This window comes from Romboutsia sp. 1001216sp1 (assembly GCF_039841805.1).
GTDB lineage: Bacteria > Bacillota > Clostridia > Peptostreptococcales > Peptostreptococcaceae > Romboutsia_C > Romboutsia_C hominis.
In genome coordinates, this window is record NZ_JBDPHA010000003.1 from 1 (window position 1) to 57,671 (window position 57,671).

Here is a 57,671-nt window from a genome sequence, read left to right on the forward strand (position 1 = left end):
GAGTTTGGACCGTGTCTCAGTTCCAATGTGGCCGATCACCCTCTCAGGTCGGCTACTGATCGTCGCCTTGGTAAGCCGTTACCTTACCAACTAGCTAATCAGACGCGGGTCCATCCTGTACCGCCAGAGCTTTGATAAGAAAGCCATGCGACTTTCTCATGTTATCTCGTATTAGCATACCTTTCGGTATGTTATCCGTGTGTACAGGGCAGGTTACCCACGCGTTACTCACCCGTCCGCCGCTCTTTACTAAAAGTAAATCGCTCGACTTGCATGTGTTAGGCACGCCGCCAGCGTTCATCCTGAGCCAGGATCAAACTCTCAAAATAAATTTGAATTTATATCGCCAACAAACAAGTTTCGTATTCACTCAACTTATTCTGTTGCTCAAATATAAGTTTTCCTGCTCAGACTATCATTATCTGAATATCTGGCTTGGTTTGTTTTCGATTCTTTAAGAATCAGTTATATAAATTAACCTACTGTTTAATTTTCAAAGTTCATTTTAAGCGACTGTGTCGGCGCTTACTTTTTTGCTTTGCCCTTTTCTTAAGGACAAGTAATACTATATCACCTTACATTTATATCGTCAATACTTTTTTGTAAACTTTTTTATTTTTATATTTATTATTTAATATTAATATCAATAAATTACTTATATTCACTTAGTTTTAAATATATTGTACTAGTTAATTTTTTATTATCTTTATTTGTATAATTAATTTTAACTAGTACAATATGTATATTATTTTTTATTTAATATAATTTTCTTCTGTTATCATATGATGTGTGCATATTACCCTCATAATCTAATTTAGCTTTTATGCTTACTATACGTCTACTCTTATTATGATTTACAGCGATATCCTCATATCTAGCATCATCTGCATTGCTTTTTAAATAACCTCTTAGAAATTCTTTACCTGATGTTGTGTCTGCATTATCAAATACATTAAAGTATGCAGAATCTTTAACTTCTAAAGATATATCATATGTTCCATCTTCTCTTTTATATCTAGTTTCTCTTATATTGTCCATATTATTTCCTCCTATAAGAAATAGCATAATTATATTTAATTTTTCCATAATATTATTTTTTATTATAAAAACCTTAAATAAATTATAAAAAAAGAAGAATGCAATTTTGCATCCTTCTTTTTTTATAATTTATATTCCATCTTCAGCCAACACAACTTTTCTTATTAGTGGTTTTATACTGTTTATTCCAGCTGTCTTTATAGCTTCGCTATCAATTTCAAATCCTAGAGACACCATCATAGTGGATTCAACTAGCATTGGTAGATTAGTTCCACAAAAAACTTCTATATTTGAATGTTCTAATGTTAATTCACTACTAACCTTAAAAGGAGTTCCTCCAGGTAAATCTGTAAATATATATACTTTATTATCAGTATCTTTAACTATGTTTCTTATTTCTTCTTTTAAATCATCTGATGATTTATTTTCTGTAAAATCAACAGTTTTTATAAAATCATATTTTCCTGCAATTAAATCCAAACTACTTTTAAGTCCACTTCCAAAATTCCCATGTCCTGTTATTATTATCATTTTATCCTCCTAGAGTATACCTAAGAATGCTCCTATTAATCCTATTACTACTAATACTAATATATTAACTAACGGAGAAACATTTTTCTTAACTAATCCATACATTCCAAATGTTAATCCAAGAGGTAATAAACATGGCATTATAGAATCTAGTATCTTTTGTAAGTCTATAGTTCCAGACATACTTAAGTATTCTGGAGTAACTATATTTATATTTACATATGATGCTATTAATGCTCCTACTACTATCATACCAAGTACTGTAGCTGATCTAGTAAATTCTTTAGCATTTTTAGTAAGCTTAGTTATACCTTCAACACCAACTTTATATGACCAATGCATAAGACCAAATCTCAATCCTAAATGTACTATATTAAATAACACAAAGAATATAATTGGTCCTAATATACTTCCTTGTAAAGAAAGATTCGCTCCTATACCTGCAGATATTGGTAATAATGTAAACCAGAATATTGCATCTCCTATACCACCTAAAGGTCCCATTGCTGCAACTCTTAGAGCACGTATAGTTTGAACATCTGCCTTTTTTTGTTCAAGAGATAATATTATCCCCATAACAAATGTTATTAAAAACGGATGGCAGTTGAAAAACTCCATATTATGTTTCATTGATGTTGATAAATCTTCTTTGTTTTTGTGTATTTTTTTAAGCCCTGGAAGTATAGAGTATAACCATCCTCCAGCTTGCATTCTTTCATAGTTAAATGATGCTTGTAAAAACATTGATCTCCAAGCCATTTGATTTAATGTTTTATTGTCAAGAGTTTCGCCTTCTGTTTTATCGATATACTCTCTTTGACTTTTTAATGCTTCTGTATTAGATGCCATCGCCTATACCTCCTCCTGTATTTTTAGTTTTCATACTTACATGGAAGTCATAAACTGCTGCAGCTATACCTACTATAGCTATAGCTAAAAGTGGTAATTTACCATATGCTACTAAAACAAATCCTAACATCATAAATAATGCATATTCTTTACTTAACATAACTTTAAGTAACATTGCAAATCCTAGTGCTGGCATCATCTTACCTGCTGCAGTTAGTCCATCCCAAACCCATTGTGGTAATACTTTTGTTAAAGTTTCTCCTATTGCCTGACCTGATAATAATCCAGCTAAAACTATCAATGCAAATGATACTGCTAATATTCCCATAGCCATATAATTGACTCTATCTATACCTTTTGGATTAGCCTCATCTGCTGCCTTATCACATAGTCCCATTAATGGAGACATTACTGTAAATAAAGCTGTTACTGCATATTGACCAAGTAATGCAAATGGTATTGCAAGAGGTAGTGCAGCTGAAGTATCTAATCCTGATTGAATAGCAAATACTGTAGCCATTATTCCACCTATAACTGCATTTGGAGGTTGTGCTCCTCCTACTGGCATTGCTCCTATCATCATAAGTTCATATGAACCACCAACTATAAGTCCTGTTTGTAAATCTCCCATTATAGCTCCTATTATAGGACCAATTACTATCGGTCTATAAAAGGACTCTAAGAAGTTAAATTGGTCTATTGCTGCTATCATTGTAACTATTAATATAAGACCAATTTGAATAAAACTTAATTCCATAAACTTACCCCCTTATTGAATTTTATTTAAATAGTTCATCTAGACTCTCAGCAGATTCACTTGGAACCCTTCTGATTTCTAGCTTCACACCAAGTTCTTGAAGACGTCTAAATGCTTTGACGTCATCATCATCTACGCATACAGCTTTAGATACTTGTCTTTTCCCTTCTGCCATATGCATATTTCCTATATTAACTTCTTTTATTGGTACTCCACCTTCTACTAATCTCACTACATCTTGTGGAGTTTCACATATTATTGCTATATGTTGAGCATCACTTGCTTTGTCTATTATATTTATAGTTTTTTCTATACTAAAATATCTAGTTTGCGCAAAGCTTGGTGCTGCCATATCCATAAGACCTTGTCTAAATTCATTAGCACATACCTCATCATTTGCAACTAATAATAAATTTGCTCCTACACTTGAAGACCACATTGTCGCTACTTGACCATGTATCAATCTGTTATCGATTCTTGTTAATACTATATTTGGCATAATCCCCCACTCCTTAAATTTTGATATTATTTGTTATGTTTTATAAAATTATATTACTTACTTTAATTGTAGTAACTTTTTCAATCTGTGTATTTGTAATTTTGTGTTTATGATTTGTACTTTTATATTCTAGATTCATATAAAAATATGTGTAATTATATATACGAAAACTCTTTTCTCTGTAATTTAAAATACAATATTTTAATAAAATAAAAAGCGATTCATAAGTTATTAAACTTAAGAATCGCTTTTTATTTTATTAACAGGCTTCTACTTCTTCAAACTGACTATTGTATAATTCAGAATAGAATCCGCCTTCTTTTAGTAATTCATCATGACTACCTTGTTCTACTATGTCCCCATCTTTCATTACTAATATTAAATCAGCATTTCTTATAGTAGATAATCTATGAGCTATTATAAAGCTTGTTCTACCTTCCATAAGATTTTCCATAGCTTGTTGTATTAATACTTCTGTACGAGTATCAACAGAGCTTGTTGCTTCATCTAATATTAATATTTTTGGGTCTGCAAGTATAGCTCTTGCTATTGTTAGTAATTGTTTTTGACCTTGAGATATATTGTTAGCCTCTTCATTTATTTCCATATTATATCCATCACTTAATGTCTTTATAAAGTGATCTGCATGCGCAAGTTTTGCTGCTTTTATAACCTCTTCATCACTCACTTTAAGGTTTCCATAACGTATATTATCCATTATACTTCCATTAAATAACCAAGTATCTTGTAAAACCATACCAAATAGATTTCTTAAATCTCTTCTTGTAAATTCTTTTATATCGTGTCCATCTATTAATATCTTTCCACTATTTAACTCATAGAATCTCATAAGAAGTTTTACTATTGTAGTTTTACCTGCTCCTGTAGGACCTACTATCGCTACTTTTTGACCTGGTTTTATTTTTATTGAGAAATCATTTATTATTATTTTATCATCACTGTATCCAAAGTTTACATTTTCAAATTCAACTTCACCTTTAATATTTTCAGTTGATACAGGTGTTTTAGTTTCTTCCATTTCTTCATCTTCACTTAAGAATTCAAATACTCTTTCAGCAGCAGCTGCCGTTTGTTGCATTACATTGGCAATTTGAGCTGTTTGTGCTATTGGTTGCATAAATGATCTTACATATTGAATAAATGATAGTATATCCCCAACTTCTATTTTTTTCTTTATTGTAAGATATCCACCCATTATAGCTACCATTACATATCCTAAGTTTCCTATAAAAGTCATTATAGGCATCATCATTCCAGATAATGCTTGAGATTTCCAAGCAGAATTATATAATGTATTGTTTAGCTCATTAAATTCTTCAATAGCTTTTTCTTCACCATTAAATGCTTTCATTATATTGTGCCCACTATATATTTCCTCTATGTGACCATTAGTGTGACCTAAGTACTCTTGTTGATCTTTAAAGTGTTTTTGAGATTTTTTAACAACAATACTTATAAATACTAATGCTAAAGGTATTATTACTAAAGTTACTAAAGTCATACTTACACTTATTGATAACATCATCACTAGTACACCTATAAGTACTGTCGCTGCAGTTATCATCTGTGATAGTATTTGGTTTAAGTTTTGACTTATTGCATCTACATCGTTAGTAACTCTCGATAATACTTCTCCGTTTGTTGTTCCATCAAAGTATTTAAGAGGTAATTTGTTTATTTTTTCTGATATCTCTTTTCTTAAATTATAAGATACCTTTTGTGATATATCAGATGTAACAAATGTCTGAACAAATGAAAACAGTGCACTTATAACATATAATCCAACTAGCATAGCTAGTGTTTTTGATATGCTAGTAAAATCTATTCCGCTTCCGCTTCCACTTACTTTGCTTACTAATCCTTCAAATATTTCTGTTGTTGCATTACCTAATATTTTAGGTCCCACTATAGTAAATACCGCACTACCTATAGCAAATAATACAACAAATATTAATGACACTTTATATGGACTTAAACGATTAAGTAATTTTTTCATAGTCCCTTTAAAGTCTTTTGCTTTTTCTGAACCTGCCATCATAGAAGGTCCTCCACCCATTCTCATAGGTCTTTTGCTTTTCTTAACACTCATTGACTAACTCCTCCTTTGATAACTGAGATAGTGCAATTTGCTTATATACGTCACAGTTTTCTATTAGCTCTTGATGAGTTCCTTTACCTACCATCTTTCCTTCATCAAGCACTATTATTTGCTCTGCATTCATTATAGTACTGATTCTTTGAGCTACTATTAAAACTGTTGAATCTCCAGTTTGATTTTTCAGTTCTTTTCTAAGTTTTGCATCTGTTTTTAAATCTAAAGCTGAGAAACTATCATCAAATATAAATATCTTAGGCTTTTTAGCTAAAGCACGAGCGATAGAAAGTCTTTGCTTTTGACCTCCAGATACATTCGTACCACCTTGAGATATTTCAGTTTCGAATTTTTCTGGCTTAGTAGATATAAACTCCATTGCTTGAGCTGTTTGTGCTGCTCTTTCAACTTCTTCCTTACTTATATCTCTTGCACCATATTTTATATTACTATCTATTGTTCCAGAGAATAAAACTCCTTTTTGAGGTACATATCCTATTTTTTCTCTAAGATCGTGTTGGCTTACGTCCTTTATATTAACTCCATTTACTAAAACTTCTCCCTCAGTAGCATCAAAGAAACGAGGTATAAGGTTTATTAGAGTTGATTTACCACTTCCTGTACTTCCTATAAATGCAGTTGTTTGACCTGGCTTAGCAACAAAACTTATATCACTTAATACATTATCTTCTGCATTAGGGTATTTAAATGATACGTTTTTAAATTCAACTTCTCCATCTTTTGAATCATCAAATATTTTAGTGTTTTCAACATCTTTTATAGATACTTCTGTACCTAGTACTTCCATTATACGCTTAGCTGATACAGCTGCTCTTGGAAGTATTACTGATAACATTGATATCATTAAGAATGCCATTATTATTTGCATAGAGTATTGTATAAATGCCATCATATCCCCGACTTGCATCGCACCTGCATCTATTTGCTTAGCCCCAACCCATACTATTAGTACAGTTGTTATATTCATAATAAGCATCATAGTCGGCATCATCATAGTCATTATACGATTTACAAATGTATTTGTTTTTCTTAAAAGAGTATTTGTTTCATCAAATCTTTCTTCTTCTATTTTTTGAGTACTAAAAGCTCTTATAACTAACATTCCTGTTAATGATTCACGTGTTACTAGATTTAATTTATCTATAAGCTTTTGAACTCTATTAAACTTCGGTATAGCTAAACTAAATAATACTGTAACAACTATTAGTATTGCACCAATAGCCACTCCTATTATCCAAGACATAGAAGTATCTGTATCTAGTACTTTTAATACCCCACCTATCCCTAGTATTGGAGCATAAAATACCATCTTTATAAACATCGCAGTAAATACTTGTATCTGTTGTATATCATTTGTACTACGAGTTATAAGTGATGCTGTAGAAAATTTGTTAAATTCTACATTAGAAAATCCTACAACTTTTCTAAATACATCTTTACGTATATTTCTTCCTACACCTGCACCAACTCTACCAGCTATATAAACTACTGATATTGTAGCTGCCATACCTACAAGAGCTATTACTATCATTATCGCTCCTGTTTTGAATATATAATTGTTTTGTAACTTAGTTAAGTCCATGCCTATTTTTTCATATTCAGTTTTAACTGCATAAATAGCTGATTGAGTAAGCATGCTAGGATCTAAATCATCTATTTTTTCATCAATAGGCTTCATCATAGTATCTAATTGAGCCTTTGGCATATTTTCTATCATAGGCCATATATCAGTACCCTTTGGTACATTTGGTATATCGCCTTTATCACTAGCCATATTTATAGCTGCTACTCTCATCATAGAGTCAGACATTATCTTGTTTAAGCTATCTATAACATCTTTATCTTTAGTATTTAATTGGTATAAAGGTTCATTCTTAAGTGCAGGATACTTTTCAACTTCTTTGTTATACTCCTTGTCACTTAAGTCTTCTTTGTCTATCAAGTTATAATATTTTTCAACCTTTTCTTTTTCAGTGTCGTTCATAAATATTTTTAACTTCTTAAATTCTGTTTCTCTTATAACAACTGGTACTGCATTTTCTATACCACTTTGTTGAATTCCTACGTTTACTATGTTTGAAGTATAATCAGGCAATGATAAATCACACATTGCTTGAACTACTAAAAGCATAACCGCCATAATAATTGACACAATAAACGGTTTTGAGTATTTAAAAATCTTAAACATAGCTTAAAATTCCCTCCATTTAATTTTAGTCTTTTTACACAATTTATAGTTTTTGATGTATAATAATATTAAACTACTTATACTAGTTAATAGTTATACTTTTTAACTATTATATTTTTTAAGTATATAGTATTTTTAAAAAAAGTCAATATTTTATATACTATTTTTATAACTAAAAATAGTATATAAAATATTGTAAAATTTATATATATTGTATTTCCCTACAGTCTGAAAATAAATTTAATGTTGTATATAGTATGAAATAATTTTTATGGGTAAAATTTGTGTTAAAATAAATTTTTATGGAGGTATTATTATGGCTGATGATAAATTAGAATCTATAGTTCAAAATTTTGTAAAGATAATGCCATTATTTCAAAAGAAAATAATTAGGAATGAATGTGGTTTTAGAAATGATACATTCAATCATTCTCACTTCCAAATAATGGAAGTTCTTAGACGTAAGGGTACTCAACCAATTTCTGAAGTTGCTAAAAAGCTGTTAATTTCAACACCAAATATGACAAAACTTCTTAATAAACTTATAAATGAAGGAATGGTTGAAAGAGCTCATGATACAAAAGATCGTAGAATAGTTAATATTAGCTTAACTGATAAAGGAGATCAATATTTAAAAGATAAGTTTAATCTTATGAAAGATACTTTAAAAAATAGGCTTTCAACTATTCCAGACGACCAACTTAATAAATTAAATACATCTCTTGAGAATTTAAAAGAGGTATTAATGGAAATAAGCTCAGACAATTAAGTCTGAGCTTTTATTTTAATCAAATATGTTTTTATCTGCTTCACTAATCTCTTTAGTGATAGTATTTTCTTTTTTTCTTAATTTATCTGGAACATCTAGTGCTGTTGACTTACCAAAATAATATCCTAAAACCATACTAAAGACAGATATAAATTGTTATTGTGTTATGGTTCCACTAATACTTAGATAACAAAATACTAATGTAAGCAACAACGCAATTACTTTTCTTACATTTCCAAATATATTAAATAATAGACTTTCTTTATTAAATATTTTCAATTATATCACCGCTTGCATTAATATATTCTCTTAATTTACATTTAATGATATAATACTTTAATTTCTATTACTTAACCTACTAATTTATTTCTTCCATTATCTCTTTAATTACTGATTTTGCATCATTTATAACATACTTAGGCTCTACTTCATAGTATTCACAATCTATAAATCTTTCTATCTTTTCTATATCTTCCACTTCAAAGCTTATTACAAATAATACTGCACATGCTTTTCTAATTTCAGCTTCACTTATTTCATTTTGTATTTTGCAATTTTCTTGTATTTCACAAACTACATTTATCCCTAATTCTTTTCCTGCTAACTTTATTGCTTCAGCACTTTGTAAATTTTCACATATAGCTACTATATTCTTCATATCTAATACCTCTCTATTTTATAATCTATCTTTATATTATTATATTTTATTATTCTCTGAGTCAATATTAATCTTATAAATAAACCGTCCTATATAAATCAATATAGTTTTTTATTTGATACAAGTACACTCTAATAAAAAAAGTATTGTTAGCTATATTAGCTACAATACTTTTTATATACTGTTTCAAATGTTATTTAACTAGTTAAACAAATTACATATTTTGAGGAAGTATTTCTATCCAGTAATTATCTGGATCTGCTATAAAATAAATTCCCATAGCTTCATTCTCAAAACATATACATCCCATATCCTTATGTAATTTGTGAGCTTTATCAAAGTCATCTACTCTAAGAGCTAGATGGAATTCATTATCTCCTAAATTATACGGTCTATCCCAATCTCTTAACCAAGTTAATTCTAGCGTATAATCACTTTCTCCATCACCTAAATAAACTAATATGAAACTTCCGTCTTCAGCTTCTTTTCTTCTTACTTCTTTAAGACCTAATGCTTTTTCATAAAACTCAAGACTTTTCTCAAGATTTAATACATTAAAGTTATTGTGGCAAAATTTAAAATTCATAGATTCCCCTCCATATATCTTTTTATTTATTATAATTTATTTATTGATTTAAATAAATATATTAACCTAATTTTAATGTTACACTAGTATCTAAACATATGTAATTATTTAAAAAATATAATAATCTATCCACAAATTAACATAAATATAGTGGAAAATTTAACTAACAATTTTAGAAAAATTTCTTAAATATATAATTACTCCTTAACATTTTATGCTTATTCGTGTGTTATTAATAATATATTCTTATAATATTAAATTTACTTTGTATTTATATAACTTTTATTAAGCTAGTATCAATTCTAAGTCTCCTATATAATAATAAAAAAATTTGTATATAAACTAATTTAGCTTACTATAATGCTAACTATATTAAATTATTTTTGTGTATAGTTTTATTATATAACTAGCATTTTACCTAATTCATTATTAATCAACTTTAACTTTTCCATATCATCTATATTTTGACTCTCTACTATTTCCTTTATGTTCATTATTATTTTTTTACTTTCATTTTCTCTTTCATTTTTTAAATCTATTAGCCCCTCTATTATATTCTCTCTACTTAAAACCATTCTATATACCCCCTAAATTAATTGTTAATACTATCTTTGACATTTCTTATGGTATTTAATCAATCTATGTAACAAAAATAACTAGCTATAAGCTAGTTATTTTTGTACATATTTTCTGGTAATATTATTGTAAATTTAGTTCCTTTCCCTAATTCACTTTCTACATATATTTCACCTTTATGTAAATTGATAATATGTTTTGTTATAGTAAGACCTAGTCCACTACCTTGTTTTGATTCACCATATTCATCTATCACTTGGTTAAATCTATTAAATATAGAATGATGATATTTTTCTTCTATTCCTACTCCTGTATCAGATATTTCTATCTGTACGTTTGTTCCAACTTCTTTAATTATAACTTCTACCTTTCCACCTTCATCTGTAAACTTTATAGCATTATTTACTAAGTTTACTATACATCTATCAATATCATATGAATCACATAGTATTGTTTTTTCTTCTATATAAGGGTCTACTATCAATTCAATTCCCTTATCATTAGCTAAATTGCTCAAGCTTAATGCACTTTCCTCTACTAAGTAGACTATATCATGCTCGTTTATATTAAGTATATAGTTCCCATTTTCTATTTTTGATGTATCAATAATATTATTAATAAGCCTTAATAATCGATTTGAATTTTTTCTTAAAATACTCATATAATATTCTATTTTTTCACTTGATATTTGCTTTCCACGATTATTAAGCCCTGTTATTAGCTGCTCTGTGCTACGTATAAGATTTAATGGTGTTCTTAATTCATGAGATAAGTTTATAAAATAATTATTTTTATTTTTTTCAAGTTCAATAACCTTATCAAAAAGAACTTTATTTTTTTCCATCTCTTCTCGTAGTTCTTCTGTTCTTTCTCCTACTAATTTGTCTAGCCTTTTCATTTTTCTTTGATTGTGGACAATAATGGCTATTATAATAAGTGCATAAATAACTATTGCTTCTTTACTTCTCCACCATGGTGGATTTATCTTAAATTTTATACTAGTTTTTTCGCTCATTACACCATCATTATTTATAGCTTTTACCACAAACTTATAATCTCCTGGACTTAAATTTGTATATGTTACTTTATTATCCTTTATGGTATGCCAACTATCCTTACTCCCTTCTAACTTATATACATATTGTATTCTTTGAGTATTTTTATAATCTGGTAAGAAGAATTTTATCTCTATAGTATTTTCATCACTTTTAAAGTTTAAATTTTTTCCCTCTTCAAACACAACTCCATTAACTGATATATCATCAATCATTACTCTAGATATATCTTTTGATGTTACTAAATTTTTTGGATTAATTATATTTAATCCATTAATTCCTCCAAATAAGATCTCTCCTTTAGAGTTTTTAAAGCAAGCATTAGCATTAAACTCATTACCTTGAAGTCCATCTGTAACATTTAAATTTATAAATTTATTATTTTTTACATCGAATTTAGAAATCCCATTATTTGTACTCATCCAAGGATTATTTTCATAATCAAGAACTACACCATATATCGTATTATTAGGCAAGCCTTCTTGTTCTGTAAAATGTATTATTTTTCCAGTCTCTTTGTTTAATTTATTTAAACCATAATTAGTGGCTATCCATAAATTCTTTTTATTATCTTCAACTACATTCCTTATTTCATTAGTGCTTAATCCATCTTTTTTGTTGTATATTTTTACTTTTTTAGTTTTAGAATTTATGCTTATTAAACCGCCTTCAGTGGATGTACCTAACCAATAAATACCTTCCCTATCTTTATAAATACAAGATATATAGTCTTTAGGAATTTTATATCTTTCTAGCAAATCATTTATATTACTTATTTCATTGGTTTTAGAATTAATTACATTAACTCCACCCCTTGTGGCTACAAATACATATTCTCCATCGATATAAATGGTTCTTATATAATTATCTAATAATCCATTATCTAAAGTGTAATACTTTATTTTCTTTGTTTTTTTATTTATCCTATTTAATCCACTATTTGTTCCAATCCATATATCATCATCTTTACCTGTTATATATCTAATTCTATCATCAGTTAATATTCCTTTTTCTATTTGCCTTATTATGCCTTTTTTTCTATTAATTATATTTGCGCCTTCAGATCTTGTACCTACCCAAATTAAGCCGTCTTTATCTTCATATATTCCATGAATTACACTGCTACTCAAAGAGTTTTTGTCATAAGGATCACTTTGATACTGAGTCACTCTATTTTTAGGATCAAATATGCTTATACCCGTGTATGTACCTACCCAAATTAAACCATTTTTATCTTGCATAATACACCTTGTACTATTGCTAATTAAACTATGACTATCATAAGGTTTATTTTTATACAATTCTTCATGATTTCCATCCTCAGATAGCTCTAATAATCCATCATCAGTACATACCCATATATTCCCTTCACTATCCTTTAATATATTTTTTACAAAGTCTAATTCTTTATTTTGTTTACTTACTTTATGCAACTTTATCTTATTTGTATTAATATCTATTTTTAATAAACCATTTTTCATAGTTCCTATCCATACATATCCTTCTTTATCCATATAAAGTCCATATATTGTATCTTTTTCATTAGGTTTCTTATCCTTTGTCAGATATATCTTATCTATATTTTTATTTTTTGTATTTATTTTATTTAATCCATCACTAGTCCCTATCCATATATTTTTATTCTTATCTTCATCTAAGCAATAAATAAATTGATCTGTTAAATCAGATTCTTTCGATAATATTCTTTCAAATCTATCCTTGTCCTCATTGTATATATTTAGTCCATTTGTAGTACCAACTAAAACTTTTCCATCAGAAGTTACTAGTATATCACAAACATTGTCATCAGAAATATTCCCATTTTTACTACCTTGTTTGTAGTTTTTTATCTTTCCATTTTTAGAAATTTTACTTACTCCATCTATAGTTCCTACCCATATATTATTTTCCTTATCTTCCTTTATCTTTATAATATTATTACTTACTATTGAGTTTTTAGATTTTTCATTATGTCTATATTGTTTAAACTCATATCCATTATACCTATTTAAACCATCTTGAGTTCCTATCCATATGTATCCCTTGCTATCTTGATACAAATCTTCTATAGTACCTTGCGACAATCCCTGCTCAATCGTTATGTTCCTAAATTTCAGACTTGTTTGAGCAAATATTTTAATAGTATTTATAGATAATATCATTATTAATACTACTAACACTTTAAAAATATTTAACTTCTTTATATATGTCATATTGCCCTCTCTTTATCTGTATTTTTTAACTCTTTCATTATATTACATAATTTTACATTTTTCTACACAAGTATATAGTATTACTTATCTTATTGTATTTACTATACAGTTGTATTTATTTAAATATTTTACATTACTTAATTACAAAACATCATATAAGGACTATAATTATTATAGATATATAATTTATGTATTAGGGGGAATAAACTTTATGAGATTTGATTGTTTTTATTATCCTACAGTAAATGACGATGGTAAAGTCATAAGATCTAACATAAATTTAAAAGAGTTTGAGTTTGGAGATCAAGTCCCAACAAAAACACTTTATTATAATTACAGTAAAAACTTTGCTATTTACCAAGGGGAAGAATTTTATATTGTAGAAGATGGAATTTTAACTCAGTCTATAAGCCCTGATAACTTAAAATTTCCATTAAAAATAGTATTTGGTAAAGGAAGACAGCTTAAAATATTTTCAAAAAAAGATTTGCCATCTATAAGGCTTTTGTTAAAAGGAGAATTTGAAAAAGAAAAAGAACTAGGTGAACTATTTTGCTTATCCCTTATGTTAAATAAAAAAATCAAGCATATCCAGTATGAAATTATGTCAGATTTAACTAATAGTTCTAGAGATTGTGATTTTTTAAATCAAGAAATAAATAATCGAACATATAAACTTATAGAAGATTTGAAAATAGTAGAAAGAAAGTTTTATTCTCTTACTTTAGATTACCCTAATTTAAAGGACTCTTATTTAAAATATATGAATTTTAGTGATAAAGAAGACATGTTAGAAATATCTATAAATAAATATTTTAAATCTGATAGTAATGAATATAAGCATTACTTAATATTACGTTCTATGTGCAATTCGAAACCTATATATCCTAAATTCAAGTTAGATAACCTTATTAGTTCATTTAATTATAATCTTTAATAAATTTTATAAAAACTATTTATATTTAATAGCTAATCATTATAGAAAATGCCTGCACTACATATATAATAGTATATCTGTAAATATCAATAAATTAAAAATGGTATTGTTTTAATTAAATCAATACCATTTTTTGTGTTTTACTAATTCTTTTATCTTAACTTCCTATATATATTCTCTCAATATGCAAGCTAATTTTTTGTAAAAAAATAGACTGCATATGCAGTCTTAAGCTTTTTTAATACTATTCAGGGGGGATAGTATTTTCCATGTCATTAGATTTACTCTTATATTATTCATCATTTAAAAATAATCTGAGTAAATTAATTTATTCTTATGATATAAATTGTGGTTGTGTCCTTCTATGTCCGTTCCTGTCGGTGACTATTAATAATATAATATATTTCTACATTTTTTACCATATTATAATTTCTTTTTTATGTAAAATTTTATTTTTATGTATTTTTTAATTAATTATTTTTAAACATCCTATAAAATAAATTTTATATTTTTCTCATTTTTATAATATAATTTATATATTTGTTTTATTTAATCAATTTCTTAATACAATAAAAATGGATACCTAAACTTTTAGGCATCCATTTTTATTATATATGTGATTCTACTTTGCTCTTTATAGATTCCTTTTGCATAAATCCAACCATAGTATCTACAGGCTTTCCATCTTTAAAAATCATCATTGTAGGAACACTAGATATCATATATTTTCTAGCTATTTCAAGACTTTTATCTATGTCTACCTTAACAAATTTAGCGTCATCTTTCATTTCAACGCTAAGTTGCTCAAATATAGGAGCTAGCATTTTACAAGGTCCACACCAAGTAGCAAAGAAATCAACCACTACAACTCCATCATTTACTTCTTGTTCAAAATTAGTGCTATTAATTATTTTTCCCATTTTTTCCCTCCAAAATTGCCTCTTTAATCCTTATTAAATTAATACATACTATTTCTAGCGTAAAATATATTAATAGTATATTTATTACCTTTAATAACTGTTAAATCAATTTTTCAAAATTTTATATCTTGGTAAAATTTATTTATATTTAATAGTTATTAATTTGTATTTTTACATTTCCTCCGCAAGTAGCTCAGTTATAGCATCATAAGTAAAGTTTATTATTTCATCACATCCAACTTTATTTTTCTTTAAGTCTACACATATTTCAGAATTATATTTTTCTCTAACTTTTTTCATCAACTTATTTGAATATTTTCTAGCTATATTAGCCTCTGTATTATTTTCTCTTCCTTTTATAAATCCTATAACTACTATACCTGCATTTACAGCACCACATATACTTCCTACTGTCATGCCAACTCCCATACCACTACCTAGTGCAACAGGTATGTCTGTATTATGTTCTTCGTTATATGCTTTTATTAATGCTTCTGCACAAGTATACCCTTGACTATGGTATTCTGATGGTCTTATCATACTATCACTCCTTAAGTACTTTAGTTCATGAATATATGTTACCATACTTTACTACATATTTCTGTGACTTTATCACACATATAAATAACCCTTATAATTATAAAGATTTATTATATTAATTTATCATCTTTTAAAAGTTTGTATAATGTCGGCTTAAAGTTAAATTCACTTATTAAATTATTTACTTCATTTAATGCTTTTTCTCTCTTCTCTTTAGACACTTTTCCCTTAGCCGCTCTTATTAATATATTCTTAGGTGAGTGGGCTATATCTATAAATTCTAGTAATTGAGTTTTATACCCTATACTTTCAAGTAAATTTGCTCTTACAGCATCTGTCATAAGTGCAGCCATTCTTTCTTGGATTATCCCATACTTTGTAAGTAGAGAAAATTCATCTGACTTCATTTGACTATTAAACTCGTGTTGACAACAAGGAACTGAGAATATCATCTTTGTATTCCACTTTATAGCATTATATAGAGCATAATCAGTAGCCGTATCACATGCATGAAGTGTTATTACCATATCTACCTTATCTGTAAATCTATATCCATTTATATCTCCTAATTCAAAGCTTAAATTATCATAATTGTACTTTTTAGCTATATCATTACACTTTTTAATGACATCAGCTTTTAAATCTAGACCTATCATTTTTACATCTATTTTTTTTATCTCTACAAAATAATAATATAAGACAAATGTTAAATAAGATTTTCCACATCCAAAGTCTAATATAGTAAGTTCTTTATAGTTATTCTTCTTAATTTCATCATCAATAATCTCTATAAATCTATTTATTTGCTTATATTTATCATATTTTGATTTAACAACCTTCCCTTCCTTAGTAAATACTCCTAAGTCTATAAGTGGTTGTATTATCATTCCTTCTTTTAATATATAGTTTTTCTCTTTATTATGGCTCTTGTTTACCATATTTGAGTTATCACTATTTTTTTTTCCTAAAAATATTTTACCTTTTTTAGATACTTTTAGATCAAAAGTTTTAGATATAGTCCATGCTGCTAATTGTTTATAGTTATCGCCTATATACTCTAATAATTTAGTATTTAGCTCATCTTTTTCTATATTCTCATGAAAAACTTGTTTATCCGTATACTTTTCTATTTGATAGTATTCTTTATTGTTTTTTTCTTTTAAAACTATATTTATTTTATTGTATTTTATATCTTTATTTTTTTTATTACTTATAACTACTTTAATAACTTCATCTTTAGTTATTTCATCAATTGATTTTATTAGTTCTTCCATTCATTCACACCTATCATCTCATATTTTTATGTCCATATTAAGATATTATTATATATATTAGATTAATTCAAACTCTTTTTGCATAATACCATCATGTATAGTCATTTTTTAATATTTACCTTACACACTTATCTCTATTCCTTCATTTTGTAAAATTTCTTTGAGAATATGGTCATTTCTAATGAAATAAATTAAAAAGTCGCCTTTAATTAAAGGCGACTTTTTATTAAGCTATTTTAATTTCCTTTTCATCTTCTAATCTTTGTCTTCTATCTTTGTTTAGATTATTCATTCCTCTAGATGCTATTATAAGTAATATGTATGCTGCTGCAACACAAGCTAATATACCCATCCATGCAGTGTTATAACCAAACTTATCTGTAAATAAACCAAATATAGCTGATCCTCCTGAGAATCCAAGTGCAAATACTAAGTTTATCATACCTAATATACTACCATATTCTTTTCTTCCAAAGAATGAACCTGTAAGATATGCTGGTCCCATCATATACATATAAACAGCTATACCTTTTATAGCAGAGAATGCATATGCAAATATTGGAGATGTTCCAGACATAGTCAAGAATATTCCTGACACAAATACTGCTACTGATGATATTACTAAGCACTTCATAACACCTATTTTATCAAATAATATACCACCAACTACGTTTCCACATAATGATGTAATTGCAAATATTGAACCTGACATTGCTACAACACTAGGATTTAACTTTAACTCTCCTTGGAAATATGCAGCATATTGTACTGAATATGCAGATACATATATTCCTACAAATAAAAATCCTATTGCCATCATCCAAAAATATTTTATCTTCTGTACTTCTTTTAATGTATATGCTAAATCTACTTTTTCTTTCTTTTTATCTTCTGCCTTATCTAATTTTTTATTTCCTACTACTATCTCATCTTTATTTTTAGGCATTCTTATCATTAATAATGCGACTGGTATACCAACAGCTAAAGATAATACCCCAAACAAGAAATAAGCTTTAGAATATCCATTAGATGCTATTGAGTATATAGCCATTTGTTGAAGGAATATATTACCTATAGATCCTCCAGCAAAAGCAATTCCCATTGCCTTTCCTTTTGTACTTTCATCAAACCATGAGTTTATTAAAAGTGGAACTCCTATAGCTGATATAGCTGATGTTCCTATATTAACTATTCCTGCTACTAAGTAGAATTGCCATAACTCTGTACACATAGAGAATAACATAAATCCTCCACCAGATAATAAACATCCTACTATATATATTAATTTAGCATTTATCTTCCCGTAAAGCGCACCTATAAATGGAGATGCTACTGCTGATACTATTGTTCCTATTGTAAATATTAATGAGAATGAACTCAGACTAAACCCCTTATCTGTTGTTACTGGATGTATAAATAATGGCTGAATATTTGATGCTACACCAAATGGTATTGCTTGTATAAGCATACATGCTATTACTATCATCCATCCCTTTGCTATTTTGTTACTCTTTAAATTGCCCATATATCCTCCTAATTTTATTGCCTAGAAATTTTCTAGTTTTTCCTTACCGTAATTTTAGTATATTTCGTATTCCCTTGTTGAGAAAACGTATTTTTCATTGTCTATGCTTATATAATAACACGTATCATCTACTTACTTTTACGAATAATAACGAAACTTAAGGATATAAGGCATTTTTTATATGCCTCTGCATTTTTCATTGAAAAAACTTTCTTCAAATTGCTTCTATTTTATTATATTTCAATCTATTTCGAACTCTTATAATATACCTTAGTAAGTGATATAATATAATTTAAAAGCTGACATAAAACGAATTATTGGGGGGAATATAACTTGAAAACCATTACTTTTGGAAGTTTATTAGAGAATCTACTATACTTATCAAATCAAAAGAAAAGTAGTTTGGCAAAGTATGTAGGCTATGATGTTTCTTATGTAAATAAGTGGATTCTTTCTAAACATCTTCCAAGCTCAAAAAGAATAAATGAAATATGTAAAAATATATCAGACTTTATTATGGAGTCTTTAAATGACGATACATTAGATAATTTAATAGATTATTTTGAAATATCTTCTGATAGCAGTAATGAATTCATTGGAGAATATATAGAAACTAAGCTCAAAGAAGTTTATATGGATACTGTCAATGTAAACAATACTCAGGTAAAATCCATGCCTAAAACTACGCATTCAGAGGAATATTATAATAGTACTTCTTTAGTTAATCCAGGCATAATTTATAAAACCTTTTTTAAAGAATTGAGCTTTTATGCTGATAAAGATGAAGATTTAGAAGTACTGATTTCTGTAAATTTACTTTATCTAAACCATAAAGATAAATTAACACTATCTAATTTGAAAGCTTTTTTAAATGAATTAAGTAAAAAAGTTAATGTTAAAGCGAGTTTTTTAATCGGTCTTAATGACTATGAAGATGAGGACGTTATTAATACACTCCTTGCTATAAACTTAATTTCAACATCTACTTCACTTAATTTTAAGTTATACAACTGTAGTATAAATTCCAATACTGCAATATTTGCAATTAAAAATAAATTCTTATCTACAAATCTATTCTTTGAAGAAGGTGAATGTATGTTTACCACAACCTCTAAAGACAGAAAATTAGTAGAAGATTTTTATGCAAATATAAAGTATACTTTAAAAAATAAAGGAAAACTTTTATACGACAAAAGAGATTGTACCTCTATGATAGAAAATCAAACTTATATACAATATATAATGAACAATGATTTAAGATGTCTTTTAGGTTCTATTAATGAATTCTTTATGCCTCCGGATTTATTCATGGAGATTGCCGAAAGAGTTTTTGGAGATAATAAAAAAATTATAAATGAGCTAAAAAAGATAAATGTGTTCCTTCATAATGTTACTTATAAATCTAATCTTAAAGTACTTATATATGAATCAGAACTTAGAAAGTATATGTCTTCAGGTTGCTTACACTTTTTCAATATACCAGTAACTCTTACATTCAAAGAAAGGGAAAGACATATTGAATATATAGAAAAAATATTAATGGAATCTAATGATGTTGAAATACGATTAGTTGATGGAGATTTTGTTGATGATTTTAGAGAAAAAGAGAATCCATCTTTATATTTATCTAAGAATTTAAAGTTTACAAAAGTACATCCTAATTCAGGACAAAATGATTACTTTATAATAAGTGATAATGATTTCAAAAATATGTGTAATAATTTATTTGATACACTTTGGAATGATAGAAAAGATATAGTATTAGATAAAAAAGAAGAAATATTAGACAGAATATCAAAATCTATAAGTTATACGCGAATAATAAGTGAAAATTTCGGAGAAAATATAGAGTAAAGTTGAAGCTGTAGAAAAGCCTTTTGCTATCTACAGTTTTTTTGTACATTACATTATTGTAATATTATGTATTTTTATTGACAAACGATAATTTTATATTTATTATAGGTGTATAATATATATTTTTTAAGAGAGGTAAATAAAAATGATAAAAAGCTTAAATTCTAAAATATTAAATGTTATTATATTAATAGGAATATTTATTACAGGTGTTTTGCTCCTAGCTACACCAATGATAAGTATAGCTTTATTTAAAACACAAATACCTATATCACAACTTAACCCAATAATGATTAATGTATCAATTTGCGTATACTTATGTTTTATACCTTATATGATATCTTTATTTAAATTAAAAAAGCTTTGTAGATTAATTATAAAGAATATACCTTTTACTATGGCCAGCTCAAAAGCTCTAAAAACTATATCTATATGTTCTTTTAGTGAGATTATTATATTTGCTGTATGCATGTTGTATCTAAAATACTTTGTAAGTCCATTTAATGACACTCTTATAATTCCAGCAATTATAGTAGTTACTTTTATCTGCCTAGTTATAGGATTATTATGTCTTACTTTATCTCAATTATTTGAGACAGCTACAAAGATAAAAGATGAAAATGATAAAACAATTTAGTGAGGAATATTTTATGCCAATTCTTGTAAATTTAGATGTTATGATGGCTAAAAGAAAGATTAGTTCTACCGAACTTTCAAAGGAACTTGGTATAACTATGGCTAATCTATCTATATTAAAAAATAATAAAGCCAAAGCTGTAAGATTTACTACATTAGATTCAATATGTAAAATACTAAACTGTCAACCTGGAGACATATTAGAATATGTAGATGAAGATGATGAAAGATTAAAGTAAATAATTAAAAAAGGAGCTATATTAGATTTCTAATAGCTCCTTTTTTAGTTTAATATTTTAAGTTACTACAAGTTCCACATTAAACAAATACTTTTTTAATATACAAAACAAGCTAGATACATATATTGTATCTAGCTTATTTTTATATTATGAATTTTTGACTATATTTTTATATCCAGTATAAGTTGCATAGAAATATCCAACATATATAAACACAAATATTAACGCAGTTACTAAAGATGATAATCCTATATCTGGCTTACCATACATAGCTATAAACTCATTTGATACTTTTATACCAACTATAGAATGTATAAATGCAAGTACTATTGGTAAACTAAAATATATTAATGTTTGTATAAATATACTCTTATTTATCATTTTATCATTTGCACCTATTCTTCTTAGTGATTTATATCTTTCTATACTATCACTTGCTTCTGATAACTGTTGTAATGCTAATACTGCCATACTAGATATTAAGAATATTATTCCTAGGTATATACCTATAAATAACATAATTGTTGTCATACCTTTACTTTCTGCATATACTTGAACCTTAGTTTCTCCGTAGATAAATGCTGAATTTTTATAGTCAATCTTACCATTTTTAAAATCATCAAATAATTTAGATAGTTTTTCTTCTGAGTTCTTGCTATTTTCTCCAAAATTCACATTTAAATAAGATTCTCTAACTTGAAGTTTGTTTGTTAAATCATCATTAACTACTATAGTAAACATATTGTCAGCTAAAGCAGTTGTATGAAGAGAGTCCTCTATAGCCTTTTCATTTTTAACCTTATAATTTTTTTTATCTATTTTTATCTCTTTATTATTTTCTAAAAAGTTATTTATTATTTTGCTAGCCATATTATTATTTGACATAATTAAAACTTCATTCTTACCTAAGCTTATACTTTTTTTACCCTCTAGCTTTCTTATGTCATTGTATTCTGATATTTTTATAAAATCAGCACCTATGTCCTCTATCTTGTCTAAATTCTTTTGATTTTCCTTATCTAAACCTTTATTTAGATTCTTTATCTCAAATCCTGAGTCATATGTATTATAGTATAAATATTTGTCTTTATCATTAAATTTAAATCCTAAATTATTTAAAGCATCTTTTATACTTTTAATTTTATCATCTTCATTTGCAAATACTCTCGCACTAGCATCAAATGGTGTTGTTTTCTCAAGTCCTTTTTCTAATGCATTTTTAAACCCTATTCCAGTTGATAACATTCCCATAGTTAAAAATAACATTAGACATATAATAGACATTGATATAAAGTTTGTATTAACTTTGCTATTTATTTGCTTTGTTATAAAAATATTTAATCCTCTAAAATAAATATTTTTACTATTTTTAAATATATATAATCCAAATCCAGCTAAACTATAGAAAAATAAGAATGTACCAACCACACCAAGTCCTATTGACATTGAAAATCTTATATCTTCAATATTAAGTTTAGCATCTAATATTAGCTTATATGCAGTTCCTATTGAAATTAAGCATAAGATAAATGTTATTAGGTATATAATTGGATTTTTAAATCTTATATTTTCATTCTTTTTCCCTGCAGTTAATAAATCTATTATCTTGTATCTAGATATTACAATTACATTAAATGCCATAACAATTAAAAATATTATTCCAAAGTATATTATGGTTTTGATTATTGCACTTGTAGAAAAAATAAATTTATACTCACTCATATTTACTTCAAATAATTTAGATGTAAATAATGATAACCCTTGACTCATTATTAGTCCTAATATAAGCCCACTTGCTAATGATATTACCCCAACTATAAGTGTTTCTAAAATTAGTATTTTAGATATTTTTCCTTTACCCATACCTAAAGTCATATATATTCCAAGCTCTTTTTTACGTTTTTTGATTAAAAAATTATTTGCATATACTATTAAACTACCTAATATAAATGATACAAATACAGATATTCCACCTATAATCTTAGATAGTGTATCTACAAATCCCATTGTTGAATTGTTCATCTCTAAAATAGCTTTTTGAGATTCTATTGAGTTAAAACTATAGAATATACTTACAGCTAAAGTTAGTGTTAAAAAATATATAGCATAATCTTTAAAACTCTTTTTTACATTTCCTATTGCTATCTTAGAATACATCGTTGTCATCACCTCCAAGAAGGGTTATAACTTCTATTATTCTGTTGAAAAATTCTTTTCTAGTATCACTACCTCTTACTAACTCACTAAATATTTTTCCATCTTTTATAAATAAGATTCTATGAGCATAACTTGCAGTAAAGGCATCATGTGTAACCATAAGTATTGTTGTTTTTAAGTCTTCATTTAAACTTTCAAATCTTTCAAGTAATAATCTTGCTGATTTTGAATCTAATGCTCCTGTAGGTTCATCTGCAAGTACAAGTGATGAATTTGTAACAATCGCTCTTGCTGATGCTACTCTTTGCTTTTGTCCTCCTGATATTTGGTATGGATATTTATTTAATGCTTTTTCTATTTCTAGATATTTTGCTACTTCTTTTACTTTAGAGTCTATATTAGATGGCTTCTCTCCTTTTATAGTAAGAGCTAATGCTATATTTTCATAATTTGTTAAAGTATCTAAAAGATTAAAGTCCTGAAATATAAATCCTAATTCATTTTGTCTAAACTTATCTAGTTTTTTTGATTTTAAATTCGTTATATTTTGACCATTTATTATTATATTTCCTGTAGATACATTGTCTATTGTCGATATACAGTTTAGTAGAGTTGTCTTACCACTTCCTGAAGGACCCATTATACCAACAAATTCTCCTTCATCTACTCTAAAACTTATATTATCAATTGCCTTTGTTATATTGTCTTTATTTCCATAGTATTTTTCTATATTTTCAACTTTTAATATATTATTCATTTAATAACCTCCTTAGATTTCTTATATATGTATTTTATACTAAATCCAAAAATCTACATATTTATTTATCTTTCATTTTCATTACACTTTTGTAAGATTTTATAATTTTCTAATATCTCTTATTGTATAATTTAGGTATATGTAACCATATTGCAACCAAATTCGTCTAAATATCTCTTACAATTATACTAATTACTTATTTACTAGGGGGAATACTTTATGAACTGTTTAAGATGTGACACAAGCCTTGAATTTTTAAAAGAATATAGATTTGATTCGCAAGAGGCTGACCGTGGATTTTTTAAAGCTATCTTTGATGTAGAGGAACATTTAATATTTAAAATTTACGTCTGTCCTAAATGTAGACATACAGAATTTATATATACAGGTAAATCAACTTGGGTTGATTTATAACAAAAAAAGATGATTCTAATATTAGAATCATCTTTTTATTATATCTAACATACTATTTCCTATGAAGTTTTGAATAAACTCCACCTTTTTCTATAAGTTCCTTATGAGTTCCTCTCTCCTCTATACCTTTTTCCGTTAATACTACTATCTCATCTGCATTTTTTATAGTTGATAATCTATGAGCTACAACTAAATTTGTTCTATCTTTGCTTAATTCTTCTAATGATTTTTGTATTTCATATTCTGTAACGTTGTCAAGGGCTGATGTCGCTTCATCTAGTATCATTATTGGAGGATTTTTTAAGAATATCCTAGCTATAGAAATTCTTTGTTTTTGTCCTCCTGATAATTTAACTCCTCTTTCTCCTATATATGTATCATAACCTTTAGGAAGAGTTTGTATAAAATCATGTATTTTAGCCTTTTTACAAGCGTCTACTATTTCTTCATCAGTAGCACCAGTTTTTCCTATTACAATATTATCTCTTATAGTTCCTGTAAATAAAAATACATCCTGTGCTACAACACCTATATTTTTTCTTAAGGAATCTAAACTTACGTCTTTAATATTTATTCCATCTATTTTTATACTACCTTCGTCAAAATCAAAAAACCTAGGTATAAGGTTACATAGAGTTGTTTTTCCTCCGCCTGATGGACCAACTAAAGCTATTGTTTTTCCCGCTTCTATAGATAAATTTAAATTATCTAAAACTTGATTTTCATCTTCATATGTAAAAGATACATTTTCTATTTCTATATTACCTTTTACATTTCTAAGTTCTATTGAATTTTTGGCTTCCTTTTCTGTTTCTTCATTTATTATTTCCATAAATCTTTCAAATCCTGTCATACCATTTTGGTATTGTTCAGTAAAGTTTATTAATTTTCTAATTGGTTGTATAAACATTTTTACATATAAAAGATACGCTGCAAAATCACCTAAAGTTATACGGTTCATATAAGTGAAATATCCTGCTACTATTAAAACAACTAGCTCTAATAAATCTATAAATAAAAACATTCCTGAAAAATACTGTGCCATAACTTTATATGCACTTTCTCTCGCGTATTTAAATATATTATTAGATTTATTAAACTTTTCTAATTCCTCTTCTTGGGTACAGAATGATTTAGTAACTTTCATACCTGCTATACTATTTTCTAAAGTAGCATTTACATCACCAGTTTTTACTCTAGTTTCTTTAAATGCCTTATTCATTCTCTTTCTTTGAGTTATAGCATATAAAAGTATTATAGGTAATATAGCAAAAACTATTAGTGTAAGTTCTATATTTATTCCTAATAGTATAAAGAATGAACCAAATAACATTACAATAGATATGAATAAGTCTTCTGGTCCATGATGAGCCAATTCAGATATTTCCATAAGGTCATTTATTATTCTAGACATTATAACACCTGTTTTATTATTATTAAAATAAGAACTTGGAAGTTTTTGAAGATGAGTAAATACATAGCTTCTCATATCAGCTTGCATCCTTACTCCAACCACATGCCCCCAATATTGCATAAAATAGTTTAATCCTGCTTTTATAATAAATATAACTAATAAAGATATTGCAAATACAGCTAACATTCTTGTATCTTTATTTGGAACAACATCATCCATTATACTTCTAGTTATCATTGGATAAACTAAGTCACATAGTGCCACCGTGAAAGCAGCTAGTAAATCAAGTACAAACAATTTTTTATAAGGTTTGTAATATTTTATGAATTCTTTTATCATTGTTTACCTCCATCTTTCAATATATTTATATACTGTATATAATATTTTAAAAATTTTATGTACTCCACATAATTATATTTCTAATTTATGTATAAGTAAATGATATCTATATTATTCTTAGAAATAATGTAATTTATATAATGAGCACCAAAGAATAAAAGTTGTATAAGAATTACACTCATCCTCATACAACTTTTAGTAAATTACATTTATTTGTATTATTTGCTTATTGCTTCATCTACCTCATCTAACATAGTATTTGTAGATATTATTCCACCATCACTTAAATACCATGAATGAGTATCTAGATAAACTATATTTCCATCTTTAGCTGCCCTAGTATTATTTATTAATTCATTATTTAATATTTCCTGTGCTGGCTTTTGACCTTCGCCACTAGATATAACTGATTTATCAACAACAAATATATAATCTGAATCTTGACTTGCTATATATTCAAATGAAACATCTTGTCCATGATCTGAATTTTTTACATTTTCATCAGTTTCTTTAAATCCTAAATTCTTATATATTATCCCAAATCTTGATTCTGCTCCAAGTACACTCAATGATCCATCACTAACCATTAATGTTGTTGCATTTAAATCTTTTTCTTTTACTTTATTATTTATTTCTTTTACTTTTTTATTTATCTTCGCTAACTCAGTATCTACCTGTTCTTCTTTATCAAATATGTCTCCTATAACTTCCATATTGTGAGTAAAAGATTCCATGTACTTCCCATCTTCTTTTGATAATGATATAGTTGGCGCTATTTCCGTAAATTTATCATAGAAACTATGTTGCCTTCCATTTATTATTATTAAGTCTGGCTTAAGTTCATTTACCTTTTCTAAGTTTGGTTCTTTTAAGCCTCCAACATTTCCGTATTTAGATCCTTTGTATTCGCTTAAATATTCTGGTATCGAAGATGATTGCGGAGTTCCTACTACACCATCTATACCTAAACTTTGCATTGCATCTAATGCTGCATAGTCAAAAACTACCACTCTCTTAGGATTAACTCCTACCTCTGTAGTTCCTAAGGCATGCTCTACTTTAACTGTTTCATCTGCTTTAGATGCAACTTCTTTATTGCCTTTATTTGAAAATACTAATGCCCCTCCTATTAATCCTGCTATAACTAAACCTGATATAGCTGCTACTTTTTTATTCATAATAAGTCCTCCTAATAATTTTTATTACTTTATATTGATTATCTTTATCATTAAAATTTTAAATTTTTTAGAAATAAATACAAATTTTATCTCCATTTATCTCTTGGATATCAAATTCCATCTCATATATTTCTTCTAGTACTTCTTTTTTTATTATCTCATCAGTCTTTCCATACCTTGCTATTTTTCCATCTTTAAGTGCTACTATGTAATCTGAATAACAAGATGTATAATTTATATCATGCATAACTAAAATTACAGTCTTTCCTAGCTCATCACATAAATTTCTAAGTACCTTCATCATTTCAACTGAGTGCTTCATGTCTAAATTATTAAGTGGTTCATCTAAAAATACATATTCTGTATTTTGAGCTATAACCATTGCTATATAAGCTCTTTGTCTTTGTCCTCCACTTAATTCATCTAAGTATCTATCTTCTATATCTTTAAGCTTCATATATTCTATTGCTTCATCTATATATTTATTATCTTCTTCTGTAAGCCTTCCTTGGCTATGTGGAAACCTTCCAAAAGCAACAAGTTCCCTTATTGTAAGCTTTAGATTTATATGATTAGATTGTTTTAATATAGCTATCTTAGTAGATAATTCTTTATTGTCCCAATCTTCTAATCTTTTTCCATCTATAATAACTTCTCCACCATCTTTTTTCATTAATCTAGTTATTATAGATAAGGCAGTACTTTTTCCAGCTCCATTTGGTCCTATAAAAGATGTTATTTTTCCTTTTTCTATATTTATTGAAACATTATCAACAACTGGTTTATTTGAATATTTTTTTATTATATCTTTTACTACTATCATTATGCTTTACTCTCCTTTAGCAATAAGTATATGAAATATACTCCCCCTACAAAGTTTATAATTACACTTAGAGTTGTATTGAAGCTAAATACTCTTTCTACTAAGAATTGTCCCCCAACTAATGTTGATATACTTATAAGAATTGATGCTACTATTAAGTAACTGTGCTTATATGTGCTTAGCAGTTGCTTCGTTACGTTTACTACTAATAGTCCTAAGAAAGTTATAGGACCTACTAAAGCTGTAGATATTGATACTAATATAGATACTACTATTATCATCTTTTTAACAACTTTATCATAATCCACGCCTAAATTTATGGCATTATCTTTACCTAAACATAATACATCTAAATACTTAAGTTCATCATATATAAATGGTATTATTGCTATTAGCATTATGGCTGCTATTAAAAGTATTTCTGTATTTACATTTCCAAAACTTGCATGTAAGCTATTTTGAAGAGTAGCATACTCATTTGGATCTATTACAACTTGCATGAAAGTAGACATACTTTTAAACAAAGTTCCAAATATCATTCCTACAAGAAGTAAGAAAAATATATTATTTCCACTTTTTTCAAAAAGTTTTTTATATAAAACAAAAGATGCTATAACCATTACTACTACTGATAATAAAAAGTTATGACTTTTACTTGCTATAAATTTACTATCTATTCCAACAATAAATACTATAAGCGTCTGAACTAATATGTATAAAGAATCTAAGCCTAATACACTTGGTGTAAGTATATTGTTATTAGTTATGGTTTGAAAAATCATAGATGAAAAAGCTATACATCCACCTGTTAATACTATTGCTATTAACTTAGGTATTCTTTGACTCATAGCATAATCTATGTGTTCTAGATTTACCCCTGCTGTTAAGAATAGTGCTGAGAATGCAATAACCATTAGTCCTATTACATATATAATTCTTTTTTGTCTATTTTCTTTTTGTAATCTAATGTTTATATTTTTACTAGGTAATTTATTTACACTACTAACTTGCATATGACTTCCTCCTTAATATCATATAAAGGAAAACTATACTTCCTATAACACCAACTGTTAATCCTATAGGTATTTCATAAGGATATATCACAACTCTTGAGAATATATCACATGTTAATACAAATATTGCTCCAAATAATCCTGTATGCCATATACTATCTTTTACATTGTCCCCTTTATAAATTGATACTATATTTGGTACTATTAATCCTATAAAAGGTATACTTCCTACTGTTATTACTACGCATACCGTAACTATTGCTACAATAATTAATCCTAAGTTCACAACCTTATTGTAATTAAGCCCTAGATTTGTTGCAAAATCCTCACCCATACCTGCTATAGTAAATTTATTTGCATAAATATATGCAAGTATTATCATTGGTATTGTTATGTATAATATTTCATAATTTCCTTTAAGTATCATCGAGAAATTTCCTTGCATCCAAGAAGTTATATCTTGCATTAAATCATATTTGTATGCTATAAAAGTCGTCATTGATCCTATTATATTCCCAAACATTATACCAACTAACGGTACAAATACAGCATTTTTAAACTTTAGGCTTTTTAATATTTTCATGAAAATAAAGGTTCCACCAAGAGCAAATGCAAAAGATGTTATCATTTTGCTACCCATAGTTGCATTTGGTAGAATTAGCATCGCAAATATCAATCCTAATTGAGCTGAATCAATAGTAGCTCCTGTTGTCGGAGATACAAATTTATTTCTACTTATTTGTTGCATTATAAGACCGCATATACTCATTCCTATTCCTGCAACTAATATACTTATTAATCTAGGCAATCTGCTTATTAATAAAATATTTAATTGTTCTTCATTTAAAGTTAATATATCTACTATCTTTATGTTATGTACTCCTAAAAATACTGATATTGCAGATAATATTATCAATATTATTCCTAAGTATCTTTTCTTCATCTTTCCTCCTAGCTATAACCTTATATGAAAACACATATCTCTTGAAATTAATTTTCAACTTACTTTTATTGTATTGATAATTATTATCATTGTCAATATTTTTTTATTTATTAATAATTATTAATTTAAATTTTTATCTTCAAAAACAAAAATAAGCTCTTACATATATTAACGACTTGTTTTCATTTATATGACAAGCACCTAATAATAGTGATTTCTAAATATAATATAAAATAAGAGGAGAATGAATAATCTCCTCTTATTTTAATATTTAGCTATGTCTATTCCACCTAAGGCAATATGAGCAACTCCTGCTCCCACTAGAAGTGCACCTGCCATATTTTTATAATCTTTTCTATTGAACTTCTCTTTTTTATTTTGCTTAGCATCTAACATCAATCCTGTTGCTGTTACTACTGTTCCTAAAGCTACTGGTATTAATCCTTTTTTCATATTACTACCTCCATAATGATATTATTTTATTATTTATCTAAATTTATTATTTGGGTTACCTACTCTATTATGACTTTTAGGCCCTGCGCCTGCTCTAGTTATACATCTTTTATTCCCATTACTGTTTATTTCTGTTATATTCTCTCTATCAGTATTTGTATTCTCACTTTCTGTGTAAAGTAGTTGCTTTCCCAAATTTCTTAATCCATCCATAAAAGAATTATTATCTTCCACTACCTTCACTCCTTTTTATAATCTATTTAACATTAGTTTGTTCATTATACAAAATCAAATACACCATAATTTTTGCAATAAAATCTACTTATCTTCTTTTTTTTAATTAATATCCATTTGTGGATATAAAATACTTATATTTTCCTTAAAAAATTTTAATTTAATTTTTACTAATAAGTAAAATTTCCATTTGTTAAAACTTCCCTTACACTTTCCATATCTTCCTATTATAAAAATTTTATTATTTTTATAGTATTTACTTTTGAATTGGAGACTATCATAAATTAATGCTAATTAGTTTAATCTTAAACATTTTGTGTTATATTTATAATTAAACTATTATATTATCTGGAGTGTTTTATATGAAAATTAATAAGAATATACATTTTACTACTGGAGAATTTGCTAAGCTTTGCAAAACTAGTAAGCAAACTCTTTATCATTACGATCAAGTTGGAATTTTTTCTCCTGAAATAAAAGGAGATAATAATTATAGATATTATTCTTATCAACAAATAGAAACGTTTGGAGCTATAACAATGCTAAAGGATATTGGTATGCCTTTAAAAGAAATAAAAGAATACTTAAGTAAGAGAAATCCCAATGAATTAATTAATTTACTAGAAAAGGAACGTATAAATGTAATCAATAAAATAGATAAGTTAAACCAGATAAAACTCTTTATTGATAGAAAAATTGAATACTCCAAAGATTTTATTAATAATTATACAGATAAAGTCAGCATTTTACCATTACAAGAAGAATACATATTTATTTCAAAAGTTTTTAATTGTTCTACAGATAAAGAAGTTTATGAGGCTTTTTCTGCTCATATAGGTCGTTGTGAAGATAGAGGTATAGCTTACCCCCATTTTTTAGGTGAAATGCTTGAATACAGTGATATAGCTAATGGTAATTACTTAGATTATAAATATATATATAATAAACTTCCTAATAAAGAATATTCTAATTTTACTAAAGCTAAGGGATTGTACATTGTTGCATATCATAGGGGTAGTTATTATAACACTAGCATTACTTATAATAAGATTTTAAAGTTTATAGAAGAAAATAATCTATCTGTTCAAGGTCATTTCTATGAAGATATAATACTTGATGATTTAGCAGTTCAAGAATATGATGATTATGTAATAAAAATCTCAATAAAAGTTAATTTATCTAAATAAAACTCATGATTTAAATGGTATTAACTTTAAATTCTAATCCTTTACTAGATCAAAGATTGTAACTATTTTAAATAGTAAAATACATAAAAATACCTATTTATAATAAAAGTTAGCGTCTAAAATAATAAAAATTATTTTAGACGCTAACTTTTAATCTATATTATATTCATTTATTGTTTTTTTTATATTTTTACTACTCATTAGGTTAGACATAACAGCTATATCATCACAATAATCTACTATGTATTTGACATTGCTAGGTGTTATTCCACCTAATGCAATTAAATTTATATTTGAATTAGTAAGTAAAGAATTGGCCTCTTTTAATATTTCAATTCCTTTAGGTTTTAAGTTTTCCTTACATTTAGTTTCATATATGTGTGATAAAAATATATAATCTGCATTTCTTTTTAGTACTTCTACTATATCTTTTATACTATGAGTTGATACTCCTAATATTTTATTAAAGTTTTTGATATCTATATACTCATTTGTATCTTTTTTATTTTTTTCATCATAAATATCTATAAACTTATCAAATGGTAAATGTATACCGTCGGCATCAACTCTTTTAAATACTTCTATATTGCTATTTATTATTATCTTAGTATCTTTATTTATATTTTTTTTAATCTTAAGATATAAATTTTCTAGCTCATCATTACTCAGATCTTTTTCTCTTAGTATTATATTTTTAACGCCACAATAAGATGCTTCTTTTATAACTTCAATATACCTATCATATTTGCATAGATGCCTATTCGTTATTAGATACATTAAAACCTTTCCCAATCTTTAAATATTTGTTGGTATCCAATATCTTTTAACATGGCTTTTATATCACTAACACTACTTTCATCACTAATTTTAAATTGAGATGTATCTTTACTATTTTGAGAATGCCCTCCTACATTTGTTGATACACCTGCACTTAATTTTGTAACTCCCAAAGGTATTAAATTTCTTCGCAATGATAAGCTTTCTCTAGTCGATAAATTTATACCACCTTGATTATCAAATAATCTCATAACAACCATAGCTTGTACTAAATCATTATCATTGATATCAATTATTTTTTCATAACATCCCTTAAATGGTCTTATTCTAGGTATTGAGTATGAAACGTCTACATGTGGATATTTTTTTCTTAAATATCTTCCATGCATTAATGTAAAAAAAGTTTCTTTTCTAAAATCATTAAGACCAAGTAACGAACCTATTGATACACTTCTCATTCCAGCTTTTATTCCTCTTTCTGGTGAGTCTAATCTATATTTATAATTAGATTTTGGACCTTTTAAATGTACCTCTTTATAAATATTTTCATCATATACTTCTTGGTATACAGTAAGCCCTTCAACGCCTTTATCTACTAAATATTTATACTCTTCTTCATCCATTGGATAAACTTCTATTGTAATAGATGGAAATTTATCTTTAAGAACTTCTACAGCTTCACCTATATACTCTACGTCTGAATGAATCTTACTTTCTCCAGTTAAAAGCAACAAATGCTTAAATCCCTCTTTAGATATTTCATTTCCTTCTATTTTAATTTCATTAATGTTGAGCTTTTTTCTACTTATTCCAGAATCTATATTATATCCACAGTATAGACATTTATTTACACAATAGTTTGCTATATACATAGGAGTATACAAAAGTATAGTCTTTCCAAAATATCTATTAGTTATCTCGTGTGCTTTTTGTGCCATTTCTTCCAGGTATTTAGTGGCTTTTTTCGATAATAAATTTAATAAATCATATTCATCTAAATTATCCTTTTCTAAACTTCTTAAAACATCATAATTTGATACATTTTCTAGATATTTATCTATATCAATATCTTTATACTTTTCTATAACATTATAAAAACTCAAATTAAACACCTACTTCACTTAAAAATCCAGTAAGAGGTGAAGATGCATTTGCAAAATTGCTTACTCTTCCTGTTTTAGCTAAATATGCTTCTCTTCCACCTTCAACTGCTAATTTGAAAGCATTCGCCATTTTTATAGGGTCGCCTGCACTAGCTATTGCAGTGTTTACAAGTACTGCTGCTGCCCCCATTTCCATAGCTTCCATAGCCTGAGATGGTTTTCCAATTCCTGCATCTACTATTATTGGTATATCTAATTCTTCTATCATTATTTTTATCATTTCTTTCATTTTAAGCCCTCTATTAGAACCTATTGGTGCCCCAAGTGGCATAACTGCTGCTGCCCCTGCTTCTATTAGCCTTTTGCCTGCATATAGATCTGGACTCATATATGGAAGAACTACAAATCCTTCATCAGCAAGTATTTTAGTTGCTTTTATAGTTTCTTCATTATCGGGTAATAAGTATTTTGTATCACTTATTACTTCTATTTTTATAAAGTTTCCACATCCCATTTTTCTAGCTATTCTTGCTATCCTAACAGCTTCCATATGATTAGTCGCTCCTGATGTATTAGGAAGTATTGTCATATTGCTAGGTATATGTGATAGTATATTTTCTTCTGTATTGTCTAAGTCTACTCTTCTTAGTGCCATAGTTATTATTTCACTGTTACTTGACTCTATTACTCTTGGTAACATATCATTTGAACTATATTTTCCCGTTCCTATTAAAAGTCTACTATTAAACTCATGTCCGTTTAATATTAATTTATCCATTTTTATCCCCCACATAATCTTATTTGTCTTCTATCAATATTTTTGTTGCTAAATTAGCCATGTGATTAGCACATATAGCCACCCTTGGTGCCATAAGCCCATCACCTTCTTTAGCTTCATTTATCTCATCTCCACATATGTAAAATTTATCTCTGATTTTTCTTGTTTTTATTATGTTAGAATCATAATATCCTGCCACTCCAGATGAGGATATTAAATATTTATCTCTCATTTTAGTTAAAATGTTATTTGCAATTTCTGCTTTGTACTTTGGATTATCAAAAGCCTCTATTATTATATCTACGTTCCCAAATTCATGTATATTTGATGAATCTATTATTTTGTTTATAGTTTCAACTTCTATAAATGGATTAATATTTTCTATATTATTTTTAAGTGCCTCGGTTTTATATTTTCCTATATCATTTATAAAATATTGTTGTCTATTTAAATTAGATGGTTCTACTATATCAAAGTCTGCTAGTATTAATGTTCCTACGCCTATTCTAGCTAAAGATATAGCTATATTTGAACCCAATCCACCAATACCTAATATTGCTACTTTTCCATTTTTTAATTTGTAGTGAACATTTGGAGTATGTCTGCTAACCATAAGATTTTCTAATTCTTCAAATTTTGGAATTTCACCCCTTTTTATTAATGTAACTCTATCATTTTCATATAATTCTAAATCTACATATGCATCTACTGGATGACCATTTAGTATTATTATATCTGCATCTTTTTTATATTTTTCTTTAACTTTATCTACTGTAACTATATCTTCATCAATATTTACAAGTAGCTCATTTATAAAAAGTTGCATCTTATCCCCCTCCAACAAACCTTATGACTTCTATAACATCTTCTTCTCTTAGTATATAGCTATCGTATTGATTATTTTCAATTATGTTTAAATTTATCTCTACTACTACGCTATCTTTTTTTACTCCAATATCTTCTAATAACTTTGATATTGTCATATCTGATTTAAATTCAAACTCTTCCCCATTTACCTTCACTTACATTTCCTCCTTTTAAGGATTATCTTTTATAAGATATAAAAATAATTATATAAATTTAACTTTAATAGCATTAAAAAAGCACTCTCTTTTTATAGAGAGCGCCTTATTTAACTAAAAATCTAGGTACATTAAAATATACGAGCTTCCCTACGTAAGAATTATCTTAATCAGGTTCTTAGAGTCTGAAAGTTATGGCTTTACTTCTCAGCTATCCAATCATAGCTCCCCTAGCTTTTATTTATTTTTACAAGTTGAGTGTAGCACAATGTATTTTCATAATCAACAAATTATTAGTTTATAAATAAACTATATATATATTTATTATACGAATTTTATTTAATTTCCCTATTAAATTAGTTAGATTTCTTATGTATAATAATTATATAGTTATTCAATAATTTCAATATACTTTGAATTATTCTATAAATTAATTCTTATAAAAAATTCGGAGGCGAAAAAAATTGATTTCAAAAGATACAAAGTACTTTTTTATAGTACTAATACTTTTTTGTATAATTGGATTTACAGTAACTATATCTACAACACAACTCAATATTTTAATATATGGTTCTCCTATTTTTATGTTATTTTATGCACTTTCAGGGTATTCTCCTGCTTTAGCTGGATTAATTACCGCTAAAAAGTTTTTGTCTAAAGATGAATTTGATAGATTTTTAAGGAACTGTGTAAATGCAAACAGGAGTCTAAAGGAATATTTATATGTTATTATTGCCGCTTTAATACTTTGGACCGTTCCATATATAGTAGTTGAAATGTTTAGAGGCTATGGTGCCTTACTAAAATCCCCATTAATATTTTTAAGTTGGTTAACTCCTATAATGATATTTGGGGGAGGATTAGAGGAAATAGGATGGAGAGGTTTTTTACTTCCTAAATTACTAAAGAAATATTCTCCTTTTAAAAGTTCTCTAATAATAGGTATTATTTGGTCCTTATGGCATCTACCTTTATGGTTTGTAGTTGGTACACCACAACAACATACTAGTTTTATTCCATTTGCTCTTAGTTGTATTGCTTCTTCTTTTGTACTTACTTACATATACATGGAAACTAATAGCATTTGGCTTTGTATATTATTTCATGCTTTAGATAATGCTTGTTCTTATGTATTTGAGTATGATGTGGATTTACATATAATTATAGCTCTAGCAACTTGTCTAGCTGGTTTTATTATATTTTATATATCAAAAAAATGTATAAAACTAAAATCTAAATAATTCAAGTTATATTAATAATAATAAGCTATTTTTTAATAATAAAAAACGTATTGAAATTTTCAATACGTTTTTTATTATTAAATGTTTATGGTATTACACTTGTTCTATAAGGCCATATCCATCATGTCTTTTATATATAATACTTGTTTTATTTGTCTCTATATTTCTAAATAAAAAGAATTGATGTCCTAATAAATTCATTTGAACAATTGCATCTTCTGGAGTTATTGGCTTGTCCATTTTAAATTTCTTTCTTCTTTTTATTACATCGTCATCTAAATCTATTTCTTCATATTCCTCTATATTATCAAATCTTATACTTTCATTTTTTCTATTTCTTCTTATCATTTGTGTTTTGTATTTTCTAAGCTGTTTATAAAGCTTATCATATAATAAGTCTATTGCTGAATATAAATCTTCTTGGCATTCTTCAGCTCTAACGATAGTTCCATGTTTAGTATATACTGTCGCTTCAATACTTTGATTTTTTCTCTTTACATCTATTTTAACATGTACATCAAAATCATCATTAATATATTTTTCTAGCTTTTCAAACTTACTTTCAATTTTTTCTCTTATTGCCTCTGTAACTTTTACATGCTTTGAAATTATTTTTACGCTCATAGTATGTACCTCCTGTATCTGGACTACATTTTTAAATATACAAGTTATCTTGTATATTTAAATAATAACAGGAAAACAATTACATTTTAAGGCTATTATTATATATTTTTTTGGTGTATTATAGAAGTTAAGGGGGTTTTTTATCTACTATCTTTTTTTATTTTTACCATCTTCTTTTTTACACTAATCTCTTTATACTTCTTTAATATAATTTCACCTTTGTGATTTAATATATCTACATAAGAACAAAGGTCTTGTACCTCTATTACACCTATATCTTCATTATTTATTCCCTCTATACTATTAAGAGCTCCAACAATATCTATAACTCTTATTTTCTTTTTCTTTCCAGCATTTAGGTATAGTCTCGTTACTTCACTGTGAACCTTTTTTTCTTCATTTCTATTTTTTCTATTTTTTAAAACTTTTTTATTATTTTCTTCAAACTTAGCTTTTCCTAAAGCAATATCTTCTTTTTTTATGTCATCTAGATCTTCTATTTTATATCCAATATAATGTTCTATTTCTTCCATATACTTTTCATCTTTTTGATTTACCATAGTTATAGATTTTCCAAAGCTTTTTTTTCTACCTGTCCTACCTATTCTATGTATATAGTTTTCTTTATCTCTAGGCACATTAAAATTTATAACTAAAGATATGTCATCTATATGTATACCTCTACCAGCTACATCTGTACTTACTAGTATATTAAACTTACCATTTTTAAAATCTTTTATCGTAAAATTTCTTTTGTCTTGAGACATATCACCATGAAGTTCTGTTACTAAAAACCTATCTTCCTTTAAATTTTTATAAAGTTTTGTAACAGTTTCTTTTGTATTGCAAAATATCATAACTGATACTGGAGCCTGAGAATATATTATATTTTTTAAAGTATCATACTTTTTTTTATCCTCTACTTTGACTGTCTTTTCTGATATTTGTTTATTATTTAATAAATTTTCATTTTTTACTTCTACCATTTCTGCATCTTTCATATATTCTAAGCAAATATTTTTTATATCTTTATCTATAGCCGCTGAGAATAGTCCTTTAATGCTATTTTTAGGTATACTATTAAATATAAACTCCATATCTTCTACAAACCCTTTTTTAAGCATTTTATCTGCTTCATCAATTATAAAATATCTTATACTTTCAAGGTTAATTGTACCCCTACTTATATGATCAATTATTCTTCCTGGAGTTGCTACTACAATATGAACTCTTTGCTTTAACTCCTTTATTTGATCTTTCATAGGTTGTTTTCCAAATATAGCACTACATCTTATTTTCTTCAATCTACCTATATTAGATATCTCTTCTTTTACTTGAAGTGCTAACTCTCTAGTGGGTACAACTATTAGTGCTTGAAGATTGTTATTATCCACTTCTACTGTTTCACATATTGGTATAGCAAAGCTCGCAGTTTTTCCACTCCCAGTTTTTGATTTGACTATTATATTTTCATATCTTAATAACCTTGGTATAACTTCACTCTGAACTTTCGATGGTGAATTATAGCCTAAATTATACAATGCTTTTAATATATCTTTATTTAATTTTAAACTCTCAAATTTATTATTCATTTAATTCCACCTTATCTAATTTTACTATTATTGTTTTATTAACCATCATAGAATATGGCTAATATGTTTATTTTATTTCAATGTTTTATTGTATTATGATTGTCTTTTTATTTTATTACTTTTATATTAGCATTTAACTAATATACACTAAATTTTTATTTTTTTCTATAATTGCTATTACTTAAGCCTTTATAATTTACTGCATATTTATAAAATATTTTTTACTTTAATTATAAAATAATTTGTATAAATTTTCTGAAAAATATTATTGACATATTCCCTTTAACTATATATAATCAATTTAAATATAAATTTTTTAGGAGAATATAAATATGATAATTAATACAAATCTAACTAACAATAAACAATTAAATATATCTTATTTTAGCTTTTGGCTATTGTAGTTGGTTTGTATTTATGAACGATAGATTAATCGTAGATACAAACTGGTACTTGTTTGTATCTATGATGGTGAAAGCTAACTTGTTATGTAAAGCCACATAGATAATACTATGTGGCTTTTTTATTTATCCTAGGCAAAATAAAAGTCACATGGTACATACTATGTGGCTTTTTTATATATAAAATAAAAAAGAGGTGTTATTATGAAAAAAAATATTGATATTATTGTTATTGGTTTCGCACTATTTTCAATGTTCTTTGGAGCAGGTAATTTGATTTTCCCACCATACATAGGTGTTACCTCTGGTAGCAATTGGCTAATGAGTTTCTTAGGGTTTATAATTGCAGATGTTGGTATAATACTACTTTCTATCAATGCAATAGCAAAGGCTGGTTCATTCCAAGATGTTATTGGAAAAGCTGGCAAAAGATTTGGGCTTACTTTAGAAGTAATAATGATGTTGTGCTTAGGTCCAATATTAGTAGTGCCTAGAACTGGTGCAACTACATTTGAAATGAGTATACTTCCTCTAAATAACTCATTTAATCCAATAATATTTTCAATTTTATTCTTTACACTAGTGTTTATATTAACTATAAAACCAAGTAAGGTTATGGATATTATAGGTAAATTTTTAACGCCTATACTTTTAGCAGCGTTAGCGATCTTAATAATCAAGGGGATATTATCTCCTATTGGTGAGTTAAATACTAATATTTCTTCTGATAATCTATTTATGAGAGGTGTAACTCAAGGTTATCAAACTATGGATGCCCTTGGATTAGGTGGTATAACTGCACTTGTTATGTCATCTTTCTTAAGTAAAGGTTACAGAAATAAAAAAGAAAATATAAGCCTTACGATAAAAGCATCTTTAATTGCAGGTATTGGGCTTACACTAGTTTATGGTGGACTAGCTTATCTTGGAGCTACAGTTTCTACGGTGTATGATGCTAGCATTTCTCAGACAGAATTACTAGTTAATATAACAAATCTTTTATTAGGAAATACTGGTACTATATTATTAAGTATAGTTGTTGCATTTGCTTGCTTAACAACTTCCATAGGATTAACTTCTGTTACAGCTAAGTATTTCGAAGATGTAACTAATAGAAAACTAAAATATGAATACATAGTAACCTTTATATGTGTATTTAGTGCCATATTTTCTAATTTAGGCGTAGATAAAATAATAGCTATTGCTGCTCCTATACTAACAGTGTTATATCCTGTTTCAATAGTTTTAGTTCTAATGAGCTTGTTTGGAAAAATATTTAAGAGAGATTCTGCTTTTAAGGGTGCTGCTTATGCAACATTATTAACAAGCTTGCTTACAGTACTTAGTAATCTAGGTATAAATATCCCTTTTATTAACAATCTTCCATTTGCTAATATAGGATTTAACTGGGTTATTCCTGCACTAATTGGAGCTTTTTTAGGCAAACTAATAATTAAAGAAAATAGTATATGTATAAATTCAAAGATTTCTTAATAAAAATATTCATATAAAAAACTAATAAAAAACCTTCAAATAATTAATAGTTGTTTGAAGGTTTTTTATAGATTTTATTAACTTATTTTATCTTTTTCAATTTTATCTAATGAACTAGCAACTGCTATTGCTGAAGCCATAGTTCCATTAACATTAAGCATTGTACGTCCCATATCTAATATTGGATCTATAGCAAGTATTCCACCTAATAGCGGGAAATATGCTCCCATACCCATACCTGATATAACTACTGAAACTGACATTGTTGCAGTACCTGGTATCCCAGCTATTCCTAACGAACTTATAGTTATTACTATAAGTAACATGATATAAAAACTAAAGTTCATAGGAGTACCAGACATATTAGCTACAGTAATTGCCATTAATGCTGGATAGATTCCTGCACAACCGTTCATTCCCATATTAGAACCTAAACTTCCTACAAAACTTGCTATACCTTGATCTACTTTAACATTATCTGTAAGTGTTTCTATTGTTACAGGCAATGTTCCTAAACTTGATCTAGATGTAAATGCTAATATAAGTGGTTTAGATACATTTTTTAAGTATTTTATAGGATTTACCCCACTTAAAGTTATTATTACTAAATGTACAATAAACATTATTGCTACACTTACATAAAGAGCTATTATAAAGTCCATAACATCTAATATTGATGTTACACCTCTATCTATTATCGTAGTAGCCATTAAAGCAACTACTGCATAAGGCATTAGTTTTATTACTGTTATAGAAACACTTATTATTATTTTATAAAATGCTTCTACTAAATCTACAAATGGTTTTATTATTTCTGAATACTTTTTATTAAGTCTCTTTACTGCTATACCTAAAAATCCTGCAAATATTACTACTGCAACTACATTAGCTTGTGCCATTGCATTTACTGGATTTGATGGTAATAAACCTCTTATAGTATCGACTATTGGTGTAACCTCTCTTATTTCTCCACTTTTTACTATCGCTTCGTGTCCTACTCCTAAGTTAAATAAATTTCCAACTACTATACCTATTATTGCTGCTATCGCTGTTGTTCCTAATAACATTACAATAGTCTTTCCTGTTAATTTACCTAGGTTTTCACCTTGCTTTAAGTTCATTATTACTCTTACTATTGAAACAAACACAAGTGGAACTACTAACATTTTTAATAAATCCATAAAACCATATCCAAATAGCCCATACCATTTAGATACTTCTGTTAACCAAGTTACCTTAGTAGGATCTTCTGGGAATCCTGCTATAGCATGGACTAATACTCCTAGTCCAATCCCTAATACTATTGATAAAATCATTAATTTATTAAATTTTATCTTTTTACTTAATTTATTTATTACAAAAAACATTCCTATTAAAATTGCTATTGATATTAAAGTCATATAATTCGTGACCATAAGAAATTCTGAAAAAAACGTATAATTCATGTATTGCCTCCTTCCGATTATTTTTATATAAAGTAAATGAGCTCATACCTGTTTTTTATAATATAACAAGTATGAGCTCTTGTATCAACTGGTAACTTTTTTGTAACCAGATTAATATCTATATAAAATTAACAATCACATTTAATATGTTTGTTACTCCAAAGTATCATAGTTTCCATTATTGGAAGTAACGAAACACCACATTCACTTAAATAGTATGTTGATTGGATATTATTTTTTAATTCTTTTTTGTCATTAATTACTATTCCATTTTCGATTAAAAATTCTAATTGTTGAATTAACATCTTCTTGCTACATCCTTCTATGCACCTTTGTAATTCTCCAAATCTTTTTTTATCATTACCAATTTCCCATATTATTTCACATACCCATTTTTTTCCGAGTATGTTTGATATGAATTTTAATGGACAATTATTTTGCTTGATATTGTTCAAACTATACATTAACGACCTCCTTTTAATTATTTTATATAGATTAGCTTATAATATAACTATCATTTTGTCCATTTTTATCTTTATAAAATACTTAAAATAAAAAAATTACCATAAACCCTAAGATTTATGGTAATTTTATATTTAGATTATTTTGAGTAGTACTCAACAACTAAAATATCGTCAATTTCTATTGGTACTTCATTTCTTTCAGGCTTTCTAGTAAGAACACCTGAAAAGTTCTCTATATCCTTAGTTAAGTAAGGATATTGGCTAGTAGCATTTTGTTGAAAACTATCTTTAAACATTGTATTTTTTTGAGATTTTTCTCTTAAAGATATAACATCTCCTACTGACACTCCATAAGAAGGTATATCTACTTTTTTCCCATTAACTAGTATATGTCCATGAACTACCATTTGGCGAGCTTGTCTTGTAGAGCTTGCTAACCCTAATCTATATACTAAGTTGTCTAATCTACATTCTAACATTTGTACTAATGCTGTACCTGTAGAGTCTTTAGATTTCATCGCTTTTTTTACATAGTTAGAAAATTGCTTTTCTAACACACCATAGTAAGCCTTTAATCTTTGCTTTTCTAATAACTGTACTCCATATGGTGAAAGCTTTTTGCCCGCTCTAGACGTTCCTTTTGTAGCTCTATCCATTGCTTTTGGATGCCCACATACATTTAACCCTAGTCTTCTACATTGTTTAAATCTAGGTCCCATCATTCTTGCCATAATTATCATCTCCTATAAAATCAGAAATTTGCCGCGATAATTTTAAGCCTATTTTTAATATATCATAATTTTTATTTTTTGTAAATGAATTTCATTATCATTTTTTAAAATAAAAACCACGATATGAATCGTGGTCTTTATATAGAAGTTGTGTAGTTATATTAGTAAATTAAGAGTATAATTAGCATAACATTTATAATGTAATTTATCATATAGGGGAATATTATACTTTCTGTATTAAATCTAATAACGTGCTGAAGATCATCGGATTTAAAAAATTTATGTAAGCTATGATATAATTTACACTTTTATGTTCACTTGCTAGTAAATTACTCATTAATTCTCTATTTATTTAAAGTATATCATAATTAATCATTTTTGTAAATGATAATAATTATTAATTTCATTTTTTGAAACTAAACGTTAAGTACTCTATGAAATTACTTCTTCTAGCATAATAATTTTTTATTTTGTAAAAAATTCGCTTCGCTTAAGCCACTGCGTGGGCGCTACACTTCATGTCACCAACGACTTTGTCCGTTCCTCAAATGTCACGTTTTACATTTTCAATCTTATTGACATATTTTACTTTCATGAGTTGTTAACATTTTTGTGCTTAATATAATTTACTTACATGTAAAAAATGCATCAAGATAAAATTTATATTTATCTTGATGCATTCTACATACTTAACCTAGCTCATAAAATACTATTTTATTACTTAATAATGTCTTTTTTACGTCTATAACTCTTTGATTTGATGAACCTCTTAACATTAGGCTTAGATTTCTATTGTTTTCTTCAAACTTACCATCTATTAATACATCTATATATTTTAATACTTTCTTTTGACTTTCATCAAAATTTTCTAGTGTATATCCACTCCATAGGTATATCATTTTATTTGGGTAATGTTTCTTAAATTCTTTGCATAAATTAAATACACCTTCTACATTTTGAGGGCATAATGGCTCTCCTCCTAATATAGATAAGTCTCTATCTATATTATTTTTATTTATATTATCAATAATATATTGTAAATCTTCTTGTGTAAATTCTTGACCTCCGTTAAAATCCCATGTTTCTCCATTGAAACATCCTTTACAGTGGTGGGGACATCCTTGTGTCCAAAAAGACATTGTTACTCCAAGTCCATTAGCTATGTCATTGTCTTTTATTTTGGCAAATCTCATATTATCACTCCAAATTCTATAAGTGAAGTACTCTCTCACCTATCTCTTGAGTACGTCCTTTACCCCACATATTTGCCCCAATGTATCCACAAGTTCTTCTCATAACTTGCATTTCATCTTTATCTCTGTTTCCGCAGTTTGGACAATACCATTCTAAATCCTTATCAAGCTTTATTTCACCTGTGTATCCACATTTATAGCATATATCTGGCTTAGTATTTATTTCTGCGTATTGTATATTGTGATAGATGTAATTTATTATTTGCTCTACTGCTTGTAGGTTTTTACTCATATCCGGTACTTCTACATAACTTATACATCCACCTAAACTTATGTCGTGGAATTGACTTTCAAACTTTAATTTTTCAAAAGCATCTATTTCTTCAGTTACGTGAACATGGTATGAGTTTGTATAATACATTCTATCAGTTACATTTTTAATTTCTCCGAATTTTTGCTTATCTATTCTACAGAATCTTGAAGTTAAACTTTCTCCAGGAGTTCCGTATAATCCAAATCCAAGACCAGTTTCTTCCTTCCAACTTTGGCAAGCATCATTTAAATGGTGCATAACTTCTAATGCAAATGCTTCCCCTTCTTTAGTTGTATGACTTACACCAAGCATTGCTTGAGTCATTTCATATACCCCAACATATCCTAAAGAAAGAGTTGAATATCCATCCTCTAAAAGAGCGTCTATCTTCTCTCCTTTTTTAAGTCTAGCTATTCCTCCATGTTGCCAATGTATTGGAGATACATCTGATTTTACTCCTTTTAATAAATCATGTCTAACCATTAAAGCTTCTTTACAAAGTTCTAATCTTTCATCTAATATCTCCCAGAATTTATCCATATCTTTATTTGCAGTTAATGCAACTTGTACTAAGTTTAATGATATTACACCTTGATTGAATCTTCCATACCACTTATAATTTCCATTTTCATCTTTCCATGGAGATAAGTGACTTCTACATCCCATAGGTGGGAAAGTATTTCCTTCATAATTCTTTCTCATTATTTTAGCACTTTGATAATCTGGAACTAATCTTTTCGTATTACATTTAGCTGCTAGCCTTGTAATATAGTCATACTTGCCACCTTCTAGGCAGTTATGTTCATCTAATAAATAAACTAGTTTAGGGAATTCTTCTCCTACTTCTTGTCCTTTGTAGTTTTTCATTCCTTCTAATCTTTGCGCTATCATTTCTTCGCAAATTAAAGCCATTTCCCTTTCATATTCATGACCTTCTTCAATCTCTAAATATATAGTTGAAAATGGTGATTGACCATTACTTGTATATAACGTTGATAATTGATATCTTATAGTTTGTATACCTGCTTTTAGCTCCTCTAACATTCTTTCTTCAGCTAATTCTTTAGCCATTTCTTCAGAATACTTTTCTTTGTATTTATTGAAATATTTATCATACGATACTCTTAAAAATGGTGCTATATGCTTTATAGTTATAGAGTTTCCACCATATTGACCGCTTGCTATTTGAGCTATTATTTGTGTTGTAACTGTACAAGCTGTTGTAAATGATTTTGGTGATTCTACTAATTTATTACTTATTACTGTACCATTATTTAACATATCTTCTAAGTTTATAAGCATACAGTTATGAATTGGTTGAATTGCATAGTCCATATCGTGATAGTGAAGTACACCTTCATCATGGGCATGCGCTATATGTGCTGGTATTAATTTTCTTCTTGCTATATCTTTTGAAACTTCTCCAGCTATTAGGTCTCTTTGAGTAGACGCTAATAATCCATTTTTATTTGAATTTTCATTTATAACATCTTCATTACTATTGTCTAGTAATCCTAATATACTTTCGTCAGTTGTATTCACTTCTCTTTTAAATGACTGTACCGCTCTATATCCTTCATAAGCTTTCGCAGTCAATTCGTGTTTATAATCTATTAACTTCTTATATACCATATCTTCTATTTGATATACTGTCGGCGAAGGTGACTTTTCATAACAATTTTCTTCTATTTCGTTAGCTATTTTTTTAGCTATTTCTTCTTCATATATACCGCTACCATATTTCATAGCATTTAGTATTGCATTTTCGATTTTTATTTTATCAAACTCTGCAACCTTTCCATTTCTTTTTATTATATTTAATTTTCTGGTCATAAAACTCTCCTTTTGCCTAATATTTCTTGATGTGTTTGTCAAGTCTTACTAGATAAAAAAACAATAACTTTTTTAATAAAAAGTATTGACTTTTTTGTTTTTCAGCACTTTACTTAACTTTGCATAAGCACTATATGTAGTAACACAACCTCTATTTTATACCATATATAGTGTATATTCAAGCTATTTATATTCACTTTTCTTATACCCCTTGATACCACCTAATTCTAGCTTAAATTTTATATTTTTCAGTAAATTTCCTTATTTTTTTATATTTTTTTGAAAATTTTATAATATCTCGATGTAAATAATCTAATAAATATAAAAGTAGCTATAGATCATATTTACCCAAATTTTTATACAAATAAAATTTATTTTATACTAAAAAGACACTTATATCATTAAATAATATAAGTGTCTTTATATTCTATATCCTAAAAATAAACAAGAATCATGATTAGAGATACTATCCCATACATTAAATAAATTGTCATACAAATATTTATAAGAATAGACTTTATATAATTTAGAATAAGCTAAAACTATCCCCCATTGATAAGTTCTATATACATTATTTCTATGTATATATGGTTTAATCTTCTCTTTATTATAATATATGTATTCTTTCTTTAATGACGTTTTAATTTCTTTTAATATTTTCATAGCCTCCTTTTGCTTTCCCTGTGATATGAGTTTCATACCTTCACTAGACCTTGAAATATAATAATCTATATTCTCAATCATCTCTTCTTCTGAAACTAACCTTTTGTCAAATTCTAAAACAATACTTTGGTTAAACATATGAACTCACCTCTTTATTAATATACTTTTACAAATTTAAACAAATTCCTTTAATTAATCCACTTTTTTTATATCTTTGTATTTATTATTTAAATATATTAAAAAACACTAACTTTAATAAGTTAGTGTTTTAGTAAATAATCTAAATAGATACTTATATAAACATATAATACTTAAATTATATACCTTTATAAATACCTATTTAATTTATTTATTTACTTTTCTTTCTTCCCTTTTTTCTTCAAACTTTTCTTTTTCTAATTTTTTCATAGATTTTTGATGAGCTTTAGCTTCTTTTTGTGCTTCTTTGTAATTTCTTTCGCTGTTAATTTCGAATTCCTTTTTATCACATTTCTCAGATTTTCTTTCTATCTTTTTAGCTTCTCTTTCTTCTAATATTATTTCTTTTTCCAACTTCATTTTAATATCTCCTAACTACATTCTTTAAATTCTTCAATTTCTTTTTTACTTGAATTAAGCTTTCTATCCATATATATTAATTTTATTCCCATATTTTTACATATAAAACATATAAGTTAGATTTTAAACAAAAAAATACTAACTTTACTTGTTAGTATTTTTTATAAAGAATTTAGTTATTTGTTTAATATATCAATTATTTGACTAAATGAATTTTCATTTCCATTTCCACCAACTTGAGTTACTTCATTTGTTTCTTTAGATGATAAAATTTCTTTTTGCTTCCAATTTAAATTACTTCCAACTATTACAATTGGAGAGTTTTTCTTAGCTGCTAATACTCCTGCTGATAGGGCGTCAATTAAATCATCTTGTTTATTTATGCCATCTTTTGCTATAAGTATGTCTTCTAGATTTTTTTCTTTATAAAAGTTCTCTAAAATTAAAGCATTGGTTTCATTTCTATCATCTCCACCTATTCTTTTATAGTTAGGTAATTTAGTTGTTATATCATTAGATATAGTACTTTGTCCACCTATAACATAAGATGTTTGTATATTGTTTTGTTTAATAAACTTATTAATTTTATCAAAATTTTCATTTTGTGATGTTAGTATTATCGGCATATTCTTATTGGCTGCGACAGGTGCTATACTAACTGCATCTGCTAATCCTTTAACTCCATTTACAACAGCTATATTTGATATGTTACCTAATCTTTTAGCTATTTCTAATGATGTGTCATATCTATCTATTCCACTTATTCTATTTACCTTAAATCCATCATATTCAAGCTCATTTACTATATTATTCGATACTGAACTTGTACCTCCAATAATATATATATTTTTAGCTTTTAGTCTCTTTATCTCTTGTTCAATATTATAATATAAGCTGTCATTTGGTGTTAGAAGTATTGGAGCATTTATAGATTTTGCAAATGGTGTGGCTGAAAGAGCATCTGCTATAGAACTTGAATTTACTAATACTACATTATCAGAAGTATCCCAACCTTTTTGACTTATCATTATAGATGTTTCATATCTAGTTTCTCCTACCATTTTACTTATAACTACTTTAGGATTATTTGAGCTTACCTTCATTATCCCAACAGCTTTTAGAGCATTTTCTACTGTTTCTTTTTCACTTGCTGTTTTAGCTTTTAATAATAATACTTCTCCTAGATGATTAAAATCTGATTGAGAATATAAGCCTTCTGTAAGTGCATCATAGAAAAGTTTACCCATTTTTTCTTCTCCGATACCTTTAACATTAATACCATATTGTGTTCCACCTTCAGATATTAGGTAAGCTAATTTATTTATTATACCACTATTTTCATGTACGTAATCATTGTCACAGCTATCATTATGTACATGAGACCTTCTACAGATTTCCATATTATCTACATTATCTATATCTGGGTTTTTCATGCTTCTTAAGTATCCATATTTTGAAAAATCTTCTCCTATAGTCCAATTTTTGCTTGATTTATAAGTATGTTCTACTAAAGTACCAAAAATATCTCCATATGCTTCGTTTATAGCGCCTGATTGAGATACATAATCTAAATTAGCAGTATGTCTTACTACTGAATGAGTATATTCATGTCCAATTACATCTAATGATCCTGCAGAATCATAAGTTGTTGAGTTTTCATTTCCAAAAACTAGTATATCAACTCCATTTACTAGACTGGAAAATGCATTTCCTGGCTCATTTACATTTACAAGTAATTCTGGCTTACTTCCCTTTCCATCTAGCCCATCTCTATTGTATTTATTTAAATAAAAATCGTAAGTTTTTCCTACATGGTAGTTTGCATCTACAAACTTTCCATCGCTCTTTTCTAGTTTTGTGCTAAAATATTTTATATCATTATCCATGCCATAAGGAATTTTATTTTGATAATAATATTGATAAAAATATTGACCTTTTATATCTAAAGTTTTTATAGGTTTTGATCCTCTACTTAAATCTATAAAATAATACCCGTCTTTAAAGCCTGCTTCACCTTGTCTATGTATTACTTGTATTTCTCTTTCATCTCCAAATACACCTTTTGCTTTAATTTTTTCTGATTTGATTATATTGTTTGTGTTTTCGTATTGATTTATTATATCTCCACTGTTAGCATCTATAAATACAATTTTGTTATAAATTGTTTTTCCTATTATATTTACATCTACTTTGTATGCAAGTTTATATTCTTCTTTACTTTTATATAAATATAACTCTACTTTTTCATTTTTATTTAATTCATTTTTTAGTTCAAGTTTTTCCTTTGCTATCTTAAGTGCATCATCTTTAGTTAAAGTCGGATTATAGTTAAATCCTTTTAATGTCTTTGATGTTGGCTCTATATATCCTGAAATTGATTTTATATTTCCGTCATAATCTACGCATCCTACTAAATCTGAACCATAGATAGGTATATTATTTATATACTGTTGAAGTCTTACTATAACCTGAGAATCATTTTTATCATCTTCTTTTGATTTGACTTTGAAAGTAGAAGTTTTTTCTACATTGCTTAAATAATTAATTAGGATTTGTTGAGGTGATATACCTTCTTTTTTCTCTTCCTTTATATTACCACTTACTACAAATGGTTCCGATTTTTCTATAGCTTTTTTTAATTCTTGTTTTTGCATATCCTCACTTGCAAAACTCAAACTAGTTAGATTTATAGTTATTAAACATAGTGTTGTTATGCTTGCTATGCTCTTTTTTAATAATGTCACTTGCTTTCCCCCTCAATTTTCTTTATTTAATGCTTTTGCTCCTTGTTATATTTTTACTAACTATGTTAACTCTATTTTAACACTTGCAATTATTGTTAGTAAACTTATTATTTATTGTTTTTGTACAAAATCTAATCTTTTCTATTGACTTATTTTTTGTTTTGGTTATAATTTAAAACAACAAGTAGATAACTGAGATAGAGGCGCGAAATTTAAGAGTAGTATTATGGAGGTAAGCTCAATGAAATAATACAAAAGGAAATTTCGCCGAAGTAAATAGTTAATGGCTTTGATACTATTTACTGGGCTTATGTAAAATATGCATAAGACTGTCACATTTTTGTGGAGAGCTATTTTCAATGAAAACGTACGGTACGTTGTATTTTTTGTATATAATTTACGTATTTTTGTCATGGGTATAGTCTCATGGCTTTTTTTGTATACAAAAACCTTATGTAAACCTAAAATTACTGATAACTTATATAAGGTATATCAATAACTCAATAATATAAAAATATATCTGAGTAACCGTCGAAGTCGTTAGCGACATAAACTAAGCGCATTTTTATTGTTAGATAAATTTTATTATCTTAGTTACTTACTTATGGAAAATTTACACCATAAGGAGGATAATCAAATGAGTGAACAAAATCAAGAATTAAAAAGAGGATTAAAAGCAAGACATCTAAACATGATAGCACTAGGTGGTTCTATTGGAACAGGTATATTTCTTGCAATGGGAGATACTATCTATCAAGCAGGACCTGGTGGTGCATTAGTTGCATATGTTTTAGTAGGCATTATGGTTTATTTTTTAATAACAAGTTTAGGTGAAATGGCTACTTTTATGCCAATCTCTGGATCTTTCAGTTCCTATGCTACTAAATTTATTGACCCAGCACTTGGGTTTGCACTTGGATGGAATTACTGGTACAACTGGGCTATAACAATAGCTGCCGAAATGGTTGCAGGTTCTTTAGTTATGAAATTTTGGTTCCCAAACATACCAGGAGTTTACTGGAGTTTATTATTTTTAATAATAATTGTCGGATTAAACTTCCTATCATCAAAAGCCTACGGTGAGTCTGAATATTGGTTTGCTGGTGTTAAAGTTGTTACTGTAATTATATTTTTAATAATAGGTGTATTAATGATAGTTGGTATAATTGGTTCTGATGAAATAGGATTTCATAATTATTTTATAAAAGATGGACCTTTCCATGGTGGAATAAAATCAATCTTTGCCATTTTTCTAGTTGCAGGATTTTCATTTCAGGGAACCGAACTTATAGGAGTTGCTGCTGGAGAAAGTGAAAATCCAGAAAAAACTATTCCTAGGGCTATAAAATCCATATTTTGGAGAATATTAATATTTTATTTAGGAACGATAATAGTTTTAGGTGCTATAATACCTTTTACACAGGCTGGTGTTTCTGAAAGTCCATTTACTATGGTATTTGAGAAAGCAGGTATAGCTGGAGCTGCTTCTCTTATGAATGCAGTAATATTAACATCTGTATTATCTGCTGGAAATTCTGGTATGTATGCATCAAGCAGAATGCTTCACTCTATGGCTAAGGATGGACTTGCTCCAAAGCTATTTGCTAAGACTAATAAAAGAGGTGTTCCTGTAAATGCTTTAATATTAACTACTATAGTTGCATCTTTTTGTTTCTTAACAGGTGTATTTGCCGAAAGTACTGTTTATGTTTGGTTAGTTGCTGCATCTGGCCTTGCTGGATTTATAGCATGGGTTGGAATAGCAATATGCCATTATAGATTTAGAAAAGCATATACTCATCAAGGTAATAATTTAAAAGATTTAAAATTTACTGCTAAATGGTATCCTTTTGGACCTATACTAGCATTAATAATGTGTATAGTTATAATAATAGGTCAAGGTTATTCTTGTATTAAACCAGATGGCATTGACTGGAGTGGTTTAATAGCTTCTTATATAGGTATACCTCTATTTTTAAGTTTATATATAGGTTATAAAATTAAGCACAAGACTAAACTTATCCCTCTTCACAAGGTTGATTTAACTTATGGAGAAGATAAAAATTTAGATAATATAGAAAAAAAGATCCTTGAATTAAATTAATAAACATAAAAAATGTAACTCCTTTAACTTAGGAGTTACATTTTTTATGATGAAGTTATATAATTTCTATCAACATATTCTAATATATAATCTCTAAATAACTTTGCTATTGGAGGTATATATGAATTTTTTAAATAACTCATATATATTATTCTTTCCTTAATAGTTTCTTTAATATTTATTTTAGATAGTGTATTTGTATTGATAGTTGGTGAATCAGGAACTACTGAAATCCCTGCTCCAGCAGATACTAATCCTTCTATTACACTTCCTATATTAGCTCCTTTTGGCTGAATTGATATTTTAGGGGTATACCCTAAAGCATCAGTACAAGAAAGAATCCTATCTTTACTACCTTCACAAAATGCTATAAAAGATTCATTTTCTAATTCCTTTAAAGATACCTCTCCTCTACCGGCTAATTTATGATTCTTTGGTACTATTAATATATACTCTTGCTTTTTTATTGGTATAGATTCTATATTAATATCCCAAATAGGTTCTGTATGATTATCATAGAAACCAATATCAATTTTTCCTTTTTTTAAATCTTCTATTATTTCAGTTACAGACTGTTGGTTAAATTGAAACTTTACATTAGGGTTATCATTTAAGAAATCGCTTATTATAAAATTCATAAAATAAGCTCCTACTCTAGATGTAGAGGAAATAGAAACTGTCCCTGTAGTATCACTAACCATTTCATCTAATTCCTTTATCCCTTTTTCAATCTCTACCAATGCTCTCTCTGCATGAACTAAAAATAATTTCCCAAACCTAGTTAGTTTGACATTTCTGCCACTCTTTTCAAATAAAGGGACTTTTAGTTCTCCTTCCAACTTTGCTATTGATTTACTTAATGCTGGTTGAGTAACTAATAATAACTTTGAAGCTTTAGTAAAATTTTCGGTTTCAGCGACTGTTTTGAAATACTCTAGTTGTTGTAGGTTCATTTTCTACTCCTTTTTATAATTTATCAAATCTATAACTAAAAGTTATATGTTTATGAATATTTTAAATTAGACATAGTGGTTATAACAGTGCTATAATCACTATTATCCTTAATAAATATATTTGTATTTTCTTATGAATTTTACTTATTAGTATACCAAAATAATTAAGACATATAAATTAAAATTGAAAAATATTATATAAATTAAAGGGAGTGTTTTTTATGATGAAAGTAGATAAGGATCTTTGTATAGGATGTTCTCTATGTGTTAAAGATTGCATGGTTAAAGATATTGAACTTATAGATAAAAAGGCTCATATTAAAAATGTAGCCTGTTTTAAATGTGGTCACTGTATTGCAATATGCCCTAAAAATGCAGTATCAACTGATGATTATAACATGAATGAAGTTAAAGATTATAATAAAGAGGATTTCTCTATTGATGCAGATAATTTACTAAACTTTATCAAGTTTAGAAGAAGTGTAAGACACTTTAAAAATCAGGATGTAGAAATAGAAAAACTTTCTAAAATCATAGAAGCAGGGAGATTTACTCAAACAGCAAGAAATGCACAAGATGTATCTTATATTGTAGTTAAAGATGGCATAGAAACTTTAAAAGAAATGTCTTTAGAAAGATTAAGTGATATGGGTAAATATATGCTTGCTAACTTAACACCTGAAACAATGAATTTAAAGCTATATGCCCAGATGTGGGTAAAAATGTATGAAGAATTTAAAGCAAATCCTACTGGTAGGGATAGTCTATTCTTCAATGCTCCTGCTGTAATACTTGTAGTTTCTGATAATCCTGTAGATGCTAGTTTAGCTTCCTCTAATATGGAACTTATGACTAATGCTCTAGGCCTTGGAACTTTCTTTAGTGGATTCTTTACAAGATCTGCTGAAGGAAATAAAAAAATTATGGACTTCTTAGGACTGAACGAAAATCAAAAAATTGTAACTTGCATGGTTATCGGATATCCAGATGTAAAATATCAAAGAACAACTCCAAGAAAAGAAGCACAAATATCTTGGAAGTAATCTAAATAAAAAATTCGCTTCGCTCATGTCGCCAACGACTACGTCCGTTGCTCAAAATATATTTTTCTACATTTTCAAACTTGTTGATATATCTTATATCCATAATTTATCAACAGTTTTGTTCTTAATATAAAATCCTTGTATGTAAAAAAATAGAAATGGGCTATGTTAAGGTAAATTAGCCCATTTTTACTATCTCTTCATTGATTTTATTAAGACTTTCCTTTCTTTGTCAATCTTTAAAGATTCACATATTTTCTGGAGAGATTTATTGTAAGTAAAATCATCAAGATTATTATTATTTAAATATTCTAGTGTTATATTTTTTTAGAAATTCCCATACTATTTCTTTATTTTTATTGGTTATTTTAAGCCCACTACAAAAACTATCACATACAGACCAGTTATTTATTTTAGGAATAAAGTTTTTTATATATACTAATATTTCTTCTATATTACTATCCTTAACATATCCTATTACCATTCCCTGTAGCATAACCTCTTCAAAATATGTATCATTAGCATTTTTTAGATATTCTCTCCAGTCTTTTTTAGCTATTCTCTTTGCTATTTTTCTTAAACACAAAAGTCTAACACCTAGTATATTCTCAACTCCTGGTATTAGCCTTGAAGAAAATTCTCTATACTTTTCTTCTGATAGTTTCAAAAGTTCTTCTCTAATTTTTTCGTTCATATATCCCTTCTCCATATAATGTTAATATACTTTTATTTAATTATTATTTTCCATATCTAATAATTGTTTTTTTATCTCTAAACCCGCAGCATAACCAACTAAACTTCCATCAGCCCCTATAATTCTATGGCATGGAATTATTATTAATATAGGATTTTTATTATTTGCCATTCCCACTGCTCTAGCTGCTGTTGGCTTACCTATTTTTTGAGCTAATTCTTTATAACTATATGTTTTGCCATATGGTACATCTTTAAGTTCATTCCATACTAGCTTTTGAAATTCTGTACCGTTAAGAGAAAGTGGTACATCAAATTCTATTCTTTGTCCTAATAAGTATTCCTGAAGTTGCTTTGCTGTTTCTTTAATTAATGGTGTTTCTTCAATATTCATATCTTCTGATGATAGTTTCTCCGCTAGATAAAGATCTGTTATTCCTTTTCCATCTTCAGCAATTCCTATCTTTCCCAGCTTTGTTTCATAATAAAAAATATTTTTCATATAAACACCTCATTTGTTAATTTGCATATGTTATTTCATAATCTAATATACAATACTTTATATAATATTTATATAATAAAGAAGTTACTATACTAAAAATAAGCATAATAACTTCTTTATATTTTTCTATATTAATATTGTTTTAAATTTTTTAAATCATCATCATAGTATTCTTCTTATTCTAGTAAACTTTCATATGGATTACCTTTTAATCCTAGTTGTTTAGCAAAAGCTGGCTCTATTTTTAATCCTCTCTTTTTTAAAGCTATTATTTCATTTTTAAAATCTTTTCCTAAAATCTCTATCAACCTAGCTTCTATCACCATATGCCTATATCCGTTGGTTTTCTCTGAATGATTTTTGCTCGCATATATCTCTATTTCTATATCATCCACATAAAAATTACATACTATTATATTTTCTATACTATTTTCTATTACTTTAAATCCTTTTCTTGTTTCAAATTCATTGACTAATACTTCTTTAAAAGTAACGAAGTTTTCTACTCCACATACAATATCTAGATCACTACTTTCTATGTTTATTTGTATTGGAATAGTTCCTATCAGTATTGGGTTGTAATCCTTGAGTACTTCAAATATATTTATTCTTTTAAGTATTTCATAACTTTTTCTTTGAGTATTATTCCCCTCTTTTAGGTATGATATATCCTTCCAGTTCATGTCCTTTATTTTCATATCTTCCCCTTA

The 57,671-nt window shown here is 27.2% G+C and carries 54 protein-coding genes, 1 rRNA gene and 2 riboswitches; of the genes, 11 read left to right on the forward strand and 44 right to left on the reverse strand.

The genetic code is table 11. The features are described from left to right. The 8 genes from ABHC41_RS04335 to ABHC41_RS04370 form a co-directional block, all read right to left on the reverse strand. Window positions 1–329: ribosomal RNA gene (locus tag ABHC41_RS04335) — 16S ribosomal RNA — on the reverse strand; the annotation flags it as partial. A gap of 427 nt (window positions 330–756) precedes the next feature. Continuing rightward, window positions 757–1,038 carry a hypothetical protein gene (locus tag ABHC41_RS04340; protein WP_271893145.1) on the reverse strand — a complete coding sequence of 94 codons (282 nt, stop codon included), beginning with the start codon at window positions 1,036–1,038 and terminating at the stop codon, window positions 757–759. Window positions 1,039–1,167: 129 nt separating this feature from the next. After that, the gene (locus ABHC41_RS04345; RefSeq protein ID WP_271893147.1) at window positions 1,168–1,569 is read right to left on the reverse strand and encodes a PTS sugar transporter subunit IIA; all 402 of its coding nucleotides are present in this window, start codon (window positions 1,567–1,569) and stop codon (window positions 1,168–1,170) included. 9 nt (window positions 1,570–1,578) lie between these two features. After that, complete coding sequence (locus ABHC41_RS04350) at window positions 1,579–2,418, reverse strand: PTS system mannose/fructose/sorbose family transporter subunit IID (RefSeq protein WP_092923030.1); 840 nt, start codon at window positions 2,416–2,418, stop codon at window positions 1,579–1,581. Beyond that, on the reverse strand, window positions 2,408–3,175 hold the full coding sequence (locus tag ABHC41_RS04355) for a PTS sugar transporter subunit IIC (protein ID WP_092923027.1): 768 nt from the start codon (window positions 3,173–3,175) through the stop codon (window positions 2,408–2,410). Before ABHC41_RS04355 ends, ABHC41_RS04350 begins: the two co-directional genes overlap by 11 nt. Window positions 3,176–3,197: 22 nt before the next feature. After that, entirely contained in the window at window positions 3,198–3,674 is a 477-nt protein-coding gene (gene agaB, locus ABHC41_RS04360) for a PTS galactosamine transporter subunit IIB (RefSeq protein WP_092923024.1), read from the reverse strand. A 259-nt stretch (window positions 3,675–3,933) separates the two neighbouring features. Further along, window positions 3,934–5,751 (reverse strand): ABC transporter ATP-binding protein, encoded by a 1,818-nt coding sequence (locus ABHC41_RS04365; protein WP_195238100.1) that lies wholly within the window; start codon window positions 5,749–5,751, stop codon window positions 3,934–3,936. 22 nt (window positions 5,752–5,773) lie between these two features. After that, on the reverse strand, window positions 5,774–7,996 hold the full coding sequence (locus tag ABHC41_RS04370) for an ABC transporter ATP-binding protein (RefSeq protein WP_166504836.1): 2,223 nt from the start codon (window positions 7,994–7,996) through the stop codon (window positions 5,774–5,776). Between the two features lie 316 nt (window positions 7,997–8,312). Between ABHC41_RS04370 and ABHC41_RS04375 the strand changes: the two genes are divergently transcribed. Further along, window positions 8,313–8,765, forward strand: a complete 453-nt coding sequence (locus ABHC41_RS04375) for a MarR family transcriptional regulator (protein WP_166504835.1) — start codon at window positions 8,313–8,315, stop codon at window positions 8,763–8,765. 358 nt (window positions 8,766–9,123) lie between these two features. On the opposite strand, the gene ABHC41_RS04380 is transcribed toward ABHC41_RS04375, so the two are convergent. The 4 genes from ABHC41_RS04380 to ABHC41_RS04395 all read right to left on the reverse strand — a co-directional run bounded on the left by ABHC41_RS04380 (window position 9,124) and on the right by ABHC41_RS04395 (window position 13,853). Continuing rightward, complete coding sequence (locus tag ABHC41_RS04380) at window positions 9,124–9,423, reverse strand: PTS sugar transporter subunit IIBC (protein ID WP_092923015.1); 300 nt, start codon at window positions 9,421–9,423, stop codon at window positions 9,124–9,126. 214 nt (window positions 9,424–9,637) lie between these two features. After that, window positions 9,638–10,009: a VOC family protein gene (locus tag ABHC41_RS04385; RefSeq protein WP_166504833.1), complete on the reverse strand. Its 372-nt coding sequence runs from the start codon at window positions 10,007–10,009 to the stop codon at window positions 9,638–9,640. A gap of 398 nt (window positions 10,010–10,407) precedes the next feature. Then, window positions 10,408–10,584 carry a hypothetical protein gene (locus ABHC41_RS04390; protein WP_271893153.1) on the reverse strand — a complete coding sequence of 59 codons (177 nt, stop codon included), beginning with the start codon at window positions 10,582–10,584 and terminating at the stop codon, window positions 10,408–10,410. A gap of 92 nt (window positions 10,585–10,676) precedes the next feature. Continuing rightward, window positions 10,677–13,853: a sensor histidine kinase gene (locus tag ABHC41_RS04395; protein WP_271893155.1), complete on the reverse strand. Its 3,177-nt coding sequence runs from the start codon at window positions 13,851–13,853 to the stop codon at window positions 10,677–10,679. Between the two features lie 211 nt (window positions 13,854–14,064). Between ABHC41_RS04395 and ABHC41_RS04400 the strand changes: the two genes are divergently transcribed. Next, the gene (locus ABHC41_RS04400; protein ID WP_092923006.1) at window positions 14,065–14,790 is read left to right on the forward strand and encodes a hypothetical protein; all 726 of its coding nucleotides are present in this window, start codon (window positions 14,065–14,067) and stop codon (window positions 14,788–14,790) included. 608 nt (window positions 14,791–15,398) lie between these two features. On the opposite strand, the gene trxA is transcribed toward ABHC41_RS04400, so the two are convergent. The 4 genes from trxA to ABHC41_RS04420 all read right to left on the reverse strand — a co-directional run bounded on the left by trxA (window position 15,399) and on the right by ABHC41_RS04420 (window position 19,049). Beyond that, window positions 15,399–15,710 carry a thioredoxin gene (gene trxA / locus ABHC41_RS04405; RefSeq protein ID WP_166504830.1) on the reverse strand — a complete coding sequence of 104 codons (312 nt, stop codon included), beginning with the start codon at window positions 15,708–15,710 and terminating at the stop codon, window positions 15,399–15,401. A gap of 171 nt (window positions 15,711–15,881) precedes the next feature. After that, complete coding sequence (locus ABHC41_RS04410; protein WP_271893158.1) at window positions 15,882–16,250, reverse strand: C-GCAxxG-C-C family (seleno)protein; 369 nt, start codon at window positions 16,248–16,250, stop codon at window positions 15,882–15,884. Between the two features lie 110 nt (window positions 16,251–16,360). Then, entirely contained in the window at window positions 16,361–17,524 is a 1,164-nt protein-coding gene (locus ABHC41_RS04415) for an SAM-dependent methyltransferase (RefSeq protein WP_092922997.1), read from the reverse strand. Between the two features lie 226 nt (window positions 17,525–17,750). After that, on the reverse strand, window positions 17,751–19,049 hold the full coding sequence (locus ABHC41_RS04420) for a conjugated bile salt MFS transporter (protein ID WP_092922994.1): 1,299 nt from the start codon (window positions 19,047–19,049) through the stop codon (window positions 17,751–17,753). 333 nt (window positions 19,050–19,382) lie between these two features. Here ABHC41_RS04420 and ABHC41_RS04425 point away from each other — a divergent pair, with 333 nt between their 5' ends. From ABHC41_RS04425 to ABHC41_RS04435, 3 genes are all read left to right on the forward strand, one after another. Beyond that, window positions 19,383–20,903, forward strand: a complete 1,521-nt coding sequence (locus ABHC41_RS04425) for a hypothetical protein (protein ID WP_092922991.1) — start codon at window positions 19,383–19,385, stop codon at window positions 20,901–20,903. A gap of 145 nt (window positions 20,904–21,048) precedes the next feature. After that, a complete protein-coding gene (locus ABHC41_RS04430) occupies window positions 21,049–21,540 on the forward strand; it encodes a DUF2975 domain-containing protein (protein ID WP_271893162.1) in 492 nt (163 codons plus the stop codon). A gap of 13 nt (window positions 21,541–21,553) precedes the next feature. After that, window positions 21,554–21,778: a helix-turn-helix transcriptional regulator gene (locus ABHC41_RS04435; RefSeq protein ID WP_092923282.1), complete on the forward strand. Its 225-nt coding sequence runs from the start codon at window positions 21,554–21,556 to the stop codon at window positions 21,776–21,778. A 147-nt stretch (window positions 21,779–21,925) separates the two neighbouring features. Here the strand turns inward: ABHC41_RS04435 and ABHC41_RS04440 are convergent, their stop codons facing one another. Together ABHC41_RS04440 and ABHC41_RS04445 are read right to left on the reverse strand one after the other, a co-directional pair. Continuing rightward, window positions 21,926–23,935, reverse strand: a complete 2,010-nt coding sequence (locus ABHC41_RS04440) for an FtsX-like permease family protein (protein WP_166504829.1) — start codon at window positions 23,933–23,935, stop codon at window positions 21,926–21,928. Beyond that, window positions 23,925–24,692: an ABC transporter ATP-binding protein gene (locus ABHC41_RS04445; RefSeq protein ID WP_271893164.1), complete on the reverse strand. Its 768-nt coding sequence runs from the start codon at window positions 24,690–24,692 to the stop codon at window positions 23,925–23,927. The genes ABHC41_RS04440 and ABHC41_RS04445 overlap by 11 nt, the downstream gene beginning before the upstream one ends. 219 nt (window positions 24,693–24,911) lie before the next feature. On the opposite strand from ABHC41_RS04445, the gene ABHC41_RS04450 reads away from it, so the two are divergent. Next, entirely contained in the window at window positions 24,912–25,106 is a 195-nt protein-coding gene (locus ABHC41_RS04450; protein ID WP_195940024.1) for a hypothetical protein, read from the forward strand. A gap of 52 nt (window positions 25,107–25,158) precedes the next feature. Here ABHC41_RS04450 and ABHC41_RS04455 read toward each other — a convergent pair whose 3' ends face one another. From ABHC41_RS04455 to ABHC41_RS04485, 7 genes are all read right to left on the reverse strand, one after another. Further along, window positions 25,159–26,859 carry an ABC transporter ATP-binding protein gene (locus ABHC41_RS04455; protein ID WP_195940025.1) on the reverse strand — a complete coding sequence of 567 codons (1,701 nt, stop codon included), beginning with the start codon at window positions 26,857–26,859 and terminating at the stop codon, window positions 25,159–25,161. Between the two features lie 218 nt (window positions 26,860–27,077). After that, window positions 27,078–28,037, reverse strand: coding sequence for a siderophore ABC transporter substrate-binding protein (locus ABHC41_RS04460; protein WP_271893167.1), 960 nt, complete (start codon window positions 28,035–28,037; stop codon window positions 27,078–27,080). Window positions 28,038–28,104: 67 nt separating this feature from the next. Then, window positions 28,105–28,860 carry an ATP-binding cassette domain-containing protein gene (locus ABHC41_RS04465; protein ID WP_195940027.1) on the reverse strand — a complete coding sequence of 252 codons (756 nt, stop codon included), beginning with the start codon at window positions 28,858–28,860 and terminating at the stop codon, window positions 28,105–28,107. Next, window positions 28,860–29,873: an iron chelate uptake ABC transporter family permease subunit gene (locus ABHC41_RS04470; protein ID WP_330678017.1), complete on the reverse strand. Its 1,014-nt coding sequence runs from the start codon at window positions 29,871–29,873 to the stop codon at window positions 28,860–28,862. The genes ABHC41_RS04465 and ABHC41_RS04470 overlap by 1 nt, the downstream gene beginning before the upstream one ends. Next, window positions 29,863–30,816, reverse strand: coding sequence for an ABC transporter permease (locus tag ABHC41_RS04475; RefSeq protein ID WP_271893170.1), 954 nt, complete (start codon window positions 30,814–30,816; stop codon window positions 29,863–29,865). The genes ABHC41_RS04470 and ABHC41_RS04475 overlap by 11 nt, the downstream gene beginning before the upstream one ends. Before the next feature lie 264 nt (window positions 30,817–31,080). Then, window positions 31,081–31,269 (reverse strand): hypothetical protein, encoded by a 189-nt coding sequence (locus ABHC41_RS04480; protein WP_092922961.1) that lies wholly within the window; start codon window positions 31,267–31,269, stop codon window positions 31,081–31,083. A gap of 33 nt (window positions 31,270–31,302) precedes the next feature. Continuing rightward, complete coding sequence (locus ABHC41_RS04485; protein WP_166504825.1) at window positions 31,303–31,503, reverse strand: hypothetical protein; 201 nt, start codon at window positions 31,501–31,503, stop codon at window positions 31,303–31,305. Window positions 31,504–31,865: 362 nt separating this feature from the next. On the opposite strand from ABHC41_RS04485, the gene ABHC41_RS04490 reads away from it, so the two are divergent. Next, entirely contained in the window at window positions 31,866–32,690 is an 825-nt protein-coding gene (locus ABHC41_RS04490; RefSeq protein WP_092922954.1) for a MerR family transcriptional regulator, read from the forward strand. A gap of 150 nt (window positions 32,691–32,840) precedes the next feature. Here ABHC41_RS04490 and ABHC41_RS04495 read toward each other — a convergent pair whose 3' ends face one another. From ABHC41_RS04495 to thiS, 5 genes are read right to left on the reverse strand one after another with little or no spacing between them, the layout of a single operon-like run. Then, complete coding sequence (locus tag ABHC41_RS04495) at window positions 32,841–33,467, reverse strand: thiamine phosphate synthase (protein WP_166504824.1); 627 nt, start codon at window positions 33,465–33,467, stop codon at window positions 32,841–32,843. Next, the gene (thiH, locus tag ABHC41_RS04500; RefSeq protein ID WP_092922948.1) at window positions 33,467–34,570 is read right to left on the reverse strand and encodes a 2-iminoacetate synthase ThiH; all 1,104 of its coding nucleotides are present in this window, start codon (window positions 34,568–34,570) and stop codon (window positions 33,467–33,469) included. Before thiH ends, ABHC41_RS04495 begins: the two co-directional genes overlap by 1 nt. Window position 34,571: 1 nt before the next feature. Next, window positions 34,572–35,348: a thiazole synthase gene (locus ABHC41_RS04505; RefSeq protein WP_166504823.1), complete on the reverse strand. Its 777-nt coding sequence runs from the start codon at window positions 35,346–35,348 to the stop codon at window positions 34,572–34,574. Between the two features lie 19 nt (window positions 35,349–35,367). Then, a complete protein-coding gene (gene thiF / locus ABHC41_RS04510; protein ID WP_166504822.1) occupies window positions 35,368–36,174 on the reverse strand; it encodes a sulfur carrier protein ThiS adenylyltransferase ThiF in 807 nt (268 codons plus the stop codon). 1 nt (window position 36,175) lies between these two features. After that, window positions 36,176–36,370 carry a sulfur carrier protein ThiS gene (gene thiS, locus ABHC41_RS04515; protein ID WP_166504821.1) on the reverse strand — a complete coding sequence of 65 codons (195 nt, stop codon included), beginning with the start codon at window positions 36,368–36,370 and terminating at the stop codon, window positions 36,176–36,178. 130 nt (window positions 36,371–36,500) lie between these two features. Then, window positions 36,501–36,612: riboswitch (TPP riboswitch) on the reverse strand. 222 nt (window positions 36,613–36,834) lie between these two features. Here thiS and ABHC41_RS04520 point away from each other — a divergent pair. Further along, window positions 36,835–37,611: a type II CAAX endopeptidase family protein gene (locus tag ABHC41_RS04520; protein WP_166504820.1), complete on the forward strand. Its 777-nt coding sequence runs from the start codon at window positions 36,835–36,837 to the stop codon at window positions 37,609–37,611. Between the two features lie 93 nt (window positions 37,612–37,704). On the opposite strand, the gene raiA is transcribed toward ABHC41_RS04520, so the two are convergent. Both raiA and ABHC41_RS04530 read right to left on the reverse strand, forming a co-directional pair. Then, the gene (raiA, locus tag ABHC41_RS04525) at window positions 37,705–38,235 is read right to left on the reverse strand and encodes a ribosome-associated translation inhibitor RaiA (RefSeq protein WP_092922933.1); all 531 of its coding nucleotides are present in this window, start codon (window positions 38,233–38,235) and stop codon (window positions 37,705–37,707) included. A 140-nt stretch (window positions 38,236–38,375) separates the two neighbouring features. Then, window positions 38,376–39,827, reverse strand: a complete 1,452-nt coding sequence (locus ABHC41_RS04530; RefSeq protein WP_271893176.1) for a DEAD/DEAH box helicase — start codon at window positions 39,825–39,827, stop codon at window positions 38,376–38,378. Window positions 39,828–40,432: 605 nt separating this feature from the next. Between ABHC41_RS04530 and brnQ the strand changes: the two genes are divergently transcribed. Beyond that, entirely contained in the window at window positions 40,433–41,722 is a 1,290-nt protein-coding gene (gene brnQ, locus ABHC41_RS04535) for a branched-chain amino acid transport system II carrier protein (protein ID WP_092922927.1), read from the forward strand. A 77-nt stretch (window positions 41,723–41,799) separates the two neighbouring features. Here brnQ and ABHC41_RS04540 read toward each other — a convergent pair whose 3' ends face one another. The 8 genes from ABHC41_RS04540 to ABHC41_RS04575 form a co-directional block, all read right to left on the reverse strand. Next, the gene (locus ABHC41_RS04540; RefSeq protein ID WP_092922924.1) at window positions 41,800–43,167 is read right to left on the reverse strand and encodes a cation:dicarboxylase symporter family transporter; all 1,368 of its coding nucleotides are present in this window, start codon (window positions 43,165–43,167) and stop codon (window positions 41,800–41,802) included. 128 nt (window positions 43,168–43,295) lie between these two features. Beyond that, window positions 43,296–43,631: a helix-turn-helix domain-containing protein gene (locus ABHC41_RS04545; protein ID WP_092922921.1), complete on the reverse strand. Its 336-nt coding sequence runs from the start codon at window positions 43,629–43,631 to the stop codon at window positions 43,296–43,298. A gap of 137 nt (window positions 43,632–43,768) precedes the next feature. Beyond that, window positions 43,769–44,362 carry a 30S ribosomal protein S4 gene (rpsD, locus tag ABHC41_RS04550; protein WP_271893179.1) on the reverse strand — a complete coding sequence of 198 codons (594 nt, stop codon included), beginning with the start codon at window positions 44,360–44,362 and terminating at the stop codon, window positions 43,769–43,771. A 689-nt stretch (window positions 44,363–45,051) separates the two neighbouring features. Then, on the reverse strand, window positions 45,052–45,555 hold the full coding sequence (gene nrdG / locus ABHC41_RS04555) for an anaerobic ribonucleoside-triphosphate reductase activating protein (protein WP_092922915.1): 504 nt from the start codon (window positions 45,553–45,555) through the stop codon (window positions 45,052–45,054). A gap of 16 nt (window positions 45,556–45,571) precedes the next feature. Then, a complete protein-coding gene (gene nrdD, locus ABHC41_RS04560) occupies window positions 45,572–47,701 on the reverse strand; it encodes an anaerobic ribonucleoside-triphosphate reductase (RefSeq protein ID WP_166504818.1) in 2,130 nt (709 codons plus the stop codon). A 420-nt stretch (window positions 47,702–48,121) separates the two neighbouring features. Next, window positions 48,122–48,502, reverse strand: a complete 381-nt coding sequence (locus tag ABHC41_RS04565) for a hypothetical protein (RefSeq protein WP_092922909.1) — start codon at window positions 48,500–48,502, stop codon at window positions 48,122–48,124. A gap of 207 nt (window positions 48,503–48,709) precedes the next feature. Next, window positions 48,710–48,922: a hypothetical protein gene (locus ABHC41_RS04570; RefSeq protein ID WP_092922906.1), complete on the reverse strand. Its 213-nt coding sequence runs from the start codon at window positions 48,920–48,922 to the stop codon at window positions 48,710–48,712. A 176-nt stretch (window positions 48,923–49,098) separates the two neighbouring features. Then, window positions 49,099–51,666 carry a cell wall-binding repeat-containing protein gene (locus ABHC41_RS04575; protein ID WP_166504817.1) on the reverse strand — a complete coding sequence of 856 codons (2,568 nt, stop codon included), beginning with the start codon at window positions 51,664–51,666 and terminating at the stop codon, window positions 49,099–49,101. Window positions 51,667–51,856: 190 nt separating this feature from the next. Next, window positions 51,857–52,027, forward strand: a riboswitch (Lysine riboswitch). A gap of 276 nt (window positions 52,028–52,303) precedes the next feature. Between ABHC41_RS04575 and ABHC41_RS04580 the strand changes: the two genes are divergently transcribed. Further along, window positions 52,304–53,770: an amino acid permease gene (locus ABHC41_RS04580; protein WP_195237922.1), complete on the forward strand. Its 1,467-nt coding sequence runs from the start codon at window positions 52,304–52,306 to the stop codon at window positions 53,768–53,770. A 44-nt stretch (window positions 53,771–53,814) separates the two neighbouring features. Here the strand turns inward: ABHC41_RS04580 and ABHC41_RS04585 are convergent, their stop codons facing one another. Then, the gene (locus tag ABHC41_RS04585; protein ID WP_166504815.1) at window positions 53,815–54,723 is read right to left on the reverse strand and encodes a LysR family transcriptional regulator; all 909 of its coding nucleotides are present in this window, start codon (window positions 54,721–54,723) and stop codon (window positions 53,815–53,817) included. A gap of 221 nt (window positions 54,724–54,944) precedes the next feature. Here ABHC41_RS04585 and ABHC41_RS04590 point away from each other — a divergent pair, with 221 nt between their 5' ends. Further along, window positions 54,945–55,766, forward strand: coding sequence for a nitroreductase family protein (locus tag ABHC41_RS04590; protein WP_166504814.1), 822 nt, complete (start codon window positions 54,945–54,947; stop codon window positions 55,764–55,766). A gap of 298 nt (window positions 55,767–56,064) precedes the next feature. Here ABHC41_RS04590 and ABHC41_RS04595 read toward each other — a convergent pair whose 3' ends face one another. The 3 genes from ABHC41_RS04595 to ABHC41_RS04605 form a co-directional block, all read right to left on the reverse strand. Continuing rightward, entirely contained in the window at window positions 56,065–56,460 is a 396-nt protein-coding gene (locus ABHC41_RS04595; protein ID WP_330405549.1) for a DNA alkylation repair protein, read from the reverse strand. A gap of 36 nt (window positions 56,461–56,496) precedes the next feature. Further along, a complete protein-coding gene (locus tag ABHC41_RS04600; RefSeq protein ID WP_092922888.1) occupies window positions 56,497–56,961 on the reverse strand; it encodes a methylated-DNA--[protein]-cysteine S-methyltransferase in 465 nt (154 codons plus the stop codon). Between the two features lie 176 nt (window positions 56,962–57,137). Then, the gene (locus ABHC41_RS04605; RefSeq protein WP_271893185.1) at window positions 57,138–57,659 is read right to left on the reverse strand and encodes a DUF4269 domain-containing protein; all 522 of its coding nucleotides are present in this window, start codon (window positions 57,657–57,659) and stop codon (window positions 57,138–57,140) included. Window positions 57,660–57,671 lie beyond the last annotated feature (12 nt).

What these genes read in the sequence shown, in the direction of transcription:
- ABHC41_RS04340 (WP_271893145.1), bottom strand. Translation starts at nt 1,038, where the DNA reads ATGGACAATATAAGAGAAACTAGATATAAAAGAGAAGATGGAACATAT.
- ABHC41_RS04345 (WP_271893147.1), bottom strand. Translation starts at nt 1,569, where the DNA reads ATGATAATAATAACAGGACATGGGAATTTTGGAAGTGGACTTAAAAGT.
- ABHC41_RS04350 (WP_092923030.1), bottom strand. Translation starts at nt 2,418, where the DNA reads ATGGCATCTAATACAGAAGCATTAAAAAGTCAAAGAGAGTATATCGAT.
- ABHC41_RS04355 (WP_092923027.1), bottom strand. Translation starts at nt 3,175, where the DNA reads ATGGAATTAAGTTTTATTCAAATTGGTCTTATATTAATAGTTACAATG.
- agaB (WP_092923024.1), bottom strand. Translation starts at nt 3,674, where the DNA reads ATGCCAAATATAGTATTAACAAGAATCGATAACAGATTGATACATGGT.
- ABHC41_RS04365 (WP_195238100.1), bottom strand. Translation starts at nt 5,751, where the DNA reads ATGGGTGGAGGACCTTCTATGATGGCAGGTTCAGAAAAAGCAAAAGAC.
- ABHC41_RS04370 (WP_166504836.1), bottom strand. Translation starts at nt 7,996, where the DNA reads ATGTTTAAGATTTTTAAATACTCAAAACCGTTTATTGTGTCAATTATT.
- ABHC41_RS04375 (WP_166504835.1), top strand. Translation starts at nt 8,313, where the DNA reads ATGGCTGATGATAAATTAGAATCTATAGTTCAAAATTTTGTAAAGATA.
- ABHC41_RS04380 (WP_092923015.1), bottom strand. Translation starts at nt 9,423, where the DNA reads ATGAAGAATATAGTAGCTATATGTGAAAATTTACAAAGTGCTGAAGCA.
- ABHC41_RS04385 (WP_166504833.1), bottom strand. Translation starts at nt 10,009, where the DNA reads ATGAATTTTAAATTTTGCCACAATAACTTTAATGTATTAAATCTTGAG.
- ABHC41_RS04390 (WP_271893153.1), bottom strand. Translation starts at nt 10,584, where the DNA reads ATGGTTTTAAGTAGAGAGAATATAATAGAGGGGCTAATAGATTTAAAA.
- ABHC41_RS04395 (WP_271893155.1), bottom strand. Translation starts at nt 13,853, where the DNA reads ATGACATATATAAAGAAGTTAAATATTTTTAAAGTGTTAGTAGTATTA.
- ABHC41_RS04400 (WP_092923006.1), top strand. Translation starts at nt 14,065, where the DNA reads ATGAGATTTGATTGTTTTTATTATCCTACAGTAAATGACGATGGTAAA.
- trxA (WP_166504830.1), bottom strand. Translation starts at nt 15,710, where the DNA reads ATGGGAAAAATAATTAATAGCACTAATTTTGAACAAGAAGTAAATGAT.
- ABHC41_RS04410 (WP_271893158.1), bottom strand. Translation starts at nt 16,250, where the DNA reads ATGATAAGACCATCAGAATACCATAGTCAAGGGTATACTTGTGCAGAA.
- ABHC41_RS04415 (WP_092922997.1), bottom strand. Translation starts at nt 17,524, where the DNA reads ATGGAAGAACTAATAAAATCAATTGATGAAATAACTAAAGATGAAGTT.
- ABHC41_RS04420 (WP_092922994.1), bottom strand. Translation starts at nt 19,049, where the DNA reads ATGGGCAATTTAAAGAGTAACAAAATAGCAAAGGGATGGATGATAGTA.
- ABHC41_RS04430 (WP_271893162.1), top strand. Translation starts at nt 21,049, where the DNA reads ATGATAAAAAGCTTAAATTCTAAAATATTAAATGTTATTATATTAATA.
- ABHC41_RS04435 (WP_092923282.1), top strand. Translation starts at nt 21,554, where the DNA reads ATGCCAATTCTTGTAAATTTAGATGTTATGATGGCTAAAAGAAAGATT.
- ABHC41_RS04440 (WP_166504829.1), bottom strand. Translation starts at nt 23,935, where the DNA reads ATGTATTCTAAGATAGCAATAGGAAATGTAAAAAAGAGTTTTAAAGAT.
- ABHC41_RS04445 (WP_271893164.1), bottom strand. Translation starts at nt 24,692, where the DNA reads ATGAATAATATATTAAAAGTTGAAAATATAGAAAAATACTATGGAAAT.
- ABHC41_RS04450 (WP_195940024.1), top strand. Translation starts at nt 24,912, where the DNA reads ATGAACTGTTTAAGATGTGACACAAGCCTTGAATTTTTAAAAGAATAT.
- ABHC41_RS04455 (WP_195940025.1), bottom strand. Translation starts at nt 26,859, where the DNA reads ATGATAAAAGAATTCATAAAATATTACAAACCTTATAAAAAATTGTTT.
- ABHC41_RS04460 (WP_271893167.1), bottom strand. Translation starts at nt 28,037, where the DNA reads ATGAATAAAAAAGTAGCAGCTATATCAGGTTTAGTTATAGCAGGATTA.
- ABHC41_RS04465 (WP_195940027.1), bottom strand. Translation starts at nt 28,860, where the DNA reads ATGATAGTAGTAAAAGATATAATAAAAAAATATTCAAATAAACCAGTT.
- ABHC41_RS04470 (WP_330678017.1), bottom strand. Translation starts at nt 29,873, where the DNA reads ATGCAAGTTAGTAGTGTAAATAAATTACCTAGTAAAAATATAAACATT.
- ABHC41_RS04475 (WP_271893170.1), bottom strand. Translation starts at nt 30,816, where the DNA reads ATGAAGAAAAGATACTTAGGAATAATATTGATAATATTATCTGCAATA.
- ABHC41_RS04480 (WP_092922961.1), bottom strand. Translation starts at nt 31,269, where the DNA reads ATGAAAAAAGGATTAATACCAGTAGCTTTAGGAACAGTAGTAACAGCA.
- ABHC41_RS04490 (WP_092922954.1), top strand. Translation starts at nt 31,866, where the DNA reads ATGAAAATTAATAAGAATATACATTTTACTACTGGAGAATTTGCTAAG.
- ABHC41_RS04495 (WP_166504824.1), bottom strand. Translation starts at nt 33,467, where the DNA reads ATGTATCTAATAACGAATAGGCATCTATGCAAATATGATAGGTATATT.
- ABHC41_RS04505 (WP_166504823.1), bottom strand. Translation starts at nt 35,348, where the DNA reads ATGGATAAATTAATATTAAACGGACATGAGTTTAATAGTAGACTTTTA.
- thiF (WP_166504822.1), bottom strand. Translation starts at nt 36,174, where the DNA reads ATGCAACTTTTTATAAATGAGCTACTTGTAAATATTGATGAAGATATA.
- raiA (WP_092922933.1), bottom strand. Translation starts at nt 38,235, where the DNA reads ATGAGCGTAAAAATAATTTCAAAGCATGTAAAAGTTACAGAGGCAATA.
- ABHC41_RS04530 (WP_271893176.1), bottom strand. Translation starts at nt 39,827, where the DNA reads ATGAATAATAAATTTGAGAGTTTAAAATTAAATAAAGATATATTAAAA.
- brnQ (WP_092922927.1), top strand. Translation starts at nt 40,433, where the DNA reads ATGAAAAAAAATATTGATATTATTGTTATTGGTTTCGCACTATTTTCA.
- ABHC41_RS04540 (WP_092922924.1), bottom strand. Translation starts at nt 43,167, where the DNA reads ATGAATTATACGTTTTTTTCAGAATTTCTTATGGTCACGAATTATATG.
- ABHC41_RS04545 (WP_092922921.1), bottom strand. Translation starts at nt 43,631, where the DNA reads ATGTATAGTTTGAACAATATCAAGCAAAATAATTGTCCATTAAAATTC.
- rpsD (WP_271893179.1), bottom strand. Translation starts at nt 44,362, where the DNA reads ATGGCAAGAATGATGGGACCTAGATTTAAACAATGTAGAAGACTAGGG.
- nrdG (WP_092922915.1), bottom strand. Translation starts at nt 45,555, where the DNA reads ATGAGATTTGCCAAAATAAAAGACAATGACATAGCTAATGGACTTGGA.
- nrdD (WP_166504818.1), bottom strand. Translation starts at nt 47,701, where the DNA reads ATGACCAGAAAATTAAATATAATAAAAAGAAATGGAAAGGTTGCAGAG.
- ABHC41_RS04565 (WP_092922909.1), bottom strand. Translation starts at nt 48,502, where the DNA reads ATGTTTAACCAAAGTATTGTTTTAGAATTTGACAAAAGGTTAGTTTCA.
- ABHC41_RS04570 (WP_092922906.1), bottom strand. Translation starts at nt 48,922, where the DNA reads ATGAAGTTGGAAAAAGAAATAATATTAGAAGAAAGAGAAGCTAAAAAG.
- ABHC41_RS04580 (WP_195237922.1), top strand. Translation starts at nt 52,304, where the DNA reads ATGAGTGAACAAAATCAAGAATTAAAAAGAGGATTAAAAGCAAGACAT.
- ABHC41_RS04585 (WP_166504815.1), bottom strand. Translation starts at nt 54,723, where the DNA reads ATGAACCTACAACAACTAGAGTATTTCAAAACAGTCGCTGAAACCGAA.
- ABHC41_RS04590 (WP_166504814.1), top strand. Translation starts at nt 54,945, where the DNA reads ATGATGAAAGTAGATAAGGATCTTTGTATAGGATGTTCTCTATGTGTT.
- ABHC41_RS04595 (WP_330405549.1), bottom strand. Translation starts at nt 56,460, where the DNA reads ATGAACGAAAAAATTAGAGAAGAACTTTTGAAACTATCAGAAGAAAAG.
- ABHC41_RS04600 (WP_092922888.1), bottom strand. Translation starts at nt 56,961, where the DNA reads ATGAAAAATATTTTTTATTATGAAACAAAGCTGGGAAAGATAGGAATT.
- ABHC41_RS04605 (WP_271893185.1), bottom strand. Translation starts at nt 57,659, where the DNA reads ATGAAAATAAAGGACATGAACTGGAAGGATATATCATACCTAAAAGAG.